Source organism: Streptomyces sp. NPDC050315, assembly GCF_040655775.1.
Taxonomy (GTDB): domain Bacteria; phylum Actinomycetota; class Actinomycetes; order Streptomycetales; family Streptomycetaceae; genus Streptomyces.
The window spans coordinates 1-56,546 of sequence record NZ_JBFAKN010000017.1; the positions used below are offsets into that span (position 1 = coordinate 1).

48 protein-coding genes and 1 pseudogene are annotated in these 56,546 nt (G+C 70.1%); 17 read left to right on the top strand and 32 right to left on the bottom strand.

The genetic code is table 11. The features are described 5' to 3' along the window. A pseudogene (locus AB0I82_RS35750) lies at positions 1–1,097 on the top strand (hypothetical protein); the annotation flags it as partial. Between the two features lie 524 nt (positions 1,098–1,621). On the opposite strand, the gene AB0I82_RS35755 reads toward AB0I82_RS35750, so the two are convergent. The 16 genes from AB0I82_RS35755 to AB0I82_RS35830 all read right to left on the bottom strand — a co-directional run bounded on the left by AB0I82_RS35755 (position 1,622) and on the right by AB0I82_RS35830 (position 19,137). Then, positions 1,622–3,343 (bottom strand): SIR2 family protein, encoded by a 1,722-nt coding sequence (locus AB0I82_RS35755; protein WP_363261669.1) that lies wholly within the window; start codon positions 3,341–3,343, stop codon positions 1,622–1,624. 147 nt (positions 3,344–3,490) lie between these two features. Continuing rightward, on the bottom strand, positions 3,491–6,904 hold the full coding sequence (locus AB0I82_RS35760; RefSeq protein WP_363261670.1) for a LysM peptidoglycan-binding domain-containing protein: 3,414 nt from the start codon (positions 6,902–6,904) through the stop codon (positions 3,491–3,493). Positions 6,905–6,911: 7 nt separating this feature from the next. Further along, positions 6,912–7,376, bottom strand: a complete 465-nt coding sequence (locus AB0I82_RS35765; RefSeq protein WP_363261671.1) for a pilus assembly protein TadG-related protein — start codon at positions 7,374–7,376, stop codon at positions 6,912–6,914. After that, a complete protein-coding gene (locus AB0I82_RS35770) occupies positions 7,373–7,843 on the bottom strand; it encodes a TadE/TadG family type IV pilus assembly protein (protein ID WP_363261672.1) in 471 nt (156 codons plus the stop codon). The genes AB0I82_RS35765 and AB0I82_RS35770 overlap by 4 nt, the downstream gene beginning before the upstream one ends. Continuing rightward, positions 7,840–8,256: a TadE/TadG family type IV pilus assembly protein gene (locus AB0I82_RS35775; protein WP_363261673.1), complete on the bottom strand. Its 417-nt coding sequence runs from the start codon at positions 8,254–8,256 to the stop codon at positions 7,840–7,842. Before AB0I82_RS35775 ends, AB0I82_RS35770 begins: the two co-directional genes overlap by 4 nt. A gap of 41 nt (positions 8,257–8,297) precedes the next feature. Next, positions 8,298–8,486, bottom strand: a complete 189-nt coding sequence (locus AB0I82_RS35780; protein WP_363261674.1) for a hypothetical protein — start codon at positions 8,484–8,486, stop codon at positions 8,298–8,300. Between the two features lie 25 nt (positions 8,487–8,511). Further along, positions 8,512–9,405, bottom strand: coding sequence for a type II secretion system F family protein (locus AB0I82_RS35785; RefSeq protein WP_363261675.1), 894 nt, complete (start codon positions 9,403–9,405; stop codon positions 8,512–8,514). Continuing rightward, positions 9,402–10,307 carry a type II secretion system F family protein gene (locus tag AB0I82_RS35790; RefSeq protein WP_363261676.1) on the bottom strand — a complete coding sequence of 302 codons (906 nt, stop codon included), beginning with the start codon at positions 10,305–10,307 and terminating at the stop codon, positions 9,402–9,404. The genes AB0I82_RS35785 and AB0I82_RS35790 overlap by 4 nt, the downstream gene beginning before the upstream one ends. A 61-nt stretch (positions 10,308–10,368) precedes the next feature. Beyond that, positions 10,369–11,937: a CpaF/VirB11 family protein gene (locus tag AB0I82_RS35795; RefSeq protein WP_363261677.1), complete on the bottom strand. Its 1,569-nt coding sequence runs from the start codon at positions 11,935–11,937 to the stop codon at positions 10,369–10,371. Further along, positions 11,930–12,805: a hypothetical protein gene (locus AB0I82_RS35800; protein WP_363261678.1), complete on the bottom strand. Its 876-nt coding sequence runs from the start codon at positions 12,803–12,805 to the stop codon at positions 11,930–11,932. Before AB0I82_RS35800 ends, AB0I82_RS35795 begins: the two co-directional genes overlap by 8 nt. Further along, complete coding sequence (locus tag AB0I82_RS35805) at positions 12,805–13,485, bottom strand: SAF domain-containing protein (protein WP_363261679.1); 681 nt, start codon at positions 13,483–13,485, stop codon at positions 12,805–12,807. The genes AB0I82_RS35800 and AB0I82_RS35805 overlap by 1 nt, the downstream gene beginning before the upstream one ends. A gap of 51 nt (positions 13,486–13,536) precedes the next feature. Beyond that, a complete protein-coding gene (locus tag AB0I82_RS35810; protein ID WP_363261680.1) occupies positions 13,537–14,499 on the bottom strand; it encodes an ATP/GTP-binding protein in 963 nt (320 codons plus the stop codon). Then, positions 14,493–15,023, bottom strand: coding sequence for a hypothetical protein (locus AB0I82_RS35815; protein WP_363261681.1), 531 nt, complete (start codon positions 15,021–15,023; stop codon positions 14,493–14,495). Before AB0I82_RS35815 ends, AB0I82_RS35810 begins: the two co-directional genes overlap by 7 nt. Before the next feature lie 455 nt (positions 15,024–15,478). Beyond that, a complete protein-coding gene (locus AB0I82_RS35820; protein WP_363261682.1) occupies positions 15,479–16,435 on the bottom strand; it encodes a replication-relaxation family protein in 957 nt (318 codons plus the stop codon). A gap of 27 nt (positions 16,436–16,462) precedes the next feature. Next, complete coding sequence (locus tag AB0I82_RS35825) at positions 16,463–18,664, bottom strand: ATP/GTP-binding protein (protein WP_363261683.1); 2,202 nt, start codon at positions 18,662–18,664, stop codon at positions 16,463–16,465. Further along, entirely contained in the window at positions 18,661–19,137 is a 477-nt protein-coding gene (locus AB0I82_RS35830; protein ID WP_363261684.1) for a hypothetical protein, read from the bottom strand. The genes AB0I82_RS35825 and AB0I82_RS35830 overlap by 4 nt, the downstream gene beginning before the upstream one ends. Before the next feature lie 496 nt (positions 19,138–19,633). On the opposite strand from AB0I82_RS35830, the gene AB0I82_RS35835 reads away from it, so the two are divergent. Next, the gene (locus tag AB0I82_RS35835) at positions 19,634–20,245 is read left to right on the top strand and encodes a hypothetical protein (RefSeq protein WP_363261685.1); all 612 of its coding nucleotides are present in this window, start codon (positions 19,634–19,636) and stop codon (positions 20,243–20,245) included. Between the two features lie 71 nt (positions 20,246–20,316). On the opposite strand, the gene AB0I82_RS35840 is transcribed toward AB0I82_RS35835, so the two are convergent. Further along, entirely contained in the window at positions 20,317–20,517 is a 201-nt protein-coding gene (locus AB0I82_RS35840) for a hypothetical protein (protein WP_363261686.1), read from the bottom strand. A gap of 958 nt (positions 20,518–21,475) precedes the next feature. Between AB0I82_RS35840 and AB0I82_RS35845 the strand changes: the two genes are divergently transcribed. Together AB0I82_RS35845 and AB0I82_RS35850 are read left to right on the top strand one after the other, a co-directional pair. Continuing rightward, positions 21,476–22,195, top strand: coding sequence for a hypothetical protein (locus AB0I82_RS35845; RefSeq protein WP_363261687.1), 720 nt, complete (start codon positions 21,476–21,478; stop codon positions 22,193–22,195). Positions 22,196–22,241: 46 nt separating this feature from the next. Beyond that, positions 22,242–22,655: a hypothetical protein gene (locus AB0I82_RS35850; protein ID WP_363261688.1), complete on the top strand. Its 414-nt coding sequence runs from the start codon at positions 22,242–22,244 to the stop codon at positions 22,653–22,655. Between the two features lie 88 nt (positions 22,656–22,743). Here AB0I82_RS35850 and AB0I82_RS35855 read toward each other — a convergent pair whose 3' ends face one another. Then, a complete protein-coding gene (locus AB0I82_RS35855; protein ID WP_363261689.1) occupies positions 22,744–22,998 on the bottom strand; it encodes a hypothetical protein in 255 nt (84 codons plus the stop codon). Positions 22,999–23,837: 839 nt separating this feature from the next. Between AB0I82_RS35855 and AB0I82_RS35860 the strand changes: the two genes are divergently transcribed. Further along, positions 23,838–24,182, top strand: a complete 345-nt coding sequence (locus AB0I82_RS35860; RefSeq protein ID WP_363261690.1) for a MerR family transcriptional regulator — start codon at positions 23,838–23,840, stop codon at positions 24,180–24,182. 109 nt (positions 24,183–24,291) lie between these two features. Here AB0I82_RS35860 and AB0I82_RS35865 read toward each other — a convergent pair whose 3' ends face one another. Beyond that, positions 24,292–25,413 (bottom strand): methyltransferase domain-containing protein, encoded by a 1,122-nt coding sequence (locus AB0I82_RS35865; RefSeq protein WP_363261714.1) that lies wholly within the window; start codon positions 25,411–25,413, stop codon positions 24,292–24,294. 704 nt (positions 25,414–26,117) lie between these two features. Beyond that, the gene (locus tag AB0I82_RS35870; protein WP_363261691.1) at positions 26,118–27,452 is read right to left on the bottom strand and encodes a hypothetical protein; all 1,335 of its coding nucleotides are present in this window, start codon (positions 27,450–27,452) and stop codon (positions 26,118–26,120) included. Positions 27,453–27,639: 187 nt separating this feature from the next. Between AB0I82_RS35870 and AB0I82_RS35875 the strand changes: the two genes are divergently transcribed. Both AB0I82_RS35875 and AB0I82_RS35880 read left to right on the top strand, forming a co-directional pair. Further along, positions 27,640–28,089 carry an ATP-binding protein gene (locus AB0I82_RS35875; protein WP_363261692.1) on the top strand — a complete coding sequence of 150 codons (450 nt, stop codon included), beginning with the start codon at positions 27,640–27,642 and terminating at the stop codon, positions 28,087–28,089. A 528-nt stretch (positions 28,090–28,617) separates the two neighbouring features. Then, positions 28,618–28,800, top strand: coding sequence for a hypothetical protein (locus AB0I82_RS35880; RefSeq protein WP_363261693.1), 183 nt, complete (start codon positions 28,618–28,620; stop codon positions 28,798–28,800). A 197-nt stretch (positions 28,801–28,997) separates the two neighbouring features. Here AB0I82_RS35880 and AB0I82_RS35885 read toward each other — a convergent pair whose 3' ends face one another. The 8 genes from AB0I82_RS35885 to AB0I82_RS35920 form a co-directional block, all read right to left on the bottom strand. Beyond that, positions 28,998–29,948, bottom strand: coding sequence for a bifunctional lytic transglycosylase/C40 family peptidase (locus AB0I82_RS35885; RefSeq protein ID WP_363261694.1), 951 nt, complete (start codon positions 29,946–29,948; stop codon positions 28,998–29,000). Next, the gene (locus AB0I82_RS35890; protein WP_363261695.1) at positions 29,945–32,383 is read right to left on the bottom strand and encodes a hypothetical protein; all 2,439 of its coding nucleotides are present in this window, start codon (positions 32,381–32,383) and stop codon (positions 29,945–29,947) included. Before AB0I82_RS35890 ends, AB0I82_RS35885 begins: the two co-directional genes overlap by 4 nt. Further along, positions 32,380–34,923, bottom strand: coding sequence for an ATP-binding protein (locus tag AB0I82_RS35895; RefSeq protein ID WP_363261696.1), 2,544 nt, complete (start codon positions 34,921–34,923; stop codon positions 32,380–32,382). The genes AB0I82_RS35890 and AB0I82_RS35895 overlap by 4 nt, the downstream gene beginning before the upstream one ends. Positions 34,924–34,927: 4 nt before the next feature. Beyond that, the gene (locus tag AB0I82_RS35900; RefSeq protein ID WP_363261697.1) at positions 34,928–35,548 is read right to left on the bottom strand and encodes a hypothetical protein; all 621 of its coding nucleotides are present in this window, start codon (positions 35,546–35,548) and stop codon (positions 34,928–34,930) included. Next, positions 35,545–35,856 (bottom strand): hypothetical protein, encoded by a 312-nt coding sequence (locus tag AB0I82_RS35905; RefSeq protein ID WP_363261698.1) that lies wholly within the window; start codon positions 35,854–35,856, stop codon positions 35,545–35,547. The genes AB0I82_RS35900 and AB0I82_RS35905 overlap by 4 nt, the downstream gene beginning before the upstream one ends. After that, the gene (locus AB0I82_RS35910) at positions 35,853–36,860 is read right to left on the bottom strand and encodes a conjugal transfer protein (RefSeq protein WP_363261699.1); all 1,008 of its coding nucleotides are present in this window, start codon (positions 36,858–36,860) and stop codon (positions 35,853–35,855) included. The genes AB0I82_RS35905 and AB0I82_RS35910 overlap by 4 nt, the downstream gene beginning before the upstream one ends. Continuing rightward, complete coding sequence (locus AB0I82_RS35915; RefSeq protein WP_363261700.1) at positions 36,857–37,120, bottom strand: hypothetical protein; 264 nt, start codon at positions 37,118–37,120, stop codon at positions 36,857–36,859. Before AB0I82_RS35915 ends, AB0I82_RS35910 begins: the two co-directional genes overlap by 4 nt. Positions 37,121–38,641: 1,521 nt before the next feature. Further along, on the bottom strand, positions 38,642–39,508 hold the full coding sequence (locus AB0I82_RS35920; protein WP_363261701.1) for a hypothetical protein: 867 nt from the start codon (positions 39,506–39,508) through the stop codon (positions 38,642–38,644). Positions 39,509–40,209: 701 nt separating this feature from the next. Between AB0I82_RS35920 and AB0I82_RS35925 the strand changes: the two genes are divergently transcribed. Beyond that, the gene (locus AB0I82_RS35925) at positions 40,210–40,884 is read left to right on the top strand and encodes a DUF4352 domain-containing protein (protein ID WP_363261715.1); all 675 of its coding nucleotides are present in this window, start codon (positions 40,210–40,212) and stop codon (positions 40,882–40,884) included. Between the two features lie 160 nt (positions 40,885–41,044). Here AB0I82_RS35925 and AB0I82_RS35930 read toward each other — a convergent pair whose 3' ends face one another. Next, positions 41,045–41,413: a hypothetical protein gene (locus AB0I82_RS35930; RefSeq protein ID WP_363261702.1), complete on the bottom strand. Its 369-nt coding sequence runs from the start codon at positions 41,411–41,413 to the stop codon at positions 41,045–41,047. A gap of 393 nt (positions 41,414–41,806) precedes the next feature. On the opposite strand from AB0I82_RS35930, the gene AB0I82_RS35935 reads away from it, so the two are divergent. The 6 genes from AB0I82_RS35935 to AB0I82_RS35960 all read left to right on the top strand — a co-directional run bounded on the left by AB0I82_RS35935 (position 41,807) and on the right by AB0I82_RS35960 (position 47,612). After that, positions 41,807–42,076 carry a hypothetical protein gene (locus AB0I82_RS35935; protein ID WP_363261703.1) on the top strand — a complete coding sequence of 90 codons (270 nt, stop codon included), beginning with the start codon at positions 41,807–41,809 and terminating at the stop codon, positions 42,074–42,076. 3 nt (positions 42,077–42,079) lie between these two features. Further along, positions 42,080–42,658: a DUF6233 domain-containing protein gene (locus tag AB0I82_RS35940; RefSeq protein ID WP_363261704.1), complete on the top strand. Its 579-nt coding sequence runs from the start codon at positions 42,080–42,082 to the stop codon at positions 42,656–42,658. Between the two features lie 252 nt (positions 42,659–42,910). After that, positions 42,911–43,582 (top strand): HNH endonuclease family protein, encoded by a 672-nt coding sequence (locus AB0I82_RS35945; RefSeq protein ID WP_363261705.1) that lies wholly within the window; start codon positions 42,911–42,913, stop codon positions 43,580–43,582. Positions 43,583–43,801: 219 nt separating this feature from the next. Then, on the top strand, positions 43,802–45,178 hold the full coding sequence (locus AB0I82_RS35950; RefSeq protein WP_363261706.1) for a hypothetical protein: 1,377 nt from the start codon (positions 43,802–43,804) through the stop codon (positions 45,176–45,178). A 750-nt stretch (positions 45,179–45,928) separates the two neighbouring features. Continuing rightward, on the top strand, positions 45,929–46,597 hold the full coding sequence (locus AB0I82_RS35955; protein ID WP_363261707.1) for an HNH endonuclease family protein: 669 nt from the start codon (positions 45,929–45,931) through the stop codon (positions 46,595–46,597). 322 nt (positions 46,598–46,919) lie between these two features. Continuing rightward, positions 46,920–47,612, top strand: a complete 693-nt coding sequence (locus AB0I82_RS35960) for a DUF4232 domain-containing protein (protein WP_363261708.1) — start codon at positions 46,920–46,922, stop codon at positions 47,610–47,612. A 107-nt stretch (positions 47,613–47,719) separates the two neighbouring features. Here AB0I82_RS35960 and AB0I82_RS35965 read toward each other — a convergent pair whose 3' ends face one another. Beyond that, on the bottom strand, positions 47,720–48,946 hold the full coding sequence (locus tag AB0I82_RS35965) for a helix-turn-helix transcriptional regulator (RefSeq protein WP_363261709.1): 1,227 nt from the start codon (positions 48,944–48,946) through the stop codon (positions 47,720–47,722). Between the two features lie 151 nt (positions 48,947–49,097). Then, complete coding sequence (locus tag AB0I82_RS35970) at positions 49,098–49,286, bottom strand: hypothetical protein (RefSeq protein ID WP_363261710.1); 189 nt, start codon at positions 49,284–49,286, stop codon at positions 49,098–49,100. A 630-nt stretch (positions 49,287–49,916) separates the two neighbouring features. Between AB0I82_RS35970 and AB0I82_RS35975 the strand changes: the two genes are divergently transcribed. The 3 genes from AB0I82_RS35975 (at position 49,917) to AB0I82_RS35985 (ending at position 53,522) form a co-directional block, all read left to right on the top strand. Next, entirely contained in the window at positions 49,917–50,903 is a 987-nt protein-coding gene (locus AB0I82_RS35975) for an ATP-dependent DNA ligase (protein ID WP_363261711.1), read from the top strand. A 12-nt stretch (positions 50,904–50,915) separates the two neighbouring features. Then, positions 50,916–51,485 carry a DUF6192 family protein gene (locus AB0I82_RS35980; RefSeq protein ID WP_363261716.1) on the top strand — a complete coding sequence of 190 codons (570 nt, stop codon included), beginning with the start codon at positions 50,916–50,918 and terminating at the stop codon, positions 51,483–51,485. A 129-nt stretch (positions 51,486–51,614) separates the two neighbouring features. Beyond that, on the top strand, positions 51,615–53,522 hold the full coding sequence (locus tag AB0I82_RS35985; protein WP_363261712.1) for an AAA family ATPase: 1,908 nt from the start codon (positions 51,615–51,617) through the stop codon (positions 53,520–53,522). 56 nt (positions 53,523–53,578) lie between these two features. Here the strand turns inward: AB0I82_RS35985 and AB0I82_RS35990 are convergent, their stop codons facing one another. Continuing rightward, the gene (locus tag AB0I82_RS35990; protein ID WP_363261713.1) at positions 53,579–55,996 is read right to left on the bottom strand and encodes a Helicase associated domain protein; all 2,418 of its coding nucleotides are present in this window, start codon (positions 55,994–55,996) and stop codon (positions 53,579–53,581) included. Positions 55,997–56,546 lie beyond the last annotated feature (550 nt).

Sequence of the window (56,546 nt, forward strand, 5' to 3'; positions counted from 1 at the left end):
AGGACCGGCTGGTGTACCAGGCGCGGCTGCGGTCCCGGTACGGGCGCGGGTGGCGCCGTAAGGCGCCGGTGGAGGCGATGATGCCGCTGCGGCTGTCCCGGTATGGCGTCGCACTGTCGGACACCGCGCCGGCCGGCCTCGCGGCCGCGGGCATCAAGGAGCCCTTCGCCCTGGCCGCCGTCCGCGACGGAAACGGCGGTCAGCCGGCCTCGCTGCCGCAGACCATGAACGGGCCTTCCGCCGGCCGAGACGAGACCGAGCCGCACTCCCTGGCTGACGACGGGGCGAGGGACGCTGCGGTGCAGCAACGCCTGGCTGTCCAGGAGTCGCCGGCGGGGCAGGAGCCCGCGCCCGTACACAGGAACCTGAGCGACTTCTCCGAGGCGTTCGCGGCCTACATCGCCCAATACTTCGACTACCCGTCGGCCAGGCAGTTCGGCCTGTACCTGATGGACAGCCGGGGCATGACCGATCCGCAGACCGGTGGCCCGATCACCGAGCCGGAGCTGCGGCCGATACTGAAGGAACTGCGCCGCCGTCATGAGCAGGCCATGACCGATCCGGTGACCGATTCCGTGACCGATCCGAAGATGACCGGTCCTGCTGTGACCGATGCCGGGCTGACCGACGCAGTGGTCACCGCCACCATGACCGATGCCACCACTGCCCGGGAACCGGTCACCGCCTCCGACGGGCTCCTCACCCCCACGGCGTCCGCAACCGCGGACAGCGCCGCGCGCGGGGAGATTCCCGAGCAGCTGTCGCTTGGCGCATCGACCGGTGCGACGCGCGGCACCGCGGATGCCATGACGGGGGAGGAGCCATGGGAGGCGGTCGTGACCGATACCGGCGAGGCGACCGCGCGGATGCCGCAGCACGATGCGGCCGAGGAGGATGCGGAGCAGCAGCGCATCAAGCTGGCCATCAAGTGGCTGGAGGAAGCGGAGCGGCCCGGGGCCAAGAAGCTGTCGGGTGCGGAGGTCGCCCGCCGTTTGCAGGTGTCGCCCAGCACGGGGCAGCGCCTGCTGAGGAAGGCGAAAGACATGCGGGAGGAGCAGCGGCCCCGCCTCTGGTCGGTCAGCCGTCATCCATCCTGAGTCGCCCGGCGAATGCCATTGACGTCGCACGCGCCGAGCATCCGGACGCGATGCATGACCGATGACCACATCGTCGGCGTGACCGATCTGCAGTCCGGTCACGACCCACGATCGGTCACGGCGATGGCGTGACCGATGCTGTGACCGATGACCGATTGCGCGGCATCGGTCACCGGTCACGACCGGTGGCGCTGATCGGTCATGACCGATCAGCGCCACCGGCAGCGGCTGCCCGCAATGACCGGTCACTATCCGCCGCTGGAAGTGACCGATTGCAGCAGGCGGTGATCTGTGGGAACTCAGGGTGGTCAAGCATCTGGTCATCCGGTCCGCAGCTGGGCATCCACACGTGCCGGCATCGGAATGGCGCCGAACGGCCTGCGCCCCACTGAATGACCGATGGGCGCGGATCTCGGTGAGTGGGGGACCCGCCCGGCAGTTCGTCCTCGACCGAGCCACTGACACCGAGTTTCATGGTCTAGAGGATCGCTGGTTTCGCTGTGTCGTTGGCCCGTGTTCACCGGCTATAGAGGGTCAGCTCTGCTCCATGTCGCGGTTGCGGCCAGTTCGGCATCGAGGACCTGCTTGGTTGCCGTCAGCTTGTCATGGGCGCCATCCAGGAACCCCGCGCGGAGCAGCGGATGGTCTTTGCCGTGACGGTCGAGTTCACGCTGGAGCCAGTCAGCAGGCATGCGCTGGTACGAGTCTTGGCCTTCTCGGCGACGGAGATACAGATTGTCCACTTTGGGGCCGATACTGCGCTGGGAGATGAGGCGCAGGTATTCGAAGCGCTCCCAGGCTTCGATATATGCGGACTCGCTGAGGGTGAGGTGCTCGGTCAGGATCGGGCAGAGTTGTTGGTGGAGTCGTTCACCGCCGTTGCCGAGTCTGAGAGTGACGGATGGGCCGAGCATGGCCGCCACGGGCTTGACCTCGGCGTTGGAGGGGTTGACGGCTTGTGGTTCGGTGAGGATATGGACCAGGGTCTGCCAGCGTTCAGCGGCGAGAGCGGCGATGCCTGCCGCGTAAATCACCATTGTGGCGGGGGCACGCTTTAGGTTCAGAAGTGAGACGGTCCCGCCGCTGGACGCGGGGGTGGCGAGCTGCTCGATGTCGCGGATCCACCATCGGTCGGTCTCGTCGCGGCCCCAATAGGCGGCTGTGGCGACCAGCGCCAGGAGCAGCTCCGCCTCGGCTTCCAGAGTCCGCAGCCGCCTCTCGTACTCGTCGTCCTCGGTTTCGTGCTCATCCGGTTCCCAGAGGCCGGAGCGCAGCGGTAGGGAGGCGATGCGGGCGAACTCCCTCCTGAGGGTGTCGTGGAGAGAGATGGCTTGGCGGTGGCCAGCCAGGGCGCGCTTGGCTGAGGCCACGGCGACCGCGATGCTGGCCGGGTGCTGGCGTGAGGTCTCTGCGAGTGCGTCGGTGGCGTCGGCGACCTGGCCGAAGTAGGTGTCGGCGTCGGCCTGCACATAGATGGCCGATCGGCGGGTCAGGAGGGCGCGGGCCTCGTCGGACAGGGGCGCGGGATCGGCCCAGTAAGTGGCGAACCGTCGGGTGGCGCATCGGGAGAGGGCGTTGCACAGGGCCGGGTCGTATTTGGCGGACCAGCCGGCGATGACGAGTCCGTACTCGTCGAATACCCGGTCTAGGAACTCGTCGACTTGCTGAGGGTAGGCCTGGAGCTCGGCGGGGGTGTTGCGCATGCTGGTGGGATTCAGGTAGTCACCGTGCAAGTGCACCACTAGGCCGGTGAGGGTGTGGGGCGGGGCCAGGCCGACGATGTCGTCGGTATGGGCCGCCACAGTAGGCTCGATCCCCGCGTCGCGCAGCGCGGTCTCCATCAGCCGATCGAAGTTCGTGGTCAACACGATCCGCACCAGCCCGGCTGCTACCAGCCGGGCGACAGCATGGTGTGCGGCTGCGGGTACCTTCCGGCCCTCTTCCCGCTCCTGTTCGTCGGGCTCGAAGTAGGAACGCAGCAGCGCCTGCCGCTCGAACTGGGTGTTGGTCAAGGCTTCCAAGAGACTGTCGTAAGTCGCCTCCTGGTTGAAGCGGTCTCGATACCAGGCGTGGGGATCGCCGATTCCCTCAACCTGTTCTGCGGCCGCTACGCGCTCGATCAGATCCCGCTGCACGTCCCAGGCATGCGGAATACCCGAAGCCGCCGAGACGCCAGCGCCCAGAAGCACCGCGTACGCGCCAGGAGTCGCACGCAGGGCGATTGCCAACGTCACATACGGTTCCACGATGGACCTCCAGGTGTGACAACACGCGGAGCAACCGGGCGGCAGCCTGTATTCAACGTTATGTCGCTTTCAGGAAAAGTTCGCTGCCGCAGTGCCTCAGTGAGGGTCCTGCTGGGGTCCGGGGACGCCCCGGACCCCAGCCACGCGTTACGCAGCGGTGAGGAGCCGGCGGAGGAGTTCGGCGGTGGCTTCCTCCAGCTCCACGCCCAGCTCCTCGTTGAGGTGGTCCAGCTGCTGCGCGGCGCGCTCCAGGGAGTCCAGGTCCCCGACGGCGGCGTACGCCTGGAACAGCAGCCGGTACAGGTGCTCCATCTCCGGCGCTGCCTCCAGACCCTTGGAGGCGGCCCACAGCGCGCCGCGCGGGTCCCGGCCGGCCAGGTAACGCTCGGCGAGCTCGGCCGCGACGTCCACGATGGCCGCAATCATGTCCTGCGCCAGGTGCTCGGCCCACACGTAGCGACGGGGGTTGACCGAGGCGAAGGGCCGCCCGCGCACCAACTCCAGGGCCTGCCGCAGCAGCGCCGTGCCCGAAGAGCCCGGCTGTGCGGTGCCGTCGGCGGCGAGCTGCTGGAAACGGTGCCAGTCGCAGGTGACGGTGTCGGCCAGGGCGTAGCGGGCGCCTGCGGTGGAGGCGATGGCCGGCAGGTACGGCGTGCCGTCCTCGTCCGTGCCGAGCCAGGCCCGCAGACGGCTCACCGTGCTGTTGCGGACCTTGCGGCTGACTTCCCGGCCGGGCCACAGCGCTTCATCCAGCGCGTGGTGGTCCCGGCCCGGGTGCAGGATGAGCCAGGCGGCCAGTTCGGTGCTGGTGCGCTCGCGGCGGGATTCGGTACGACCTCGGGCCCCGGTCACCTCCACCGGCCCCAGCACCCGAACCACCGGCCCCTGCTCCTCGGACGCAGGAACCGGGGTGTCGCCCGTCATCGGCGTCGTGGCCGTCTGCGCGTCGGCGGCGGGTGTCGCGTCGGGGCTCGGCGGCGGCGCTGCCGAGGCGGGCTCGTCCTCGGTGGGGGAGGGGGCCACTGCCAGGGCCGGTGCCTCCGGCTCGGTGTGCTGCTGCGCGGGGAGAGCTACGTCGCTGTCGTCAGCCGCACCGGCGTCCTCGGCGGCCGCGGCGACGGGCTCGCCCTCCTCGAGGTCAGCGAACTCGGCCAGGAGGCTGAGGCTGGGAATCGACCCGGCCGAAGCCTCCACCGCCGGCGTCGACTTCACCACGGACAGTGCGACCGGTACCGACGGCACGGAGGTCTCGCTCTCTGCGGGCGCCGTGGCCACCTCGTCATTGCTCGCGCCGGGACCCGGGACATCGTTGTGCTCGGTGGTGTTCAGCACTGCCAGGCAGTCCGCGTACTCCGCATCGCCCAGCACCTGCGGGGTGCACCGCAGCTCGACGCCGGGGACCGGCAGCAGCACCGGGGCACCGTGCGGGTCGGCGCGCAGCGTCCAGCCGTCGGCGTCGACGTCGGTGTCGGCCGCGGTGATGACCGCGGTGGCAGTCCGCGGCTGGGACGCGATCAGCTCGCCCAGCTCGTCCAGGAGGCCGTCCTCATCCTCGCGCAGGTCGCCGGCGAGGATGATGTGCGGCTCCCACGCGGCCGCGGCATCCGTACCGATCCGGGCCGCCCGCAAGCTCTGCGCTCCCACCGCCTGCAGCGCACGCTGCTGGTCGGCGTGGTGCGAGCGCGCCGATGCCACCGCGTCGGCGAGGCCCTCGTGCTCGACCAGACGCTCGGGCACCACGCCCGCGAGGCCCGGCCCGGCGTCGTGCACGGCGGCCAGGTGCAGATGATCGGCAAGGGTGCTGGTGGCCAGCTCCAGGGCCAGGGTGCGCAGCACCCGGTGCCGGTCCTCCCCGGTGATGCGCAGGATGCCGATGTGTTCGAGGTCGGCCAGCACCAGTTGGCCGACCTCGTCCCAGCCGAGGGTGACCAGCGCCGGATACGGGGCATCTACGTCATCGGTCTGCTCCGCAGGCAGGATCCGTGTGCTGGACAGTGAGCACGACCAGGCCGTGGGCTGCTCGCGTACGGCCGTGAACGGCTCTACCGGCTCGGCGGGTTCGGTCAGGTACAGGGTGAGGGCGTGGGGCCCGATGACGGCGGCGGCGAGGTCGGGCAGCTCCCGTCCGGCGGCGGTGAGGTGGATCGCGGCGGTACGCAGCGCGGCGTCCAGCACCTCCACCTCGGTCAGGGCCTGGGTGGCGCGCATCGCCTGCTCGGTGGCGGCCGGCCCGGCCTCGGGCAGCGCGATGCGGCGGCCGCGCCGGCGGCGGCGCTGCTGCAGGATGCGGCGCGTGGCCAGTGCGGTGAGCACGCCGGCGGCCAGCACACCACCCCCGATCGCCCACGCCACCTCCGTACGGTCGCTCACTGAAGAGGCCGCCGGGCCGGAAGCATCGGTTGCAGGGGAGCGGTCGGGGGCCGCGGCCGAGGGGGCCGGCGGCTCCTGCTGCCGGGCATCGTGCTCGGGTGCTTGCTCGCCGACGGAGGGCTGCGGGGCGGGCTTCGCCGTATCCGGCTGCTCCTCCTGCCCCGGGGCGGGAGCAGGGTCGGCCGGGGGTGTCTGCGCGCTGTGCTCGGGGGTGTCGTGGTCTGGCTCGGCGGGCTGCTCGCGCTGGTCGTCGTCGCTGGGGGAGGGCTGTGCCGTGGCGGTGGGCAGGTCCAGGCGCTGGCCGGGCAGGATCAGGTCGGGGTCGGTGAAAGTCCCGCCGCCGGGCAGCGCCTCGCCGCGGTTCGCCTCGAAGATCTGGCCGTACTTGCCGCCGTCGCCCAGCTGGTCCTCGGCGATGCCGTACAAGGTGTCGCCCGACTCCACCGTGTACGTCTTCTCCGCCACCTGCTCCCCGTGCCCGCCCGTGGCCGAGGCTCCGGTCGGCGAAGCCCCGTCGGTCGAGGTGGTGGTGGCCGGGGCCGGGCGGGCGTCGGCCGGGAGGGTCAGCACCGTGCCCGGCTGCAGGGCGGTGTCGCCGCTGATCCCTTCGTTGAGGGCGGCGATGTCCTTCCAGCGCTGCCCGCTGCCGAGGTAGGTCTCCGCCAGGTCCCACAGCGTCTCCCGGGGGGAGGTCACCGTGTGCGTCGGATTGCTCGCCTTCTCGCCGCCCTTCACGCTCGTCGCCGACGACGAAGAGGAGGCGGAGGCGGCGTCGCCGACGGAGTGCGTGGCGGTGGCGGCGACCGCGGTGGGGGTGGCGGCTGAGGCGGCGCTGGGGGCGAGCAGCACGATGGCGCCGATCAGGAAGGAGGCCAGGGACTGCAGGCCGCCCAGCCCGCGGACGCGCGGGGCGGAGCGGCGCCGCAGCACCGCCACCACCTCGACCAGCACCGAGACGGTGAACAGCGCCCAGGCGGCCCAGCCCAGGCAGGTGAGGACCACCAGGAACAGCCGCCCGTCATCGGGGCGCAGCAGCATCTCCAAGCCGCCGGACAGCTCGGTGGGCTGGTGCCCGACCGTGAGCAGCGCGTACGGCACGCCGAGGACCAGGGCGGCGAGCACGGTGAGGCCGAGCAGGGCGCGCAGCAGGAGCCCTGCGGCGCGCAGCGGGCCGGGGGTGTGGTGGGCCATGCGCGGCTCAACCTCCCTGAGTTTGCAGATGAGCGGTGGCGGTGCCGGTCACGGAGATCGTGGGCTGGCCGACCAGCGAGGCGAACAGCGTGTCGTAGGTGTCATGCACGGTGACGGTCAGGGTGCGGCCGCCGTCGGTGATCTGAGCGCTGCCCTGGACGTGCGAGGCGGCGAGGTAGTCCTGGGCGGCGGCCTGAGCAGCGGTGGGGTCGATGGTGATGGCGGTGCCCTCGATTGCCTGGGCCGGGTCGAGTTGCTGGCCGGCGGTGCGGGCGGCTTCCTGCGCGAGGGACGTCGCACGGTTGCCGGCGTTCAGCGCGCCGCCGCCGTCCACGAGCAGTCCCATGACGATGAGGATCCCCACGGTGGTCAGCGCGAAGTACACCGACATCGACCCCCGTTCGCCACGGCGGCGGCGGGCCAGGGAAGCCGCGGCGCGGCGGAGCAGGAAGGTGCGCACAGGCAAGGTCATGGGCGGGCCCGGTAGGTGTCGATCGGACTGGTCCAGGTGGAGGTGAGGGTCTTGGCGCCGGGCAGGCCCGGCAGCCCGATGTCGGAGAGGTTGGCGACGCAGTTGACCGTGGCGGTCACGGTGGCGTCGGTGCCGACCTCGGTGGTGAATCCGGCGGTGTCCACCGTGACGCCCGAGGTCTGGCAGGTGACTCCCTCGCCCTGCAGGCTGCCCGTGGCTGCACTTTGCGCCTGCTCCTGCGCGGTGCCGGCGTCCCGCTCCAGGGAGGCGGCGCGGGCGGCCGCGCGGGCGGCGATGTCCACCGCGCCCTCGGCGTCGACCACCCGCCCGAAGGCCACCATCAGCAGCAGCACGGCGATCAGGGCGGGAGCGAGGACCGCGGTCTCCACAGCGAAGCTGCCCCGCTCCCGGTGCGAGGCGAGAAGGGGGTGCAGGCGGCGCAGGAGGCGGGGGAGGAGGCGGGTCATGGTGTGGTCCAGCGTTCGACGGGGCCGTCGGCGTGCTGGACGACGTCCAGATCCAGCCCGGGGACGAGGGTGGCGACGCGGCCGGAGACGGTGATGCGCAGCTGCTGGGCGGTACTGCCGCCGGCTGAGACGCTCGCGCCGCGTACGGAGCCGCCGAAGCGGGCGAGGAAGCGCTCGGCCTGGGCGACGCCGTCGCTGGGGCCGGCGCCGAAGGCCCGGCCGGCTTCCACGCCTTGTCGCGCGGCGGACTGCGCGACCTTGCGGGCGTGGTAGTACAGCCCGACCTGGATAGCGGTGAACGTCAGCGCCAGGACGACCAGCGCCAGCACGGCCAGCTCCACGCTGGCCTGGCCGCGGTCCTTGTCCCGCGCGGTCGGCCGGCGCAGCCAGCGTGGACGGGTACGTGCGCGCACCGCTGTCCCCCCTTTCGGTAATGGTCGGTGATCAGGCGACTTCAGGAGCCGTCGATGATGCCGATCTTCTCGGCGAGCTTGCTCTTGATGGCGACCACCAGGAGTGCGGCGCCCAGGATGAGTGCCCCGGCGATCACGGCGACCTCGGTGCTGGACTGGCCGGCATCGCGGGCGGTGCGCAGCTGGTGGTAGCGGGTGCGGATCCAGGTGGTGAGGGTGGTGAGGTCCATGTGTGGTTTTCTCCTTCGGGCTCGCTCAGCTGGCGAGGATGGTGTTGGCGACCGGGATCATGACGAAGGCCAGCATCAAGATCACGCCGAAGGTGATCGGCAGGATCATCGCGGCGGAGGCTTCGTTGGCCTGGGACTTGGCGTCGGCCAGCAGCGCGATGCGCAGTTGTCGGGCCTGGGCCTGGAGGGTGGTGTAGACGGCGGCGCCGTCGCCGGCCAGGGCCAGGGTGTCGGCGGGCCGGGTCAGTTCGGGGATGTCCAGCTCTTCGCCCAGGGACTTCAGCGCGGCCCAGGGCGTGGTGCCGGAGAGCTCGGCCTGGTCGAATGCCTGCCGCATGCGGGCGTAGATCCAGCCGTCGCCGACCTCGGCGGTACGGGTCAGGGCTTGGGCGGCGCCGGAGTTGGCGATGCGGGCCAGGGCGACGCGTTCGAGGTAGGAGGCGGCGGAGTGCCGCACCACCAGGCGGGCGGCGGCCGCGGCGCGCTTCACATCCCGGCCGGCGGCCAGCCACAGCAGCGCGGCCAGCGCCAGGGAGACCAGCGTCGGCACGGCGAAGGGGAGGGAGGCGCCGGCCAGGGTGAGCAGCGCCTGCATCAGCTGCGGGGCGAGCAGCCCGTATGCGGCGAGCAGGACGCGTTTGCCCAGGTGTTCGGCCGGTGGGATCCGCAGTAGGTTGAGGTCTTTCAGCGGCAGCGTGATGCGGCCGCCGAACTCTTCCAGCAGCCGGGTGCCGACGCGTTCCTGCAGCGACCCGGTCCGCGTGGGCGCGGCAGTGGGCAGGGCGGCGGGGGCGCGGGTGGCGTCCAGCCGGTCCAGGGCGCTGGCCAGGTCCGGTCGGGCGGGCCAGGCGGCGCGCACGGCCAGGCCGATCAGGATGCCGCAGGCGGCGGACGGCAGCAGGACGGCCATGGGGATCATCGCGGGCTCCCGGTGTCGGTGAGCGGGTTGAGCAGCCTGGGGTCGGGCTTGGTGCGGGCGATCCGCCGCAGCCAGGTCAGCGTCCAGGCGAAGGCACCGCCGAGGGCGGCGAGCACGATCTGGCCGAGCGGGGTGTGATACCAGGCGGACCAGGCGCCGTTGAGCATGCAGCCGATGACGACGACGCAGATGATGACCGACACCTGGCGGCTGCTCTTGCGGACCTTGGCGCGGTCGGCCTCCACATCGCGGGCGTCGGCGGCCTGCTGATGGATGGTGGTGGCCATGGCCTCCAGGGCGTCGGCCAGGCCGGGGCCCTTGTAGACGGCGTGGGACTGGAAGAGCAGCACCACATGGTCCACGACGCCGTCGGCCAGCTCGTCGGCGAACAGCGCGAAAGCGTGCTCGGCGTCCATGCCGCCGCTCTTGAGCCGGCCCGCGAGCGCCCGTACGTTCTCCGCGATCGGGGTGGGGGCGGCCTTGGCCGACGCGCCGATCGTCTGCACCAGCGAGATGCCGGCAACGTGCACGCCCGCGAGGTGGTTGAGCCACTGGGCGAGCGCCTCCAGGCGCTCGATGCGGGCCTGGGCGGCGCTGCCGGGGTTCAGGATGAAGGGGACGCCCATCACGGCGGCGCCGGCGAGCAGGCCATGCACTGGCCAGCCGGTCCACGCCCACACCGCCAGCGTCACGACGACAGCGACGGTGACCAGGTGGCGCCAGCGCTGCTGCCAGCGCTCGGGCAGTTCACTCTTGGCGCGCTGTACCCGTAGCAGCAGACGGGAGGGCGGCCGGGTGGCATCCACGGTGCGGCCGCGCACCTCGCGTACAGCGGCGGCACCGGCGAGGACGGCCAGGATCGGGCAGCAGGCGGCGACCAGGGCGAGCTGAGAGGAGGTCACGGGCTCACCACGCTTCCGGAGTCGAAGGTCGTGCCGTACGGCACGACGGCAGGGGGAGAGGTCATCGGGGCGTCACCGTCTCCAGTGGCGCGGGCCAGGCGCCTCGTGGATCGGTGGTCAGCCACCGGCGGTCGAACTTCCCCGTACGCTCCAGGTCCTCGATGAAGGACGGCATGTTCTGGAAGACCGCGCGGCGCTCGTCCCCGGCCGGAGCGAAAAGTTCGGTGGTCGTGGGGCGTCCGCCTTCGCCGACGACGTCGTGGACCTCGTAGATGTGGGAGACGAAGCGGTGCTTGCGGCCGCCCAGGCCGGTCTCGTCCAGGTAGGAGAGGTTGACCACGAGGTCGATGGAGGAGGCGATGAGGTGGTGGGCGGCCTCGGTGGCCATCCCCGCTTCCGCACACAGCTGCACCAGGCGGCTGACGATCGCGTGCGGGCGACGGACGTGCAGCGTGCACATCGAGCCGGAGCCGCCGGCGGACATCGCCTGCAGCATCGGCACGATCTCGGTGGAGCGCACCTCGCCGACGATGACGCGGGTGGCGTTGTAGCGCAGCGCGGTGGCGAACATGTCGGCGATGGTGATCTCACCGGCCAGCCGGTTGTCACCGCTGCGTTCGCCGTTGGACTGCCGCGCTTCGAACGCGAAGGTCACCGGACCCGGCCGCGGGCCGGGCTCGTCCAGGTACAGCTCACGGTCGGACTCCAGAGTGACCAGCCGCTCGGCCTCGGGGATCTCCCGGCCCAGCGCGCGCAGCAGGCTGGTCTTGCCCGCGCCCATGTCGCCGACGACGAGGATGTTCATCCGGGCGTGCACGCAGGCGATCAGGAAGTGGGCCAGCACGCTGTTGAGCGATCCCCACTGGACCAGGTCGCCCAGGCCGTGCCTCACGATGCGGTGCTTACGGATGGTGACCGAGGGCCGGGTGGTCAGCAGGGAGGCGGTGACGCGGGAGCCGTCCTGCATGCGGAAGCCGACCATGGGGGTGGACTGGGACAGGGAGCGCTCGCCGTGGCCGGACATCTGCGCGGTGCGATTCACCCAGGAGATCAGCTCCTCGGGAGTGTCGGCGACCCGCTCGACCGTGCGGCGCGGCCGGTCGTAGTACTCCACGTACGCGCGCAGCCCGTCGACCATCACGTCTTCGACGCCGTCCTCATCCAGCAGCGTCTGCAGCCGGCCGCCGCGGAACATCGCATCGAACACCGCGGTGCTGATCGCCTTTTCCTGCACGGCGGTCAGCGGGGGGTTGCCCTGGGCGTACTGCGTGGCCCAGTCGGCCACGGCCTTGATGGTCAGGGAGTGGGCCAGGGCGCGCCGGTCCTCGGCAGGCAGCAGCTTGTCGGGGTCCTCCTTGCTCAGCGCGGTGGAGACCTGGGCCTGCAGCGCTTCGATGACATCCCAGCTCACCGGGAGTTCGCCGGGCAGTCCGGCCAGCCGCGGCACCGCGCCCGGGTCCGCCGCCGCAGCGGGTGCTGCCGGCGCGGCCGTCGGTGTGGAGGGCGGCGGGGGACTGGCCGGAGCCGGCGGGCGACGCTGGCCAATATGACCGGTCAGCAGACTGGCGAGTTCCTCCCGCCCGAGCGCGGCCGAGTGGCCACCCGCGGGTCGGGGGTGGGTGTCAGCCACGGCCACCTCCTCGCGGTCCGTCGGTCAGCCGCTCCAGCACACCGGCCACCCGCGGGTCGGCCGGACGGGCCGGCCACTGCTGCTGGATGCGGCGGCGCTGAGCGACCGCTTCGAGCTGCTCGGTCGCGGTACGGGCATGCCGCAGCAGCGCGCTGCGAGCGTAACCACGTGGCGGATGCCCGCCGTTGGTGAGGTAGTCGGCGGTGTCCCGGTCATGCGGCAAAGCGGCCAGCACTGGGGTCTTCAGCGCGTCGGCGACCTGATGGGCACGGTAGGGGCCGCCCTCGATGAGCAGCAGACCCAGCGCATCCGGACCGGAGCCGTGCTCCGTCAGCTCATTGCGCAGCGGCTCGATCAGATGACGGGCCAGGGCCAGGTTCTGCTCGGTGCCGCGCACGGTGAGCAGGACCAGATCGGCCTCGTACAGCAGCGGCGCGGGGGAGAGGGTGGGGTGCAGGCGGCCGGCGTCCAGCGCCAGCCGGCCCGCGTCGATGAACACATCGTGGCCGGCCTGATCGCTCATCACGTGCAGCACGTCGGCCAGCGCGGCCCAGGTCCGGGTGAGGGAGGAGGCCTGGGCCGGGTCGGTCAGGCCGGCCAGCACCTTGCGGTGCCCGTCCGGGTCAATCGCCCACAGATGGGAGGCGAAGGCATGCGCGAACGCCTCCGGACCGGTACGTTCCGCCGCGGCCAGGTGATACAGGCCGAAGCCGGCCGCGACCTGACCTCCGAGGAAACCGGCGCGGATAGTGCCGCCCTTGACGTCGCACTCGGCCAGCACCGTGGGTCGCTTGGAGGCCAGGGTCAGGGACAGGGAAGAGACGGTCACGCCACAGGAGGCGGCGCTGACCAGCGCGGTAACCGACATCAGCTGCTCCGCGGGGAGCGGACGAGCGCGATCTGGCCGGCCGCGGCCCGGGCGGCCAGTACCGCGCCGTCGGTCGGGGAGACGGCCACGTTGACCACGACCGTGCCGGAGGCATCCGGGCGGGAGACGGACACGACCTGCGCCTTGATGGTCGGAGGGGGCGTCTCGCTCTTGGTGACCGTCTCGCCCTGCGCGGGGATGGTGACCGCTTCGACCTTGTCACCGGGGATCAGCGTGCCTGCGGGCGCCTGCCCGCGCTTGACCTGCACGCCGACCTGCTGCCGGTCATCGCCCAGGCTGCTGCCGGCGCGGAGCTGCGAGGCGGTCAGCAGACCGCCCTTGCGCAGGTCGACCGCGGTGCGCTTGCCCACCATCTGGCTCTTCTCCCGGGCCGGCACCGGCGTCAGCCCCGTGGCGGCCGAGACCTCGGTGACCGTCAGGTCCGCCTCGCTCAGGGCCTGCCCGGCCGGTACATCGCGGGCGATGGCCAGCACCGGGGAGCGGTCGCTGGCGGAGGTGACCGCCGCGGCCGCGCCCAGCGCACACAGCACGGCCAGCACGATGCACAGCGCTACCACCGACCAGCGCCGCTCCCGCTTCACCGGCGGGGTGGTGGTGATGGGGACCTCGGGGCGGGCCGGGGCACGCTGGGCCGGCGGCGCGGGGGTGGGGGTGTCCATGGAGCGGTGCCTCTCGCGTTCAGTGCTGTTCCGTGCGGCGGGGCCGGAGGGTCAGTTGAGGACCTGGACCTCGCCGACCGCGATGTCCACAGAAGCGTTGCGGATCTCGGTGAGCTGGCCGTTCTGCCCGGCACCGGCCCAGTCGATGGACCAGGTGGAGGTGGCGGTCACGTGGTACTTCCCGCCCGGCTGGGAGCTGGAGGGCTGGGTGTAGCGGTAACCGCAGTCAGGCGACGGCTCTTTGCCGTAGGAGGACTTGTACGGAGTGCCGGCGGTGGTGCAGGTGACGCTCTTGCCGTCGCCCATCTTCCACACGATCTTCTTGACCTTCGCGGTCGCGGTGACGGTGACCGCGCCCGCCGAGGCGCTGGCGGTGTTCGGGCCCCAGTGTTCGGCGTCCTTGGCAGTCCACATGTACACCGGCATGCCGACCACGCCCTTGCCGCCGGGCTTCGGCGTGATCCCGATCTTCGCGCCGCGCAGCGTCATCTTGGATACGGCTTCCCGCGCGAGCACGGCCGGGTCGACTGCTGCCCCGGTGGGATCGGTGGCCGCGAAGCGTACGCCGCTTTCCAGCTGGCCGAAGCAGGCGCGCTCGTACAACTTCCCTCCGTCGCCGGGCTTCCAGCCTGCGGGGGCGCCGGCCTCCTGCCACAGCGGGTCATTGGCCGGGGGCTGGGGATCCATGGGAGCCCAGTAGCACATGTCGGCCTGATTGAAGTGGCCGTAGTCCGGACGGTCGCAGGGCACTTCCTGCTCGCCGATCATGCACTTCTGCTTGCTGGCCTTCTTCCCCGACTTGCCGACGGGCTTGGGCTGCGTCGACTTGGCCGGCGCCTCTCCGCCTGAACTGCCGAACTGCTTGGCATGTGCTTCGCAGTCCTGAGCCATCGGGGCGCAGCCGACGCCGACGCTGCCGTCCCCGCTGCCGTCACCGTCGGCGAGCGCGACCGGCGCAGCGCCGAGCAGCAGGGCGAGCGCGGCCGGTGCGGCGACCAAACGTCGGGTCAGCATGACCGTTCCCGGTCGATGCTGGTCTCCCAGACGAACCACTTGTCGCCGATCATCCGGAGAGTGGTGCTGTTCGGGTGCCGACGAGGGCCATCGCCGAAGTCGACCTTCTTGCCCGTCTTCTTGTCGACCTCGTCGTAGTGACTGGAGTCGACGCAGTCCTCGACGGTGGCCTTCGCCGGCTTGGACTTGGTGTCGATGGCCGTCACCTCGGGGTGGAGGATCGGCTCACCCTTCATTACGTGTCCGCGGCCCTCGTAGTACAGGGTCGTCACCTTGATGTCGCCGAGCGCTTTTCCGCTAGCGTACTTCTTCACATCAGGGTCGAGCTCCGCCTTCGCGAAGCTGCGGTTCTTGGTCTCCCACATGCTGCGGTAGACCTTCAGCACCTGCTTCTTCTCCGCGGCCTGCGGGTCGACCGACACAGTCGGCGACGGCTTGCTCTTCGGCTTGTTTTCGGGTGTGCCCTCGCTATCAGTACCGCACGCGGATACAGCGAAGAGCGTGCACGCAGCGAGAAACAGCACGATTGGTCGGTTCTGATTTCGATTGCTAACGCTAACTCGCGCCGATCGTGCCGCCTGCTTCACTGCGCCTCCCCGTACCTCTTCACGAATACGCCTTGACCTGCGCCAAGGCGTGACAGCGGTCTTGCGGCGGCGCTGCTCGGCCGCCCGCATGGTCGTACCGGATCCATACGCTACGCAAATCTATTGCACATGCCCAGAGAGTGACCTCGCTGATCGCCACCCGGCTTTGCATATGCCGCCCGCCAGAGCCCGCACACGGCAGGAGGTCGAAGCGAACGGTCGGACATCGCGGATACCAGCCTCTTTCGCGTCGTTCCGTTGCTCTTCCCAACCGGACGCCTGATTCTGCCAGTTGCTGCAGGTCGGCCCCATCCCGCTCGTCGCACGCCTCCTGTGCGGGTCCCCGGCTTTCGAAGAAGCCGCGGCGGCCCCGAAAACGACGTGCAGCGCCTTCATGCTGCGGCAGCGCTGGGCTGGCGCATCAGGACGTCGGTGGGCACCGGATCGCCGAGGACCGGTGTGACGATGGGGGCGAAGGGACCGTGCTGCTGGAGCTGGGTCAGGGTGGTGATGCCGGCCTGCAGTTGACCGGCCGCGTGGTGGAGGCGGCCGTCGGCGGCGGCTAGGGCGCGTAGGTCCGCGGTGCGGCGGGCGAGCGCGGCCGGCGGTGCGCCGGTCAGTACGAGCAGGATGCGCGGGAAGGCGGGGTAGCGGTCCCGCCACGCCTCGCGGGTGGTGGTCCGCACCGTACGACGGCGGCCGCCGACCAGGACTTGGGGGACGTAGGAGGAGTAGCGGGCGTAGCGGGTGAGCTTGCCGGCGAGGTCCGCCACGCTCATTGTGGCCCGGTCGATCTCGGCGAAGAACGTCAGCAGCATCCGCTGCTCCCGGTCGCTGCGTACGTAGCGGATGACGGCGTCGGGCACCAGGAATGCCTCATCGCCGAGCCGGTCCTCGCCGTCCCGGATGCGGTGGGCGAGTTCGGGGTCCCAGTCCAGCGGGCCGCAGTCATCGCCCAGCCGCCGCGCGTGGGTGACGAAGGCGAGGCCGGTGGCGTTGACGGCCAGGGTGTGCTCCTGCAGCTGACCGGCCGCGGCCTGCTCGGTCATCCGGTAGGCGCGCGGGGCCAGCTCGCGCCCGGCCTCGACGATCTCGCAGCCCAGGGGAGTGGCGTACCACAGCAGCTCGCTGCGGCCCACGGTGCGCCGCTCGGTGGCCGCCACCAGCCGCTCGGCGCGCAGCCGCCCGAGCAGCCGGCGCAGATAGCGGGAGGAAGTAGCCGTCGGGGTCAGCAGCTGATGCAGCTGGCTGGTCGACAGCAGCCGGTGCCGGTAGAGCACGGGCAGCAGTTCCTGGGCCAGTGGCGACAACCCGCCCACTGGCCGCGAGAGAGACGGCGAATCGGGCACGACAACTCCTTCTCGGGTCCGTGTGGTTCAGGGGGTGCGGGCGAAGTGGTGGACGATGTCGCCGGCCGCCGAGGGATCGGGGCGTGCGGTCTGGCCGGTGGCGAGGTGGTCGGCGATGTTCTGCGCCAGGTCCCGCTGGGTGGCGAGGATGTCGGCGACGGTGCGCCGGCCGAGGTTGGTGTCGATCGCGGCGTCCAGCGCCGGGAGGCCGTCGGGGTTGTAGTAGTCGGCCAGGACCTGGTCGATGGGCACGCCGCGGACCTGGAAGGGCGGGGTGCGCTTGCCGCGGTGCATGCACGTCATCACGTACGCGTACCGGTCGATGTCCTGCAGCGTCGCCGGCGCGATCCCATCCAGGCGTTTGGCGACGTAGGCGGCCTCATCGAAGTCGGCGCCGGTGGCGGAGAGCAGGGACTGGTTCTGCATCAATGCTGCCCGGGTGGTGTCGCTGAGCCGCATGGCCATCTGCGTCATCCCCATGAAGCGGAGCTCGTACTTGCGGAGCTGTTCGAGGATCTTGGCGACCGAGCCGTGCGAGGCGCCGTCGACCGCGGTGAGCTCATCCACCCACGCCCACAGGGTCCGCCGGTCGGCGACGGGGGTGTCCTGGCGACTCAGGCCCGCGCGGAAAAGGTCGAACAGCAGCAGCGAGGTGATCAGTTCATCGCCGTCGCCGGTACCGGACGGGGCGACGAAGACGACCTGCTGCTCGTCCATGGCGCGCCGCACGTCGTACGCCGAGATCGGATTGCCCAGGAACGCCTTGAGGCTCAGGGAGTTCTCGAGCCTCTCCAGCGCGTAGGTGACCGTAGGCACCGCGCTGGCATCCATGTTCGGGAACGTGGTGCGCCAGAAGGCGCCGAGCGCGGGGTCGAGGTGCGCGAGGATCTCCTGCCGCCAGAGCTCGTCGGTGAGCAGCTGCGGGATCTGGAACAGCGTGGGCTGCAGGTCCGGCCGGCCGTCCTGACACATCCGATACGACAGCTCGGCCAGCAGGCGCACCGCCTTGGACAAAATCGTGCGGGCCCGCGGATGGTCGCCCCAGCCCTGCGCCGTGGAGATCGCGCCGACCACCGCGCCGACGACGTCCTGGACGTCCTCGGCGCGCCGCCCGGCCATCGACAGCGGATTCCAGGACGTCACCCGGTCGTCCAACCTCGGCTTGGCCAGGTTGATCTCCCACATCCGCGCCGCGATGGCGGGATGGGCAAGGTACGGCCGGGCCCGGGCCAGCGCCTCGCCGTGCGGGTCCAGGAACCACACCCCATCGCCCGCGTACGCACGAGCGATGGCCTGCAGCAGCCCGAGCTCGGTCTTCCCGAACCCGGACCGGCCGAAGAATGCACCGAAAAGCACGTCGCCCACCCGCGCACCGGCCAGGCGCTGCCGACCGTCGGCGGTGGTCACCCGGCCCAGCGGCAGCACGTCCGGCTGCCCACTCCAGGTCGGCAGCTCGCTCGGCGCCGGCGGCACCACCCCGCCGCACCGCTTCACATTCACTGCCTCGCACGCGGCCGTGGGCGGCTTGAGCAGCCCGGCCAGCTCCGCGGCCGTCGCCCACTGACGCCCGGCCGGCGCGAACTCTCCGCGCGCCAGGCGCCGGTCGAACGAGCGGCGCCGCCACCACACATTGCTGTACGGCCGCCACCCCAGGCGCCGCGGCCCGACCGGCCGCCACCAGTTCTCACCCGACCAGGCATCCAGCGCGGCCAGCACCTGGTGCAGCCGCGCTCGGGCCCGCGCGGGGTGCGTCGCGGTCGTGCGCACCAGCAGCTGCACCGCGAACACCGTCTGGCCGGGCACGAACTTGCCCACGCCGTCGGCCAGGTCCACCTGCCGCACCGCCTTCGCCGTGCCACCAGCGCCGCTCGGCCGCCCGCCGTTCAACCCCTCCATCAGCACCGCCCCCCAACCGCCAGCGCCGCGGCCACCGGTGCCCAGGCGCTCGCCGTACGCGGAATGCCCCCGCCGCTGCGCCCGGCCGATCAGCCTCCGCCGTCGACGGGCTACCTCTTCGCCGGCGACCGGCACCAGGTCCAGGACCAGCTCGGCTTCCTCGCCCACCTCGGTACGCACCCCGGCGAAGGCCGCGGCGATCCGCTGCAGCGGATCCGGCGCCAGCCCTACCTCACGCAGCGCCCGGTGATCAGGCCGGGCCAGCACCAGCTCCGCCCGCGCCGCATACAGCGCCCTCGCGTCGGTGTTCTTCTCCAGCTGCACAGCGTTCACCAGGCACCGCCCTTGCGCAGCGGCTGAGCCGCGGCGAACCGCACCCGCTGTGCGGCGCCGGGTTCGTCGGTCACCACTTCCACCTGCTGCGGGAAGGCCGGGAGGCGCAGCACCCCGGACGCCCGCTCCGGGCCCTCCCACCAGTAGTGCAGCAGCCCGCCCTCCCCGCAGACCAGGCGCACCCGCACCGCCGACGCCCGCCGCGGCAGCGCCCCGGCCGCGGCCGGCACCCGCGCCAGCTGCGCTGCGGCCTGCCGGACATCGGCTGCCGATGGATCGAAGTCGACCGACGGCACCAGCTCCACCGCGATCCGACGCTCCAGCTCGCGCGCCGCCCGGCGCCGCCACCACACCCACCCGGCCAGCCAGACCAGCGCGACCACCCCGACGGCGGGCAGCAGCCAGCCCATCTGTTCGACGGCGAAGTCCACGACGAGCAGCAGCCCCTCGCCTGCCTGCGGCATCTCCATCATCGGAGCCTCCCTGTTCCGGACGGCGTGCGCCGTCTCACCCAGAACAAGGACTCGCAGAACCTCGGATGTGACAGGAGCGTCGAAGAAAAATGGGAGCCGGCGCGCTTCGATCCGGCGCGGCCAGCGGCATCGTCTCGTCCATCGTCGGCGTGTTCGCGTCACTGCCGGGCCGGATCATGGACGCTTGCCTCGTACAACCATCCTGCGCACTTGACCGTCCTACCTCCCGCACGCCATGCGCACAGAAGGAACCCCAAGCCGGACCACATGCAGCGCCCGACCGTCTCGGCGTCGGCTTACCCGCTGCAAGACTCGCGGCGAGCACCTCCGCGTTCCCATGTGAGGTCACCGGTACGGGCTCGACTCGGGGTGCCGTATCAGGCTCTCTTGTTGGGTATGCGCCTGACGGCGAAGACCGGAAGGCGACGGCCCGGAGACGCAGCGGGGGACCGGTAATGGATCGTGAGCAGGTGTCGTCCATAGAGGTGTCCGCGCCGTGAGCGGCGGCGGTGAAGAGGAAGAGGGGGAGCTGTCGCCGCAGGAACGGGCCGCGCTGCACCGCGGGGTGCGGTGGCCCATGGTTGTGACCGGGCTGCTGATGATTGGCCTCGGGCTGCTGCTCATTCAAGATCCCTACAGTGAGATCAAGGCATTCCAGCGGGCCGAGAACTGCCGCCCCGGGCAGCCGCACAACAGCTGCCTGGTCGCCGCCCGCGGCACCGTGACAGAGCGGGGAACCATCCGCTATCCGGAGCTGCAGTACGCGCTGATGGTGCGCCGTGACGGCGAGCGCGCCGGCCAGACCTACACGATCGGCAAGGGTACCTACGACGTGGTGCGCCCGGGTGATCGTGCGGCGTTGCGGTTTTGGCGCGGCGAGCTGGTACAGATCCGGGTTCGGGGGCAGATCGAAAAGTTGTCGCTGAGCTTCCAGGAAAAGTACCTGACCGGCTGCATCCTCGCGATCTTTACGGGAGTGGGACTTCTCCTCAGCGCCCTGTCCAGCATCCTGTGGGTCACGCTGTTCGACGACGAGGAAGCACCCATGTGGATGGAGATCGCCCTGCCCGTGGTCGCGGTGATCGCGGGGCTCGTCATCGCCAGCTGAGCGTCTGACGCTGTCGGGGGTCGACGGATCCGGCAGCGTCGCCACGGGCGCCGGCGCCCGTCAGGAACGTGTCACTGGCCGAAGCCCTCGGCGAGGTAATCGTCAACGTGCGTCGCCAGGTCCTCCGGCGCTTCGCTCAGCATGCCCATCGAGCGCGGGAAGGGCGGCTCGCCGATTACCGCAAAGCATTGACGCAACGCGGTCGCCGCATTGTCCAGCGTTTCCAGCGGCAGCCCATCCACCAAGCGGTGCAGCTCCTCGCGCGTCGTCATACCCCCAGCGTATGTGCCCACACCTGCCCATACCGCCTGCACCGACTGTCGCGGGGCAAAGCTCTGACAGGGCATCGGAACCCGTGATCGGCGGGTGCTGATGCGGGGGCGGCACCGGAAACGGGTCCTGAAATCAGCACGTCTCTTAGAGGGCCACTGCGGGCCGTAGATCCCAGGGGCTACGCGCCCCTGGACCCGCGCCAGCGCCCAGGCGGCGCTGGACCCGCCATCCCTGGGGGGCGCCTCCCCCCAGACCCCCCACCAGCGCCTTTCGGCTGCGCTGGACCAGCCACTGCCGCCTGCCCTCAAGTGCGCAGACCGCTTCGCGGCCCGCACACTTGACCGCTCGGGCCCTGGCGGCCCTCCCTGGGCAGTTGCCATGAATGAACGGGGCTACGGCCGGTAGGGGCTGATGTGAGCCGCACCTGCCGTCGCGTGAGTACCGGTTGTTCGTGGTGACGCCTGTTGGCTGAGGTGTTGATGTGGGGGAGAAGTGGTACGTGACTCCTCGGCTGGTGAGAGCGGTGGTACGGCGCGCGGCGGCGGGGATCGGCGCGGCTCTCATAAGAGGAAGACCGCGCGACACCCCTCCTGACCTGCGGAAATGCGACGGCCGGGGTGTCGGCGCGAACACCTTTTGCTGCAACTTTGGTAAGCACTCCGACACCTTTATTGCAAAAGTCTCCCTGGAGGGGACTTCCGCCCCCGCTTCCAGAGGCTTCGGCCCTGCAGCCTGCCCTCCGCGCAAAAGGCGTCGAGACGAACACCTTAAGTCCCTGCCAGCCGTACTTTGATTGGGAAGTCCTGCACAGAGGTACATTTTGCGGTCGATCGGGAAGGCCCCCCATCACCGTCGCGAGTCAAGAGCCTGGGGAAACCCGCTTGATCGGGTGTCAAATGTCCAGCACAGCGGGACTCTCCGATAGGGTCGCAGGCGCCTGAGTAACAAGGAGGTCCCGTGACATCACCCCCACCACGACGTCGGGGGGACTCGCAACGGTGGCTCAAGCCCGCCGACGACTCCGCCTTCGACGAGATCCTCGAAGTCTTCGGCAGCCAGCTGCAGGAGAGAGCGACCCAAACCGCTCAGCACGCCGTCCCGGAACAAAGCGAACCTGCCCCGCCCAAGCGGAGCCGGGGCAAGAAGCTCAAGGGCGTCACGTTCGAGTACGAGAAGAACACCGTCCACGACATGGCCGGCGACGAGGGCTACAGCCTCAGCTCGAACTGGTTCATCAAGCGGGTCGCCCAGCTCGGCGTCGCCCGCCGCCTGTCCGCTTCACAAATCTGGGTCTTCCTCTACGTCGTCGGCTGCCAGGAGAAGAACACCGGCATCACCTACCTGACCCAGCAGCAGATCACCGACGGCCTGAACGAGGAAGCCGCCCGCATCGGGGCCCGCTGCATCACCCGCAACACCGTCGGAAAGTGCCTCAAATCGCTCTGCGACATCGGCTGGCTGGAGCAGATCACCTCAGGCGGGCGCCGCGTCAACGGACAGATCCGCGTCAACCCGCGCCTGTGGTTCCGCGGCGACAGCACCGCCCAACAAGAGGTCCTCTTCTACCTGTCGCCCACCGCACCCGAGCCACCTGACCTGACGAAGTTCCCCTACGCCATCGGCCCGGACGACAGGCACCAGGAGCACGGCGCGATCGGCGAGGCGAACGCCGGATGATATCCCCCACCCCTACACAGGCGACCATACCGAGGAGGACCCCCTGATGGAGAGCATGCACCCTGCGGTCATCTCGCAACTCTGTCTCCTGGTACCTCCGCCCACCATCCAGGTCATGTCCTACCTGTACAAGATCATGGAGCCCGGAGGGCGGCTGCCCAAGAGCCAGGCCGCCATGGCACAGGACCTGGGCATCGCCAAGCAGACGATGAGCAACCGCCTGGCCCCGCTCCGGGAACTCAACGTCGTGCTGCGCACCGACTCCGAAAAGCGCGGCGGCAACAGCTACTACGTGCACCCGCTCGCCGCCAAGTACGAAAGCTTCGAGGCCATGGAAGCGGCCATCGCCAAGGCCCTGCACGAGATGAAGGCCGGCCGTCTCGCCCGGCTACGCGTCCCCATGTACGACGCCGCGCCCCCGCGGCCCGAAGGCGGACCCGTCCTGCGCGTAGCGAGCTGACCGTCAGCAAACAGATGAGGCCCGCAGCAACGCTGCGGGCCTCATGCCTGAGTAACTGAGATCCTCTGCAGCATACCCCGCAAGCCCGTCAACGGCCCGGCCCTGCAAACACCCCCGACACGGTCGCCGGGTGCAGCTCGTCAACGATGTCGGCGACCTTCTCCGTCATCCGCCGTACGGTCTCCACGTCCCCGTGCCCGATCCGTACCGTGCGGCCGGCCGCGGTGTGCTGTATCCGCCCGGCGACGTCCTCAAACGACGGCACAGCCAGCGTCACCGCGTACAGTCCCGCGCCCAGAACGCTTCGCCGGGACGGGTCCATGTCCGCTCGTGTCAGCGCCATCACTCCCGCAACTACATCGCGCTCCTCGGCCGGATCGGTGCTCCAGCCGATTCCCGCGGACGTTAGGTGAGCTCGGAGACCACCAGGGCGAGGGTTTCCGCCGTCTCGGGGACCGGGCCCCGGCCCGTTGACAAAGGCGCTGGCCACGCCGCGGGCACGCGCGATATCGGCGGGGCTGTCGCCCTCAAGGGCCACCTGGGATGCAGGGGACACGGTGCGGATCATCTCGGCCTGGTTCATGTGCTCACACCCCGCCTGGTCGGTTGGCTCGCTGGTCCGGCCTTGTGCCCGGCTGGACCGGGCTTCCATCAGGAACAACACTCTTCCGGCTGCTCAGGTAGCAGAACTCCCGACTCCAGCCATGGAGAAAAACTGTCATGGTGAGTGTAGACATTGCCGTATGTCAGGGTTAGAGTTCCCTTGTACTCAGGAAGTCGAAGAGGGCGTGGCAGAGACGAACTGCCGCGCACCGGAACGGCAGCGGAGTGGCGGGGCCGGAAGTGGTGGGTCCCGTCACTGGCTGCCGGGCCGAGCGGCTCAAAGGAGCCGCATGCAGGACCCGCAGGATCCAGCAGTGCAATCGAGTAACCGAATGAGGTAAGGAGCAGACGCCATCAGGATTGCCCGGGCGAGGAAGGATCCGCCCGGGTACCGCAGACCCCAGAACGGAAGGTGGTCCCCGGTCAAGAATCCGCGATCCCCGCAGCTCCGCCCTCCCAGGCGGACAGACGGAAAACGCAGGCCGGCTCAAGCCGGCCGGTAGATGGTGTTGAAAGCTCGGGGCCCGGGTGCCGGCACGGCATCCGGGCCCCTCGGACGTGTCCCGAAAGAAGAGGTCTATGCCCCCTCGCAGTACCCACGTCGCCGACAAGTTCGACGACGACGATTACCCCGCCTACACGATGGGCCGGGCCGCCGAGATGCTCGGCACCACCCCCGCCTTCCTGCGCACCCTCGGCGACCACCGCCTGATCACCCCACTGCGCTCCGAAGGCGGCCACCGCCGCTACTCCCGCTACCAACTGCGCATCGCCGCCCGCGCCCGCGAACTCGTCGACGCCGGCACCCAGGTCGAAGCCGCCTGCCGCATCATCATCCTCGAAGACCAGCTCGAAGAAGCCAAGCGCATCAACGAAGAACTGCGCGCCCACGGCACCGGATCGCAACCGGAGACCCCAGCCTGACCTGAAAGGCGACGCGCGGGGCCCCAGAGGAGGCGCAGCTCAGCATCCCGCGGAACGCCTCACGCCCTCGCCACGCATCTCCTGGCGGAGGGTGACGTCTACGGACGGGTCAGAGGGGCCAGGAGTTCTCTGGATCATCCAGCCACACGGTCTGCCCCTCGCGGGTGACGGCCAGACCGAAACGGGTGTGATCCGGGCTGCCGTGACCAGCCCACCACCGGTAGGCCGTCTCCGCGGCGTTCCACAGTCGGCGGGGCCCGGACTGCCAGACGCGGGCCGTGTCACCGTCCCGGAACATCGCGCACGCCCATGAGCGGTCCGACAGGCTGTAGAACCACACCGGCCGGGCTCCGTTGCTCTTGTCCGCGACGACCATCGTGCAGTCGGGTACGCGGAGGCCGAGTGCGAACCGCTGGGCGGTGAATTGCTCCCCGATGAACTCCGCCTCACTGAGCTCGGTCGAGGTCTCCTCCCCGGCGGCCACGCTGCCCGGTACGTACTCGGCATGCGTGATGAGAGGGAGGCGCTGAGCGCGGAACTTCATGAACTCCACGGGACCGGTGAAGGTCCCGGCCGCGCTCTGCCCATCCTTGGCCACGACCAGGCGGGCCACGGCGTCCCCATGGGAGAAGTGCGTGCCCCACGGCGCAACGATCACGCCGCCGGGCCGGCTCTGCTCCACCCATGCCCATGGGATGCCCTCCCGCAGACCGCACGTAGCAATCACTCGGTCATAGGGGGCCCGAACAGCGTGCCCCTGGGCGCCGTCCCCGGTAATCACTTCGACCGGCAGGCCGAACCGCGCAAGGGCTGCGCGGGCGGCGTCGGCTACCTCCTGGTCCACCTCGATCGAGGTCACGTTGTCGACGCCGAGACGGTGCGCGAGCAGGGCGGCGTTCCAACCGGTACCGGTGCCGATCTCCAGCACCCGAGCGCCGGCCGGTACGTCGAGGTCCCGCAGCATGGAGAACACGACCGAGGGCATCGACGCCGAGCTGGTCGACACCGTGCCGGGCTCCGGGCCCGAGTGCTGCCCGTCATCCCATTGCGTGACGATCGGTACGTCGCTGTCCGCGTACCGGTGCCACTGCTCGGGATCCTCCGTCCGGCGCACGGGCAAGCTCCGGCCGACGGCCATGTCCCAGGGCCACATCAGGTCGGGCAGGAACGCGTCACGGGGAACCGATGCGAACGCCGAGGCCCAGTCAGACGCCAGATACCCGCTGGCCATGAGAGCACGCCCCAGCCCCGTACGGCTGGGGCGCGTCTCGGGTGTGTCCGTGGTCACGCGGTCAATTTGGTGGGTTGGGAACGCCGGGCCCGCCGTCCGGAGTCGGCGCAGGGTGAGGTCCGGGGTACGGCTCGCCGGGGAGCTTGTCTCCGCCGTCGCTTTGGAGAAACACGGTCAGTTCCATCTGTCTACCCTTTCCTGCTCCCAGTGCAGGGAACAGCCCTATGCCGTAGTGCTTCCCGTTCCCGTCACGCGGCCATCGGGGCCGCAGAGCTGGCGTCGCTTCCGCCCCGGCGGGATCCCGATGTGGGTGGGGAGCCTGGTGTTGGTGCCTTCCGACCGGCTTGGGCCCACCCCGGCCGGTCGATCTTGGCAATTCACGACGGGTCGGCCGGGGCGGGAGCTCAGGGGCGCTTCTATGGCGACGCGGCGGCCAGCTGCGCGACGCCGGCCGCATAATCATCCGTCTCGAACACGCACCACGCCGCCTTGCCGCCTTGCCGCCGTGGTGGTGGGTCTCGACGCCCCACGCGTCGGCCAACCTCACGACCGGGACCAGGCCGCGGCCGTGCTCGGCATCGTGCCGCCGCTCTCAGATGAGACATCACGCCTGGGCGCCGGGCGGAGGCCGACTTGCTGCGGGCGCGCTACCTCACGTTTTGAGGGGCCCGCCGACACGGTCCGGCGGGCCCCTCAGCCGTTCTTCATGCTGCCTTGAGGCGCGCGACTTCCCGTGCCCGCTCCGACAATGTGCGGACGGCCGGGAGTGCCTTGTACGGGCGGATGCCCTCACGCAAGTTGTCCAGATGCTCGTCCCCGCGGGCGGAGGAAATCATCTGGTATTCGTCCAGGAACTCGTCCCACGTGGTACAGGCAGCTTCGACGTGCCGCATGGCCATCTGCCGCTGTGCGATCACCCCGAGGCAGTGCACGCGCCCCTGTCGTTCTTGAGGCGACCGGGCCCGGTTGGAGCGACGTAGGGCCTGGATGCTGCCCTCCCCGTCCTTGAGACACCACCGGACGTGTGCCTCGTGGAAGTGGTAGGCCGCTTCGTCGTAGCCGCCGACCGCATCGCGCCGGTTGTCGGCCTGTGCGAGTGCGGTCTCGGTCTCCCGCAGCCGGGCGAAGGACTGGCGCCGGTCGCCGACCATCGCGGCGGCGTGCGCCTGCTGGCCCCGCAGGAACGCGACCAGGCGGGGGCCGGCGGCGGGTGCGGCCTCGGCTGCGGAGTCGGCGAACTCGAGCGCGCGGGGCCCGTACCCCAGATGACTTGCTTGCAGGCTCATGCCGCGCAGGGTCCGGCAGTACGTCACGTGGTCCTCGGCCCGGCCAGCAAGACGCAACGCCTTGAGGTAGTACGTCTGCCCTAGGCCCTGCTCACGCTCGTACATGGCCATCCAGCCCGTGAGGTACGTCAAGTCCGCCGCAGCGGCGAACATGTCCCGCTGCACCTGCGCAGACCCGTCCGCCCGCAGGTAGGGGCCAACCGTGTTGGTGAGGAAAGCCGCGGCCATCGGTCGGGCGTGCGCGCCGCCCAGCTCGTCCAAGATGTCGGCGACTCGCTCCGTCATCCGCTTCACGGTTGCCACATCCCCGGGCCCGATCCGTACCGTGCGGCCTGCCGCGGTGTGCTGTATCCGCCCGGCGACGTCCTCGAAGGACGGGACGGCCAGCGTCGCCGCGTACAGTCCCGCGCCCAGAACGCTTCGCCGGGACGGGTCCATGTCCGCTCGTGTCAGCGCCATCACTCCCGCAACTACATCGCGCTCCTCGGCCGGATCGGTGCTCCAGCCGATTTCCGCGGACGTTACCGGGCGTCCCAGCAGCCGCGAGAGTGCTTCGGTCACCGCGGGCCGTGCCTCGTCTTTGGGGACCGACCCGGCGAGCCAGTGCGACACGCTGGTCTTGTCGTAGCGCAGCGGCACGCCGAGCTCGGCGCCGGCCGCATTGACTCTGCGCGCGAGCTGGGCGTTTGCAATCCCTCCCGCCTGCATCAACTCCGCGAGGGCGGTATTCGGCGTACGTGGTCGTCGAGCCATTCAGCACCCCCGGGTGCGTTCAACCAGTTCAACCCTTGCCTCTACCTTCCTCCTTACCCGCCGCCGCGTAAGCGAGTTGAGTTGGATACCGGCCGATCGCACCTATCGACATCGGCCGTTGACGGCCGCGCTCCGTCCCCTCGCCCCGTGGGGGACGAGCGCGGCCCCGTCCTCAAAGGCGATGGCGATGACGATGACGACACGTCCCCGGTCCACGGGGCACCCCGGATACAGCGAGACGCATCCGTGCAAAAGGCAGACGGCGGAGATCGCGCGGAAACTGGTCACCACGGCGTGCGCGGCATGGGAACTGGAATCCCTCGCCGAGCCGGCCGCGCTGATCGTGACCGAACTGATCGCGAACGCGGCCCGCCACACCCGCAGCCGCCATATCCGCATCGTTGTCGACCGGCCGTCACAGACGTTCATTCGGGTCGCAGTTGTTGACCGGTCCGCCCAGGCGCCGAAGCTACGCGCGGCGACGTCGGACGACGAGACCGGCCGCGGACTGCTTCTGATTGATGCATACGCCGACCGCTGGGGATACGACCTGCTTGGCTGCGCCCCCGCCCGCAGCCCCTGGGGCAAAAGGGTCTGGGCCGAACTTCGAGTGAAGGATTTCCCCCGCGACAACTGAGAGGTGTTCCTCAACCTCATTCGTCACGTTCGGTGAAATTCGCGGGTGTTTGGTGATTTTGCTGACGTCATAGGGGGTGCTCGGGGGACGGTTCCTGGAGCCGGGTGGGCGTCCAGGGCCGAGCCGGGTGAGTTTCGGGGCACGGGCCAGCAGCCGTAGGGCGTCGTGCGAGAGTTCGATGACCGCCTGTACGGCGTGTACCTGTAGGCGCGAGAGGAGAGCAGCGGTGCGATTGGGCATCACGGGACATCGCGGACTGCCCGCCCCCGTTGAACACCAGATCCGTGCTCGGCTCCTCGCGGAGGTGCAGCAAAGCGTACTGCTGACCGGGCTCGGTAGCGCCCTCGACTGATCCGGCCACGGTGCCGCAGTACGGGTACCGCTGACGTGCCTGGGACCTCGGGCCTCCCGCACCCACCCGCACGGCGCCGACCAGCCACCGACCAGCGCTTCCCAGAAGTCGCACAACGTCCTGCCGACGGGGTCCTTTGAACAACGTGGTGTGTCCAGAAATGCCCCAGTTGCCAGGTGAGTTCGCCCTTGATCGGGCGGCTCGCGGTGACGTACCAGTCGTACACGGCGGCGCAGGCACGCCACGCGACGGCCAGCGGCCAGACGGGGAGCACGACGAACCAGGTGACGAGGGCGACCAGGACGTCGACGCCGGTGGCCGTCGTCTCACTGGCGAGCCGGTCGGTGGGGCTGCTGTAGGAGAGCAGGACGAGGGCGCCGAGCAGCAGGTAGAAGTAGAGCATGAGGTCCTCCCGTAAGTGCGGCACGGTGCTGTCGATCACCGGTGACGCCACTCTCCTCAGGAGGGCTTGCCCACATGCTTGCCCACCTCTGACCAGTGCTGATGAGTGGTCGGGCAACCGGATGCCCGGCCAGGCCAGCCCCGGCGTGAGGGGCTACGCCACGCGCCGTACGGACCAGGGGAACTGCCGCCAGTAGCCGAGGTCGGTCTCCTCCACGCTCTTACCGGGCTTGGGCGCGTGCACCATGAGATTGCCTCCCATGTACATGCCGACGTGCCCCCAGTTCCCGTCGTTGTTGATGACGATGAGGTCGCCCGGCCGCATCTGGCCCGGCGGCACGGCACGGCCGGCGGTGTGCTGAACCTGGGAGGTACGCGGGATCGAGATGCCGGCCGCATTCCAGGCGGCTTGAGTCAGGCCCGAACAGTCATAGGAGTCGGGACCGGTGGCACCCCAGACGTAGGGCTTGCCCAGTTGAGCGCCAGCGAAGGCGAGCGCCTTCTCGCCCCTCGTGCCGAGCGCCGCACCGTCCCCCGGGGGCGGCTGCTGCTGTCCGCCGGCGGCGTACGCGGCGGCTTGGGCGAGGACTTTGCGGACGTACCAGTCGGCGTGGTTGTAGGCGAAGATCGCCTTGGAGACATCCGCTCCGTCGCGGGCACCGTTGGCGCACAGCATGCGGGCCGCGGCGTAGACCGCATCGACGGGATCCCACGGGGTGGGCGGGTTCTTACCCCCGGGCGGCACCGGGTGGGCGTAGCTCTTGAACGTGGACGGCAGGAACTGCATGGGGCCGACCGCCCCGGCCGAGCTACGCATGGTGGGGTGCCGGCCGTGGTCGGTTTCCACCTTCCCGATGGCGGCCAGCACCGTCCAGTCCAGCCCGGGGCAGGTGGGCGCGGCCTGCTGATACAGCGCCAGCATCTCCGGAGGGATGTCCTCGACCGCGGCGCGGCTGGCGGGCTGGGCGCCGGTGGCGCCCTGGGCGGCCTGTTGGTGGCCGGCGGCGCCACCGGTCACCGCGCCGATGAAGGAGACCAGCACCACGACCAGGGCCACCACGCCGCCCCCGAAGCAGCCCAGGCCGGCCTTGACGGGACCGCTCATCGCGGCCGCCCCCCGGGCCGGGGCCGCGGTGCGGTGCGAGGCCGCGGTGCGGGTGGCAGCTGCGGCCGCGCGGTGGCGTTCCGCGTGCGGATGCGGTGCAGCCGCTGCTGAAGGTCGGCCTGCCGGGCGGAGGCCGGCGGTACGGCGGGGCGCTGAGGCACCAGCTGCGCGCGGCCGCGCGGCGTCCCGGGCGCCGGGGGAGCGGGCCGCGGGTTCGCCGGCCGGGACGGGCCGGACCGCCGCGGCCGCACCGCGGCCGGGGGCGTGGGGCTGTTGCTGCGTACGCGGCCGGCGATCCAGTTGCCGCCGATGCCGCGCCGGTACTCCTCGGCGAAGCTGCGCACCTGCGGCTCGTAGAGGTCGCGGGCCTCGGTGAGCCGTTCGCGCAGCTGGGTGGCGGCGCTGGTGACCTGACCGGGCACGGCCTGGGCGGCGGCGGTGACCCGGCGGGCGGCGCGCGGCCCGTAGACCGGCAGCCCGATCGTGGACTGCAGACCCACCCGGGTCAGCTGCACGCCGGCGCGGACACCGCCGTCGGCGACCCGGCCCACCGCCCGTCCGGTACGGGCGATGCCGCCGCCGACCACCCGGGCGGTGCGCAGTCCGCGTACGCCGCCGGTGCCCAGACGCATGCCGCTGGAGAGGGTGGTGGAGGTGCCGCCGGTGGCGGCCATCGCTCCCACCATCAGCCCCATGCCGACCATCGAGGTCCACGCACCGCCCCGCTTGGCGGGCGGGCTGCCGAGTCCGGAGGGTGTGGTGCTGCCGCCGAACTTCGAGGCGTTCATCCGGGCCTTGGCCTTGCCTGCCCAGCCGCGGGAGGCGCGGACCAGGCGCCTGCGGAAGATGATCGCGGCGACGCACAGCAGGTCGATGACGAAGAAGCGGATGGTGATGCCGCCGGGGATGTCGGTGGGCTTGGCGCTGACCACGGCGGTGACCGTGACGATGAACGCGGCCAGCGCGACCACCACCAGGACCAGCAGGGCCAGGCTGCGGGCGATGGAGGCGGCCCGCGCCCACAGGAAGGAGCGGCCGGAGCCGGGCAGGATGCCGATCACCAGGGCGCAGCGGGCGAGCATCGCCTCGATCGCGACCCAGACCTGGGCGATGAGGTAGGTGCCGGCCAGCAGCAGGATGAGCAGGAAGACCAGGAAGGCGGCCAGCAGCATGAACAGCGCGCCGCCGATCTTGTCGGTGCTGGCCTTCTTCAGCTCCGCCACGTTGCCCTTGACGCACGCCTTCTCGAACTTCTCCCCCGGGTCATCGTCGACGTAGTGCTCCTTGGCGTAGTCCACCGCCCTATCGCGCAGGAAGTCGCCGAGGTCCTCGCCCATCCCGGGCACGAAGTTGCCCCAGGTGGCGGGCTGGTCCTTGAAGCGCTGCACCTGCTTGTCGATCAGGCTGAGGAAGAGTGCCTGGCCAACGCGGGACTGCGTGTACTGCGTGGCGCACTTGCCGGTAAAGACCTGCCCGTAGCTGAGCATCATCGAGGGCTGGATGACGAAGGCGTCGACCAGCTTGTCGGTGATCGGGCGGCTGAAGGCGCTGGTGCCGTCCGGGCCGCGCCGGGTCAGGCTCCGGCCGTCGGTGTCCATCACGATGGCGGCGACCTCCACGCCCAGGGCGCGGGCCTTGCCCACCGCGCCGTCCTGGTGCCCGAGCAGCAGGGTCGGCGGGGAGGTGAAGGTGGTGATGGCCAGGGCGGAGATGACCAGGGAGGCGGCGACTTCGCCCCAGCCGCGGGAGCGGTCGCCGAACATCCAGTGCCAGGCCGCCACCACCCCGGAGACGGTCAGGAACAGCGTGGGCATGCCCAGTTGCACCAGCACGTTGGTGTACAGCGACTGGGAGACGGTCAGGGCGGGCTTGAGCAGGATGGCGGCGAGCTGGAAGGACAGCGCCCAGGCGATCAGCCAGCAGGAGAAGGCGATCATCCATTTGATGGCGAAGAAGAGGTTGTCCACGAAGAACGCGCCGACCTTCAGGTCCCACTCCGACCAGTCCCCGGTCTCGGCTGTCACCTGGTAGGCGGAGATCGGGATGCCGTGCCGGTCGGTGACCTCGAACGCGCCGAGCACCCCGCCCTTGCTCAAGTTCTTCCGAAACGACTCGGTCCGCTTGCGCCACTCCTGCTGCTGCTCGGCCTTGTCCTTGTGCTCCTCGGTCTTCTCCTTCTCCGGATCGCGCGCAGCCGGGGTGGACGTCGGTGCCGGTGTCGGCTGCGCGCTCGACCGGTCGGCGCCCGCGGACGGGCTCGGTGCTGCGGTGGGATCGGCAGGGGCAGCGCCCGCAGACGGCTGGGGGACCGGGTCGGCCGCCGCCCGGGAGGCCAGCGCCCCGCCGAGGGCGAGCACCAGCAGCACCAGGGCGACGAGCAGCACCCGCCGCCGCGCCCTGGAGATCCCGGATCCTTCCGGGCGGCGCCGGCTCATGCGGCCAGCGCCGGGTCGGAGTGGATGGCCGCCGCGGCCTCGGGATCGGCGGGGATGAGGACCTGCATGCCGCCGATCCGTCCGTACAGGTCCCGGTGCAGGCACTCGCCCGCCCGCTGCGCCTGCACCTCATCGGAGACATCGAGCGGGGAGAGCTCGGTGGTGACCTGCTCCACCAGGCGGGCGTCGTCGGGATCCAGGTCCAGGAAGGCCAGGCCCCGGCGGGCGAGGGCCTTGTCGGTCTGCCGGAACAGCAGCTTGCGGGGGAACAGGCCGCGGATCACCTGGCCGATGTTGCTGTCCGAGGGGCCGATGTCCTCGGCGTCGTGGCTGCCGACCAGCACGCCGGCACCGTGCTTGCGGCCATCGCGCACCAGCTCCAGCAGCAGCGCCATGCCCTCGGGCGAGCTGGTCAGCCACCAGCACTCGTCCCACACCGCGACGGCGAACTCCTCGGGGCGGTCGTAGCAGACCTTCCGGCACAGCGCCGCGATCAGATACAGCGCCGCCCGGCCGAAGACCTTCTCGAACTCCAGCGACTTCAGCCGGTCCGCGCTCAGCTCGTGCTCCTTGGGCAGCACCAGGTGGGCGGTGGCGAAGACGACGGTGTCGGCCGCGGTGGTGTCCACCACCGGCAGCGTCGGGTCGAAGATCATGCGTGCCAGGTCCTTGCGCGCCGTGGCCGACAGCTTCCGGGCCAGCGACCGCGCTGCGGGGTCGGTGCTGCCGCGCTCTTGCAGCTCGGTGATGAGCGCGGCCATCGACGGCGCCGGGGTGTCCAGGACGGTCTCGATCGCCTCCGACAGCGTCACGCCCGTCTCGTCCATGGGGGCGATGCCCAGCAGTAGTGTCAGGAAGGACTCGGTGCGACGCTGGGCTTCGGCGCGCTCGGTTATCGCCCGCAGCGGGTCCAGGGAGACCGCGGCCTGCTCATCGACGGTGATGACCTGTGTGGTGCCCGGGCAGGCGGTGGCGAAGCGCACCCACTCCTGCTGCGGGGTACGGTCCACGATCACCGCCCGCCCGCGGCTGCCGGGCTGGCCCTGCTTCCGGCCGGCGGCGAGGATGGCGTAGACGGCGGCCTTCATCGCCACGCTCTTGCCGCCGCCCAGCTCGCCGACGAACGCCGCCGACGCCGATGCCTTCTTCCGCGGGCCCGACGCCCAGTCGGTCAGTACCGGCCGCGTGCCGCCGCCGGAGAGCTGCAGCCCGTACAGCGGCCCGCGCGCATCGCCCAGTTCCACCGCGGCGAACGGCCCCGCCATCGCGAAGTCCCGCGCCAGCAGTACCTGCGCGAAGGACGCCATGATCCGCGGCGTGCGGGAGCCGGGCAGCATGCCGTAGAACAGCCGCTCCTGCTCACCCAGCGGCCGCACCAGGGCGTAGTCGTTGTCGGAGAAGTACGTGGCCAAGTCCGCAGCCCGGGCTTCGGCCTCGGCCGGGCTGGCGCCCCACACGCACATCGCGCCCATCGCCTGGACCTCGACCTCGCTGCGCGAACTGGTCAGCGCCGTGCGGTAATCCCCCAAGTCCTCCGCGGCCTGCTCCACATGCGCCGGCACCCCCGAGGGCTCGCCGGCGTACTCGCCGGGCTGGTTGGCCAGCTCGGCCGCCTGCCGGCGCGCCTTGTCCTCCGCGACGCTGCCCGGGGTGACCTTCAGCCGCATCACCCAGTCCACGGGGAAGGCGAACTCATCCAGGGAGGCGAGGTAGTCGGAGCCGGGGAAGACGAACCGCTCCGGCATCTGCGCCAGGGTGAGGAACGCCTGGTAGGACTCGCCCCACTCGGTGCTGGCCTGCAGCCACCGCCGCCCGAACCTTCCCTTACCCGCCGTGCCTTCGGCCGCCACAGCCTCCTCGCCGTCGGCCGGGAGACCGCCTTCGGCGAGGACCACCTGGCCCAGCGCCGCAACGCCCCGCCCGCGGCCGCGCACCGCCTCGGCGCCGGGCGCGGGCAGCAGCGGCTCCAGGACACCGCGGCGGGCACTGTGCCCGTAGATCCACAGGATCTCCGCCTCGCTCGCCGGCCGCACCGGGACCGTCGCCGGCCACGGCGCGGCAAGCTCCCGGGCCTGCTCCAGGCGGCGCAGCTCCTCGGACGCGCTGACCGGCGCGGGCAGCAGCCCCAGTTGCAGCGTCACCTCCGCGCACGCCGCATCCAGCGCGGCGCGGGCCGCCTGCCGCGGCCCGCCCGAAGGGAGCGGGACGGCCAGCCAGTCGGTGCGGCCGGTCAGCTCCACTTCCTCCAGCTGGTCCAGCACCCGCATCGCCAGCTGCGCGTACCGCTCGCACGCCTCCAGGTCCACTCCGTCGGTCATGCGTCGTACGACGTCGGCCGGGTCGACCTGCGGGCACAGCGACATCAGCATCGACTCGCCGTGCAACTGCTTGACCAGTGACTCCAGGGCGCGCAGCCGCCGTTCCTTCACCGCGCGGGAGGTCTGCGCCTGGCCGCTGCCCTGCACCCGCCAGATCGCCCAGCACGTACCGTGCCGCGTCCAGATCACATTGCCGGCGACATGCCGGACCGGAATCCGCATCGCGCTACCTCCCCTTGATGCCGCTGTCGTGCGCGGCCGCGGTCCGGGCCAGCAGCGCACCGGCCCCCGAGGCCACGCGCCCCGGCCCCGCCTGCGGGACTGCCTGCTCCGGCGCCGACTCCGGCTCGGCCTCGTACGGGCCGCCCGGCCGGTGCGCCGCGATGATCGCCGCGGCGCCGGCCGCACCGGCCGCGCTGGGCTGCTCCTGTGCCGGAGCAGTCGGCCGACTGGTTACGGTGCACACCCCGATCGCCACTTGCGGCCGCCGCGTACGGACGGGCTTGCCGTCCAGGCGCCCGGCCGGCGCCGCCAGCGCCAGCCCGGAGGCACTGGAGGCCACCGCGAACGGGTTGCGCCCGTCGATGTGCACCCGCCGCATGGCCAGCGCCAGCCCGTACGGCACCCCCAGCAGCGGCAGCACATCGAGCAGCCCCAGGTGCGCCCACAGCGAGCGCGTGAGCAGCAGCAGCGTGAACGTCACCGCCATGACCACGACCTGCGGCACCGTGTACGGGCCGCCCCAGATGCGGCCGCCGCCCGGCCAGTTGCCGATCACCAGCGGATGCCGGCGGGCCCGGGTGTAGCAGCGGCCGATCAGCGGCTCGGCCTCGCCCGCGGCGCTCACCGCTTCTCCCCGGCCTCGGCGTCGAGGTCGACGACGCGGACGACGGCGGTGGGCGCGGCGCCGGGGTTCTTCAGGTCCTCGCCGATCTTGTCGCGCACGGCGGTCATGTTCCACACCAGCGCCAGTACCGCCGCGCCGCCCAGCGCCGCGACCGCCGCCTTCACGATCGACTTGGTCTGGCCCCACACCCAGGCGATCGACATCAGGTACATGCCGCCCAGCACGATCACCTTCAAGAACGTGATGGCCTGCTGGCCGAGCGCCGTGGCGTCATCGAAGATCCCGGCCATCTGCACAAGTCCGGTCATCGGCCTGCTCCTTCCTTCTGTGCTGCACTACTCGTCTTCAGGGCGGGGGCGGCTTCTAAGGCGGCGACCTCCCACCGGCCATCACGTCCGCGCAGCTGGAGCGCGTACGTCATCGGCCGCACAGCTCCCTGCCGGTCGCCGGCTTCGACCTCCACCAGCAGCTGGCGCCGCTCGCCCTCGCCCGGCCGCCGGCTCGACTCGGCCGGGCTGCCGTCGTGCTCGGCGACGGACGTGAGGCCCACCGAGGTGTACGGCGCAGGGGAGATGGGGCGCAGCGCGGTACCGGGGGAGAGGTAGCGGTCCAGCTCGCCACGGCCCGTCAGGTAGGCGTTGAAAAACGCCTGCAGGGTCTGCACCGCCGGGTCGGAGGGCACGGCCGCGCTCTCGGTCCCGTAGCCCAGCTCCGGCGCCCTCCTGCCGGTCGGGGCGGCCACCTCTGCCGGCAGCGTGGCCGCCACCCACCGCTCCCCCGCGGCACGGACCGGCACCTGGAAGAACCGCAGCCCGCCAGAGGGCTTCTTCTTCGCCCGGCCCTCGTCGGTCACGCGGGCGGCGACCGTCACCGACCAGTAGCCGCGCTCGACCTTCCGCACCCGCACCGGCGACGTCGACTCCACCCGCTGCGCCCCGCCCTCCTGGGACCACGTCAGGTCCGCGGCCGGCGGGTAGAACGCGACCAGCTCCTTGCTCGATGCGCCCTGGCCGGCCCGCACGTAGGCGGCGACGACCTGCTCGGCGAAGCCGGCTGGCCCCACCGCGTCCTCACTGACCACCCGCGGCGACTGCACACGCGTAGGCGTCACGGTGGTCGCGCCGGCCGACGCCACCGCCCAACCGCCCAGCAGCGGCCCGCCCAGAAGAAGCGCCCACGCCCCCCACCGGATGAGCGCCGTCCAGTTCGCCATGGCGCCCGTCGAGGTGGTCGCCCAGCCCGTCTCCGCCGGCTCCACGACCTCCACCTCCCGGGCGGCCGGCGCCTTCGCTGCCGTACGGCGCCACTTCACGACCGGCTCCCGGCGGTGCCACCGCTCAGCTCATCGATCCGCTGCAGCAACGCCGCCTCGGGCTGCCGCTGCAGCGCCACGAACGCGGCGTGCGCCCCCTCGGCGTACTGCGACAGGTACGTCCGCAACGCGGCGAGCGTGCCCGCAGTGAACGGCTCCTTCACCAGCGCGACCGCCAACCGCATCGCCCGCCGCCGCGCCTCCACCAGCACCTGCTCATCCCCGCCCAGCTCGCCGAGCCCCGCATCCCGATTACGCACCGCAACCGCCCCTTCTCCAGGCACCACCCGACGCCCACTGCGCCGCGCACCCTGAACAAGGACCCGCCAGGCCGCAGATGTGACAGCACGCCAGAAGAAAATCTGACGGGTCTGCCGACCCCCGAAGCGCTGCGCGGCCGGCGTACGAACGCGCAGCCTCGAGACCGGTCAGCAGGAGCGGTCACGGACTCGATCGGTCACCGTCCCTACGCGACCGATGCCGGACGGGTGACCGATGCAGTGACCGGTGACCGATCGCTCTGCATCGGTCACCGGTCATGACCGGCACGCCGCCGATCGGTCATGACCGCCAGCGCCCGCCGGCCGCCGTGCGCACGCTGAGCGGTCATCGCCGGGCATCCGCAGGTGACCGATCCCATCAGCCTCCTGACCTGCGGGAATCCGGAGTGGTCAAGCATGTGGTCAACCGCGCTGCGCCTGGGCATCCACCGTGCACCAGCCGCTCCCGACGGCCGTGACCGGGCTCTGACGGTCCTCCAGCAGGCTCGGCCGCGCATCGTTCAATCGCGCCAAGCGGCTCTTGATCCGACCGACGGTCGGCTGATGTGCGCGGCGGCCGCGCTCGGCACCGTGGGGACCATGGAGAAACGCCCTCCCGTGATCGTGCACCCTGTCGGCCCGGGCCGGCGGTCGACGCGTATCCACCGACGGCACGATCATCGGCATCGCCTACAGCCGGGCCGATCTCGCGGCATGCCTGCGGCGGACCGGCCTGCATTCGCCGAGCTCGCGGTTGATGATCTCTAACGCATCCAATGGCGTGGCGGCGACATCACACGTGGAGTGACGAGAAACAGTGAAGCGCCCCTCGGCCGCACGGCGGCCGAGGGGCTGTGGAAGCCTCGGAGCTCAAACGTTCGCGGGACAGAGCAGTGCGTGTCGAGAGGTGATGGCCCTCGGTAACGGGTCATGCCTCCGTGCCTCGGAGAGCCCGGCGGTTCACTTACCGACACAGACACGAGTGGCCGCAATGCGCGCCGGTCATGGCGGGAGCACGTCAGATGACTTTGATGCTGATGCCGACGAACGTGTCCGAGTCCCCAGGAGCGATCCCGGTAAGTGCAGGGCCCGCGCAATCCGGCGCGGCGAACAGCAGAGCCGTACCGTCGGTGTTGTTAGTGACGTCAAGGAGAAGCGCGCTTGAGGTAACAGCGATGCAGCCACTGGGGTTTACGTACTCACGGTGGCCAAGGGGGCCATCAACGATCAGTGTCCCCTGTGCCGCGTATGCGGACCCAGGTAAGGCCACGGCGAGCACTCCGGTCATGGCGAGCGTTACGAGTGTGGCGGCAAGGCGTCGTTGCACGGGAAGCCTTTCTGTCGGCGCAGATGAGAATGTGACGCGACGGAGCAATGCGCCATGTGAGTGATCGTCAATCCGAAGCGTGAGGCAATCACTCCTGTGAGTGATTGCCTTCCGGACAACTGGGTCCCGCCCCTTCCGAGAAGGATGAGGCCGCAGCACAAAGGATCAACGCCCAGCTTCTCGGAGACAGGCTCTCAGGCCGCCTGCGCCAGCCACTGCGGCGCGGCGTCGCGCAGCCGCTCCACCGCCCGGCTCCGCCGCCGACGCCACGCAGCCGGCGCAACGCCGGCCGCCTGCGCCGCCTCTCGGTCCGGCAGGGCCCCGGCCCGGTAGTGATCGGTGATGGCCCGGACTCCGTCCTCGGCCAAAACCTTCTCGCTCAGCGCCCACACCAGCAGCTCGATCATCTCGCCGCGCGCCCCAGCCAGCCCCGCGTCGCCGCTGGTCTCCAGCCCGCAGGCGGCGGCCGCTTCGGCCAGGAGCGTCACCTCCGCACAGGCCACCGGATCAGCCGCCGAGCCGGCCTCGGTCTGCTCGGCGACCTCCTCATGCAGCTCCTCGCCGATCGCCTCGCACTCCCGCTGCAGCTCCCGGGAGGCCAGGTGCAGCGTCTCCATCGCCAGATTCGCCGCGATCTTCTGCGGCCGCCGCGCCAGCGGGTAGCTGCGCACCACCTGACACAGGGAGGCGATCACCGCCTGCGCCACCTCGTCGTACCGCCGCCCGTAGGAGCGCAGCAGCCGCGTGGCCGTACGCCGCGCCGACGGCAGCATCGTCTGCACCACCACCCGCGCCGCCAGCTGCGCCGCAGCGCCCTCCGCCATGGCCTGGCGCAGCAGAGCACCCAGCCACAGGTCACTGTGCGCCCGCCCCTGCGCACGGTCCCGCTCCTGCATCAGCGGCAGGAGCTCTTCCAAGCCCGCCAGATCAGCGAGATCCGTCGCGGTGAGGACGCCGGCGTCGGCGAGCCACCCGAAGATCACGTCGGTGTTGTCCTGCTTGGCGCACACCCACGCCCACTCGGTGGTCAGACGCGAAAAGGCGTCCTGGCGGTCGTTCACGGCACTGCTCCTCTCGGATCACGTGCCGTGAAATATCCGCACCACCCCTTGCCCGACTGCTTGCCCAGCTACGCCATTTCTGCAGGTCAACCGCCAATTCCCCGACTGCCTCCGGTGGGCATCCGCCTGGAGCCGCCGCGGGGAGAGCACCAGAGCTCCCTGCGCGGAACTGGCGCTGGGGAGTACCGGGGCTCGGGCCTTTTCCAGTAAGGGGGCGGCCCGGAAGTCCGGACAACTGGATCAGGAGTCCTGGATGGCGCAGCGACCCGGGCCGGCGTCTGCGGTCAGCGGCGGTGGTACCGCGATCGGTACCGCGGCGCGTACCGCGGTAGGCACCACAGTGCGTACCGCCGTCGGTACCGCGGTAGGTACCACCCCCTCTGGGCAACCGTGCCCATCACCGCACGTCAGGCCCCGTGGGCATCCGTACGCAGCGATCGACACCTCTTCCTGTACACAAGGAAGAGGTCTCCTCCTCCTGCCGGGGAGCGCGGTGCGGCGCGCGACTCCGCGCAGCGGGAAGCTCAGTTGCCACGACGACCACGAAGGCGCGCAGTACGTTCTGCCAGCGCCCGATCTTGGGGTCACGCCGGCCGGGGACTGGGCCGCCGCGCGGCCACGGACGGCACGGGCCACGATGGAAGCATCCCCGTCCGAAAGGCATTCCCATGACCAGCCGCGGGAGTCTCCTCTTGACCGCCGTGGCCACCGGCGCACTGGTGGCGCTTTCGGCCTGCTCCAGCGACTCCGGGAGCGCCCCGGCCGATACCGGCAGCGCCCCAGCCGAGAAGAGCAGCGCGCCGCCCTCCACCACCGGCGGCTCCACCGTCGGCGCGCCGCCCGATGCGGAGGTCCTCGGCACGCCGCGCGTGGGCGAGCCGTTCACCCTCACCATTGAGGAGGACCCCGACGACCCGAAGCCGCTCAAGCTCAAGGTCACCGTCGAGCGCGTCACGTGCGGCAAGCCGATCGACCCGGCGGTCCTCGCCGAGGAGGCCGAGTCGATCGGTGAGCCCACCCCGACCCCGACGCCGGAGAGCGGCAAGGAATTCTGCGTGGTCTCCCTGGAGGTGGCCAACGTCGGCAAGAGCGAGGCCGTGTGGGACACCCAGAGCACTGTCCTCCTCAACGTCCGCGACACCGCCTACAACCAGACCCAGGATGACTACGAGTACGTCTCGGCCTACGACTCGTACTGGGAGAGCCGGGGGCGCACCGGACCGGTCTACGGGCTCAATCCGGGCAGCAAGGGCCCGGCGTTCGCCGTCTTCCAGATCCCGGCCAATACCCCGCCGACGACCCTGTGGGTCTATTCCAAGACCCTGGGCCTGGCCGACGAGGAGGGCACCGAGAGCGGCTACCTGGTCCGGCTGTAGCGGCCCGGGAGGGGGTGGGCGTCAGGCCGCGAGGCGTGTCGGCGCCGACGGAGCGCCGGGTCGCGCCAGCTTCTACCCGGTCTTGCGGGGCCGCTTCGCTGGCGCTTTACGGGCGGCGGCCGTGGTGCTGGCCTTGGCGCTGGTCTTCTTCGCGGCCTGCTTACGGGAGCTGGTGGGCTTCTTGCCACCGGTCTCCTTCGGTCGGCGCTTCCTCGAGAGCGATGACGGCGCGAATGAAGTCGCGCATTTCCGGGGGCAAGCCCGGATACTTGTCGGGCGTGTACGCCAGGAAGGCCAGCAGGCGAGCGAAGCGTGCGTCCCCGCCGCGACGCGGGATGCCGAGTGCCTGGAGGGCCCGCCGGTAGGTCTGCTCAACCGGCGCCGCGCTCCAGTAGACGACGACCAATGCAGCCTTGAGTACGGCCGCCGACGGCCCCCAAGTGCCAGCTGCAAGCTCAGCCTGGAGCTTCGCGAGTTCCGCGTGGGCATCCGGGTCGGGCCAGGTGCGTTCGCTCCAGTCGATCGTCATGAACAGCAGGGTAGAGGGAGGTCTCCTGCGGCCCCGCCCGACTGCGACCTTCGGCGTTGTCTGCAGGCGGGCAGCGCCGGCGAAGGCGTGCTCGCCCGCGGCGCGTCCACGGGCAGGTGAGCCCTCTCCGCCTTCTCAGCTCATCGGGGGTCTGTCCGACACGCACGAGGTGCCGGGCAGGCGGGTGAGTCGGCTTGCCGCGGGCCGGCCCCGGCTCGCAGCGACACCTGGGGAGTAGCGGTGGTGGAGCCATGCGGAGCAGGCTGCGCCGTGCCGCTGACCACAGAGAATCGAACGGGCGTATCATTCTGGCGTGGCCAAGTACGACTTCCCCGAGGACCTCACCGCCGCCCAGCTGGAGATGCACCAGACACGCGCCGCCTACCGGGCGCTGTGCGAGACGCTGCCTGGTCGGCGGTGCCGCAGGCCGGATACGAGCGCCCTGAGGGGCACTGGTACCCCTTCCGGCGGGAGGACTCTCCTGGCTACACCGAGGAACAGACCGAGCAGGAGGCCCGGCTGCGCGCCCGCATGCTGGAGCTGTCCATCCAGATCGGCACGCACCCGTTCTGGGACACCCTGTCCGGCCCCGATGTCGTCGCCGCCCGCAGCGCCCTGAAGCACGTCCACGACACCCCCGCCGACGACGCGGACGCGGCGTAGGCCATGGACGACGCGACTGCGCCGCTCGCGGACGGTGAGCTGCCGTCCGAGCCGCCCACGCCGCCGATCCGCATCGTCCTGCACGACGGGCAGGAACTGGTCGGCCGACTGCTGCGCCGCTGGCAAGGCAACACCACCGCCTGGTTCTACGAGGTCTCCGTGACGCTGTGGGCTGACGCGCAGGTCGGCGGCCGGGACCTGGCCGAGCCGGCGGACATCGTCTTCAACGCGCCTGCCTCCCATGTGCGGCCCGTCGACGGCGTCTCCTACCAGGGCGTGCCCATCGAGCGGGACCGCCAGGCGCTGATACGGGCTCGCACCGGCCGCCGGGCAACCGCTCCCGCCCCTGCTCCCGCCTCGACGCCGGACGCGGAGGTAACGGAGTGGTGGGCGCTGGAGCGTTTCCGTATCGCGTACGACTCCACCAAGCCCCGCCCGGTGCGGGTGCACCGTGCCGGCTGCCCGCTGTGCAAGGCCTCCGCCGACCTCACCACCGCCCAGGCTCTGGCCGCACTCGCCGGCCCGGCCGCCGACGCCTGCGAAGTCTGCGGTGCGGCCGCCCGACTCCAAGAACGTCCCTGATCGAAGAATTCAACTGCGGCGACGACCTCGGATCACGCGCAGAACCCGCTTCCAACTGCTGGCATCAGGCGCGGGCCGCGCAGGCGCGAGGCGCGGGGGATGGGGCGGCCGCGCATGATCATTGCCAGCGAACGTGTCACAGGGCCCCCTCAGGCCACGTGTGATTCACCGGTGTGACCTGGCATTCCTTCGCCCGGGTGGTTTCAGTGCAGACGCCTGCCTGGGTCTCTTCCGTGCCGCTATCAACGAATGGTGCTCAATGCGACCCTGCGGGCCCTTGCCGGTGCCGCCCTTGCGACCCTGTCCCTGCTCACAGCCGCCTCTGCTGCCCCCGCCCACTCTCACCTACGCGAGTCGATGACGCTTGCCGCTGGTGTGGAGGCGCTTCCGCTCGCTGCGGAGAGCCGGGACGGCTACCAGCGCACCTCCTTCAAGCACTGGATCGACGAAGACCACGACGGCTGCTCCACCCGCAACGAAGTCCTGATTGCCGAGTCGCGGGTGCCGGCAGAGAGCGGGCCTGGCTGCAAGATCCTCTCGGGTGAGTGGTTCTCGTACTACGACCAGCAGACCCTCACCAATCCCCGCGGCCTGGACATCGACCACATGGTCCCGTTGGCTGAGGCATGGGACTCCGGCGCCTCTCAGTGGACCGCCGCGCGCCGTCAGGCATACGCCAACGACCTGGGCGCCGAACGCTCCCTGGTCGCGGTGACCGCCAGGACCAACCGCTCCAAGGCCGACCAGGACCCGGCCCAGTGGTTGCCGCCGTCGGTTGATGCCCGCTGCACCTACGCCGCCGACTGGGTGGAGACGAAACTGCGGTGGGAGCTGGCCGCGGACCGGGACGAGGCGCGGGTACTGCGGGAGATGGCGGGCGGCTGCGGGCAGCAGCGCATCGAGTACGAGCACGCCCAGGGCTGACACCCGACGGCCCGGCTTCTGTGCAGCCGTGGACCTGATCAACTATTCGGGATGCGCCGGAGGGCCCGCGATGGCACGGGCCCTCCGACCGCTCACGGCAACTGGTGCGCAGGGCCACCGGTACGGGCCCTGCTGACCAAAGGGGATCACGCCGAGTGGGCTGTCTGCAGGCCTGGTGACACGGCAAGATCTACGGGAGGCCGTGGCAGAGGGGGCGGTGTGGCGAAGCCGAAGAAGAAGCAGGGCGTGCGGATCCCGTACGTGAAGGACGCGCGAGGGGACAAGTACGACCGATCTGCGATCGACGTCAAACCGCACCCGCCCTACCTGAAGCCGCTCAAGTGCTGGGAGTGCGGAGTCGACGTCCACGACCGGCACGGCAACGCCGATGACCCGGACTCCACCTCGTCGCACTACGCCAAGAACCCCGGCAAGAACCATGGTCCGCACTGTGCGTACGACCTGGAGCGCCGCGGCAAGGAGCTCGTGGACTCGTCGGGCAGCACGGTGGTCCGCAAGGCCGGGCAGTGGCGGCTGATCTGCCCGCCCCTCAGGCGCCCCGGTACGCGAGGCGCCGGCAAGACGGTTCCTGGCCCGGCCGCCGGCAGCGCGTCCGGGACCGGCAAGACGAAGACCAGTGAGCAGGCAGGAAAGGCGATCGCGTCGGCGCGGCGGATCGTCCGACTCCTGGAGGCCTTCGGCCAGGATCCAGGCGCCGTCGCCGAGTTCGCGGCCACCGTTCCTGGGGGCCCGGACAACATCGCCTGGCCGGAGTTCTGCCGCGGCCGCGCCGATGTCCACCAGCTCGCCCAGGACCTCATCGACGGCACCGCTGACCCGATCCCGCACGCCGTGTGGGGGCCGGTGTCGACCGCGGACGCCGTCGACGGCAAAGCTGGCCGCAGTTACGTGGTCAAGTACGTCGCCCGCCACCCCGTCCTCGTCGGCGGCCGCCGCCTGCCGCTGCAGGTGACCCTGCGCAGCACCACTGCGGACTGGATCGGCGCCGCCACCCGCTCGGGGCAGTTTCTCGGCTACGGCTACTGGACGCTCTTCCCCAAGCCCGAGGACGTCCGAGGGCGCATCGAACTCCAGCTGTGGATCAAGGAACCGTGGCAGGTGGCCCGATGGGACACCGACAGCACCACCCAGACCTTCCCCGCCCCACTGCCGCGCCCCCTCCCGACGCCCTCACCGAGGAACACCCAGCCCGAACCGTCACCTCCAGCAGAAGCAGAAGAGCTGAACAGCGATCCCGGCGATCAGCTGGCCGATCCCGCACCGCCCATGAGTCCGGAACAGCCCGAGTCCACCACGCCTCCAGCACCGCTGCAGCCCGCACCCGAGGCGGTGCCGCCGAGCGCGCCATCAGGCCTGGAGGAAGCGAACCCCTCCCCGCCGGCCGCTGCGGATGCCGCGCAAGATGCGACGGCCGCCGACGTCCGCGACGAACCTGCGGACCCACCCACGCCGACGGTGACCGCCGTGCCGCCGATGCCGTCCCGACCTCCACGGCCCACGTCGCCGCCTCCACCGCCACGCCGCCGATGGCCGCGGCTGACCAGCTGGCTCGGCCGCCGCCGCAAACGTCGTTGATGAGAGCCCTGTCGGGCAGCAATGCGGCCCCTGTGTCATCCGCTGCGCCGCCGACGAGACCAGTGAATGACACATGGCGTGTCAGTCCGTTATGGTTGTGCCACCTCGACTCACGCACATTGTGTGCTAGAGCTTGGGGAGTATGGCCTAGACCATGCAAATCCCGGTTCATGCGAGCTCTCGCGCGAACTAGAACATGACGAAGCCGGAGCCTCGGATCCACGCGAAGTGTGATCTCACCCGAAGCCCCGGCTCGGCGGGAGTCATCCCACGGCACGCGGCTCCTGGTGAGCGACCACCAGGGCCGTTGTGCGTTACATCCCTAGCATCTTCGACGCGACGTAGCCGATGGCTACGCCGAACGTAGTCGCCCAGAACTCACGCCACTTGCCGCGTTCCTCCCGGCCACCATTGGCTCCGGCGCCGGTAGGCGTTCCCATGCGGTTCTCCTCATCTCGGTGTTCGCCCTTCTAGCGGAGCATCCGAGAGGCGAACATTCCCGGATGCCCTGTCAGAAGGGCGCCTTGATGAGCGAATCGCGGAGCTCACAGTACACGAATTAAGGGCACTCTGCTACTCTGGGTGACAATCTGACGCGTGTGGGACAGTTTTTGACACGCGGTCGTGCATTGCCGTCCCCTGCCCCATCCCACCCTGCACTTCACCGCTGTGACCTGACGTTTCCTTCGCTCGGGTGGTTTCAGCGCAGAAGGGTGCCTTATGGCCTCTTCGAGTCGCTATCAACATCTTGTGTTCAATGCGACCTTGCGGGCCTTTGCCGGCGCCGCCCTTGCGACCCTGCCCCTGCTCACCGCCGCACCTGCCCCCGCCCACTCTCACCTGCGCGAGTCGATGACGCTCGCCGCCGGTGTCGAGGCCCTTCCGCTCGCTGCGGAGCGCCGGGACGGCTACCAGCGCACCTCCTTCAAGCACTGGGTCGATGAAGACCACGACGGTTGCTCCACCCGCAGCGAAGTCTTGATCGCCGAGTCGCGAGTGCCGGCAGAGACAGGGTCCAGTTGCAAGATCCTCTCGGGCGAGTGGTTCTCGTACTACGACCAGCAGACCGTCACCAACCCCCGCGGCCTGGACATCGACCACATGGTCCCGCTGGCCGAAGCCTGGGACTCCGGCGCCTCCCAGTGGACCGCCGAGCGCCGCCGGGTCTACGCCAACGACCTGGGTGCCCAGCGCAGTCTGGTCGCGGTCACCGCGAAGACCAACCGCTCTAAGGCTGACCAGGACCCGGCTCAGTGGATGCCGCCCTCGGCCGACGCCCGCTGCACCTATGTTGCGGACTGGGTGTCGACCAAGCTCCGCTGGGAGCTGACCGTAGACCGGGACGAGGTGCGGACTCTGCGCGAGCTGGCGGCCGGCTGCGGGCAGCAGCGTGTCGAGTACGAGCAAGCCCAGGGCTGAGAACCCGTCCGAGGACCTTGGTGCCCGGCCTGTTGGGGGGGCGGCGGACGCGTAGCCGCAGTCTTCATCGTCACCCTATGGCGGGGCTGTCGCCGAGAGCCCCGGCGGTCTGTGCCGACCGGCTGACCGCCCGCCCGGGGACGCCTCGGGCGGGCGGTGCTGTTCGAGGCCAGTAGCTAGAGCCCTCGTTACGCGAGGGCCACGGTGCGCCGGGGAGGTGTTAGTCAGGGATTAGTGGATCATCAGCGGCGGCGAACAGGGTGGTGTGCAGGACGCGGAAGGAACCGCGTCCCGGCGCACTCCAACCACCCAGGGGGATTTCATGTCGCGCAAGACCGCTGTTCGCCGCACCCGCACCGTCGCAGCGGCCTCGCTGATTGCCGCTGCGGCGTTCTCGCTCACCGCCTGCGGTGGCGGCGAGACCGCAACCGGCGCCAAGGGGGCCCCGTCCCCGGCTGCCACGCCCATCCATCCGGGCGGTACGCCCACCATCGACCCGGGCGGTTCCTCCGGCGGGTCCACGGGCGGCTCCGGCAAGGCGGTCGAGGCCAAGGCGGGCAGCGACTCCGACAGCTCCTCGTCGGCGCGCCGGTGCACCAGCAATCACCTCAAGGGCGCATGGTCAACCTTCGAGGGCGGCCCGGACATGGACTACGACGGGCAGCAGACTGCCCGGGTGGTGCTGACGAACACCGGCACAATGGGGTGCACCCTGGCCGGCTTCCCCGGCGTCCAGCTCCAGACCGCCCACGGCGACACCTGGGACCTGCAGCGCAGCAACAAGAAGCCGGAGTCCGTCCGGCTCGCCGCCGGCGGGAAGGCCGTCTTCGACATCACCTTCCTGGCGTCAACTCGCGAGGGTGACCGGAAGTTCGCACCGAACCAGGTAGTGATCACGCCGCCGAATGAGCACCGGAACCTCGTGCTGGACTGGCCGTACGGCGGCGCGCTGCTGGATCAGTCGGGCGCCACCCGCCCGGGAACCTTCGTCGGCCCGGTCACCACGACGGAGTGAGGCGGAGGCATGCCTCGGCCGGGTGGGCGGTACGACGACAAGGTCGTACCGCCCACCCGCCGTGCCCGCCTGCGGACGGCCGGCTTCTCCCCGAGGCGGTGCCGCGCCTACAGACTCGGGTGGGCGAGGGCGGGGATCGGTGCGGGCAGGATGCGCCGGGTGTGGAAGAGGCGGGTGGTGGTGGTTTTGAAGGTGGAGTTGTAGGCGGCGCACAGCTCGGAGACCCGGCCGTGAGTGGGGGTGGTGGAGGGGATGGTGGGTGGTGCGCTGCGGGCGGGCTGGGCGGTGACCGGCTGGCAGGCGCTGGCGGCCTGCCACAGCGGTTCGAAGAAGGCGGGTTCGCCGTCCAGGACGTGGATCAGGCGCTGGGTGTCGTCCCAGGGAAGCAGCAGGCTGCCTTCCAGGGCGGCGGTGATGGCCTCCTGGTTGAGAGTGTGGCTGCTGGAGACGGCGATCGCCCAGGGCGAGGGGTTGCCGGCACGCTGGTGGAGATAGCGCAGCGCGGAGAGCAAGGCGTGGGGGTCGTCCTTGCGGTCGCGGCGGGCTCCGGCGTCCTCCCAGACCCGGCGCAGCACCTGGGGGTCGGCGCCGCAGGCCCGGGCGATGAGCGCGGTGGTCCGCCAGGTGGGGAAGCGTTCGCCGTTCATGATGCGGGAGAGGAACGAGGCGGAGAGACCGGTTTCCTCTCCCAGAGTGCGCAGGGTGTGGTCGGAGGCGCGTTGGAGGCTGCTGAGCACGCTGGCCAGGTCACCGGCCCCGGTCGGATGGTCAGCGGCCGCGGCGTCGTGGACGTCGTCAGCTTCCGGGGCCGTACCGGGCTGGATCTGCTGAGGCAGAGGTGTGCTCGGGCGACGGCCCGGTGGCCCGGCATCAGATCCGGGCGCCGGCGCGGCGGGAGGCCGCAGGGGACGGCGGCTGAGGGCTCGGCCCACCACCTCGGGCCCGTACTTCTTGCGCGCGTGGTCCTTGTTCATGGCCAGCAGCTCGGCGACGGCCTGCCAGGAGGCGCCGCGGTGCCGGGTGCGGCCGACCGCGACGGCGCACATCTGGTCCACGTGCCGCCGCAGGGCGACTAGGCGCCGCAGCGGCTCCTCGCACTGGGCCGATTCGGCCAGGCACTCCCGAAGGCGGCGGATGTCGTCTTCGGCCGCGTCCAGATTCTCGCGCAGCCACTGGTCATACGGCTCGGTGTCGCAGCTGTTCTTCTTCCGCGCGCGGTAGGCGGCTTGCCGGCACTTGGTGTCGCAGTATTCGCCGGGACGTCCGGTGTCCGGCTGTTCCCGCGGCTCGCCGCACCACTTACACTGCTGCGTCGAAAAGGCGTTCCACCTCATTGTGGTCCCCCTCCGTGTCTAAAACCGGGCGGCCGACAGTACGACCACCCGGGAAACGTGACGAATAACGGCGTGGGTGTCTCCGTTTCGTAGGGAACGAAAGAACGGAGACAGGCATCGGGGACCGGCTCCCGGCCGGCCCCCGAGGCGGTCACTGGCTGGCGCAGCGGCGGGTTGACAGCCAGTAGGCGGCTGCCCACAGCAGGCCCGTGACGAGCAGGACCGTCAGGCTCTGCGGCCCGGGCGCGTCCGGAAAGAGCACCACCGCAGGCATCGGGACGGCACCGCCCGGCAGCGCCGAGAGGCCGTTGCCCGTCTGGGGGGCGCTGTTGCCAGGCATATCCAGGACCGGGGCCCCTTTGTTACTGTCACGACGCGTGGATCGGCACCGGAGGTGTTTGATCCGGAAACGAGCTGGGGAGTAAGGCATCGAGCCTCCTGGCTTGTTGACTCAATTACAGGAGCGCGAACCCGATTCCCGCCAAGGTCCAGGGTTCGCGCTCTGTGAGCGTAGTGACACAGTCTGGCCCGAAGCTACTCGGTCAAATGCGGCCGCTTCTAGGGCATTTGCTGTCTGAACGGACAGTTTCGTAGAGGGTTCGCGGGTAAGACGGGGCACCTTCCGGAAAATCACCCGGCAATGTCGTGATCTTGGTATTACGAGCCAAACCCGACACCGCTCCACCGCCCCCCAAACCCACCAGCGCCGCCCGGCCGCACAGCCACCGCCCCAGCGCCGCGAAACCAACAGACCAGCTCACTCCACTGATCCACTCACCGAGCCGGCGCCATCCGCCCCGCAGAGCCGATCATTCCGTTTATGCACCGATGGCGCGTCCCCATACGTTCGGCATCCACTGCCTGGCATGGACCGGCCAAGGGCTAGCCAACACGGGCAGCACCTGCTGCGCCTTGACGCGCCGCACGGCCTCTGAAGCAGCCCACATGCTAAGTGTCGATCATGCCGCCAATGCCGCGGGAACCGATACTCGCCCAGCCCGTCGACACCTTCACTCTGCCGGCGGGTTGGGCGGCGGAGCCGAAGTGGGACGGCTTCCGCACCCTGCTCGCCCACGACCAGGAGCAGACGCTGCTGCGCTCCCGCCACGGCACCGACCTCACGCCCGGCTTCCCTGAGCTGGTGGCCGCGGCGGCCGCGCTGCCGTACGACATCGTCCTGGACGGCGAGGTGGTCATTTGGGCTGAGGGCCGCCTGGCCTTTGAGTACCTCAACCGCCGCCTGAATCGCTGCCCGGCGACTGCCGCGCGCCTGGCTGAGCAGCACCCGGCGCACTTCGTCGCCTTCGACCTCCTCCACCAGGCCAGCGCCGACCTCACCGTCCGCCCGTACGCCGAGCGCCGCGCCGCGCTGGAAGCCCTGTTCGCCGACCACCACCTCGGCCCGCCGTGGACGCTGTGCCCGATGACCACCGACGTCGACATCGCGCGGGAGTGGCTGTCGTGGTCGGCCGTCGGCATCGAGGGCGCGGTGTTCAAGCGGCTGCAGCAGCCGTACCTGCCAGGCAAGCGTGCGGGCGGGTGGCGGAAGTACCGGGTACGGGAGTCCACCGAGGCCATCGCCGGCGCCATCACCGGCTCCCTGCACCGCCCCAGCACACTGTTGCTCGGTCGATTCGATGCGGCCGGCCGGCTGCGGTACGCGGGCCGCACCACCCAGCTCGCCGCCGCCCTCGCACGCGACGTTGCCGTGCAGCTGACGCCGGCCGGGCCCGGACATCCTTGGACCGGCCGTACGTTCAGTGCGGGCTGGGGTACGGACGACACTCTCGACGTCACCCTCGTGGTACCCGAGCTGGTCGCCGAGATCAGCGCCGACGTCGCGCTGGACGGGGTCGGCAGGTGGCGCCACCCGCTCCGGCTGCTCCGCCCTCGCAGCGATCTCGACCCGGCCGACGTTCCGCCGTTCGGCCAGGGCAACGAACCAGCAGCCGGCTGACGCAGAGGGCAGATCAGTACCCCGCAGACCGCGCAGGAGAAGATCGAGGCGATCCACGACCTGGCGGCGGATGACCAGGTCGCTGCACGGGTGGCGACCGACCTCCTGCGCCGCCCCGAGGTAGCCTTCCACGCCGCCCACGACGACCAGGCCCGCGAGTTGTTCTACCGGGCCCGGATCGAAGCTGATCAGTGGACGGACGATGAGAGCGCCGACGTGCCCGGCAGCCCCTTGGAGGACTCCCCCATCGCGCCGGCGCTGCGGGCGATGGACAAGACGCTGTTGTTCCTGGACTGGAAGAAGGCATGTCACCAGCTGCTGGTCGCCACGCACGACCTGGTGCCGGCCCTGCAGGATGAGGACTTGGGCGAAGACGTGGCCGCAGTGATCGAGCAGGGCCTGGCCCGGCTCCGTGCCGCCTGCGACTGGGTCGCGCACGCCCTGGCCACCGGCGAGATCGACATGGACGAAGAACTCGCCCGCCTGCTACACGACAACGACGGGAGCGGAGCGGGCGAGGGTGACGGCGAAGAAGGGGACGACGGCGAGGATGACGACGGCGGCGCAGGTGTACCTGCGTGAGTCTCACCCGCTCGTCGAGCGGAGTTCTCAACGCAAGGCCGGCACCGAAACCAGGATGTGCCGCCATCTGGTGATCACGGATACGGCAAATGGCTCGAAGTGGGCAGACAGTAGCGGCAGACTGATCGAATGCAGCTCACTCAGGTACGTAGTCGCCTCTTTCGCAACATTGTCGACAGTGGTGACGTCGAAATCTCGTCGGACGTCACGGCGCTGGTAGGGAAGAACGAGAGTGGGAAGACAGCGCTGTTGTCGGCGATCTACCGCTTCAACCCTGTGTACACGGAGCACTCTTTTGCTCTGGGGCAGGACTATCCACGGTGGCGGAAAGTCAAAGACACCCGCTCTGGGGAGATCGAGGACGCACATCCGATCACCTGCACGTTCACGCTGGACGATGAGGACCTGGAATCTGTCGCCGACGTGCTCGGGCCTGACGTGGTCAAAGGGCGCTCGTACTCACGGGCCATTCCCTACAAAGGGCAAGACACGGTCACGCTGGAGGTCGACGAAGGCGCCGCTCTGGAAAACCTCTACGCCGATGAAGAAGTCCCCGATGCACTCCGTAGCGCCCTAGGGACACGCAGCATCGCTGCTGCCCTGGAGCGGGCCGAGGGCCTGGAACCCGCGGAAGACTCCGGCTTCACAGCTTCAGATGTCGATGTCTTCATTCGGGCGGGACGCCAGCGGCTGGCCGGCCATCAGAGTGCTTGGGGACGCGTGACAGCCTTCTTGCGCGATCGTGAACCGAGGTTCTTCTACTTCAGCGACTACCAGAATCTTCCCGGCCGGATTGCTCTAGAGGACCTTAACGGTCAGGAGGAGCCCGGGGCCTCTTCCACGCAAACCGCCCGATCCCTGCTCGAACTCGCCAGCACGACATCCGGAGCGCTGTCGGCGGAGGACTTCGAAGAGCGCAAAGCCGAGCTCGAAGCAGTGAGCAACGACATCACCCAGCAGGTCTTTGAGTACTGGAAGCAGAATCCCGATCTATCGGTAGAGATCGACCTGGACAAGACCACGGTCCAGCAAAGCAACGGCCAGCACGCCGTCGCCAGCTACCTCGACATCCGTGTCAGAGACAGCCGCCACGGGTTCACCAACAACTTCTCCGCCCGCTCCACCGGATTCCAGTGGTTCTTCAGCTTCCTTGCCGCGTTCTCCCAGTTCGAGAGCTACCCGCACGGTGTCGTCGTCCTGCTGGACGAACCCGGCCTGAGCCTGCACGGCCGTGCTCAGGCCGACTTCCTGCGCTTCATCAACGAGCGCCTCGCCCCCGTGGCCCAGGTCATCTACACGACCCACTCACCGTTCATGGTCGAAACGGCCCACCTCAACCGAGTCCGCATCGTCGAAGACCGCGGACCTGATACCGGCGCCATCGTGACCGACGAAACCCTCGCCGTCACCGACGACTCGCTCTTCCCGCTCCAGGCCGCACTCGGCTACGACATCGCCCAGAACCTCTTCGTGGGCCCCGACAACCTCTTGGTTGAAGGAACCAGCGACTACACCTACCTCACCCTGATCAGCGACTACCTCAAAGAGGCGGGCCGCACGCACCTGGACGAGCGCTGGCGCATCCTGCCCGCCGGCGGCGCCACGAACATCCCAACCTTCGTCGCCCTCATCGGCACCAACCTCCAGGCGACAGTCCTCATCGACAGCACCCCGGCCGGAGTCACCAAGCTCAAGACCCTGACCAACAAGGGCGTCCTCTCTCCCAAACGTCTCCTGCTCACAGACACCTTCACCGAAGGGGTCAGGGACAGCGACATCGAGGACCTGTTCTCTCCAGACGACTACCTCAAGTTGTACAACGCTGCCTTCAACACCGAACTCACGGTCAGTGAGCTAAACGGCACCGATCGCATCATCTCTCGTATCGCCCGGGCAACTGGCACTTCCTTCAACGAGCACGGCCGGCCCGCCGAGGCCCTGCTGCGCAAGCGGGACACCCTCCTGCCACAGCTCTCGGAGACGTCACTCAGCCGCTTCGAGAGGCTCTTCACCGCCATCAACCAGACCCTTACGTGAACAACGACGAAGGGCGGTCCGTCGGTACTACACGGGCCGCCCCTTGCCGCTGACGACTACGCCCAGTCCAGTCCGAGCTCGGCGAGCTGGGCGAGCTGGTGGTCGGTGAGCTTGGCGCGCCTCGACTTCGTGTTCGAGAGAAATACCCCCAGCCGAACATCTGTAGCCGCTCCGCCGGCACCGTCCCAGCCCTCCTCCAGAACCTCAACGTGAGAGCGGCTGACGGGCCCCACAGAGCCTGTGCGGGCCTTGTACTGCTGCAGGGCCGCTACCCCCCGCTCGAAGGCCCCAGAGCCGCTCCTGCGGCCCTTGGGGGCCGTCTTCTTCGGGGCGGGCAGCGGCTCGATGCCGAGCTGCTCCATGCGTTCGCGCTGACCGGTCGACAGCTTGGTCCAGGTGGTGTGTTCGCGCTGCCGGGCCAGCCACCGGCCAATGTCGTTGCCGTTGACGGTGACGCCGGGCAGCAGGTCGGCGACCGCGGCCCCGCCGCTCAGGCACTCCCGTACGGCGGCGTAGTGCCGCTGCCAGTCGATCGGCCACTCCGGGTTCCAGTCCGGATCAATCGCCTCCAGCGCCTCGGCTCGCTCGGGATGCCCGTCCAGCGCGCCGGGGCGCCGGAGGTTGGACAGCCACTGCCCGACCGGCCGGTCCAGCGCGGTGGCCGGCCGCGGCGCGGCCAGCGTCCGGTGCTGCTCGAAGTACACCCGTGCCGCGGCGAGGTTTTCCTCGAACGCCGCGTCCGCGGCGTCCCAGACCATGCCCAGGCCCTCCAGCCGCTCGGCACGCTTGCCCGGCATCTGCCCGGCCCCGTACGCGCGGCGCTGCTCCGCGATCCACTGCCCCAGCGGATACGGGCCTTCCTTGTGGTCGTACGGCACCCGCAGGTGCCCCTCCCGTTCGCGATACCGGCGCGCGGCCGCGTACCCGCGCCCCCAGTCCTGCCGCTCGGTGTCGATGACATTGAAGCTGACCCATTCTGCGACCATCACCGGATCCCGCGGGGCCGCAAAACGCAGCAGAAGTCGGGATTCCTCTTCCCCTTCCTCCGGCGCCGGACCGATACTCAAAGACGGATCAACGACCCGTTTCTGATTTTCCTGGGGAATGGCAAGCAGCTCGATGGCCTCTTCATCGTGTGCACGCAGACCTTGCAATACCTTGATCAACGGCCGGTAACTGCCGGAGGTGAACATGTCCTCCGGCTGCTCGCCGGGCGCCAGGAAGACCGGGACGATGAGCGAGGCGAGTTTTCCCTCCCCCGGCTGCTGCCGCAGCGCCCGGCCGATCGCCTGCACGATGTCGTGCGGCGCCCCCTTGGGATCTAGGAGGGCAACCGAATCCACCGCTCGAATGTCGACGCCCTCCCCCAGTACGCGACAATTCGAGAGGATTGCCCGTCCGGCACGGGTGGCGAACTCGCCCAGGACGCGCCGGCGGTGTTCGGCTTCGTGCTCGCCGCACAGCCAGTCCGCCCAGATGCGGCGGGGGTACTTCTGCGGATCGTCTGTGTGCAGCTTCGCTGCCACCGCCGGCAGTCCCTCGGCGTATGCCTGGGCCTCTATCGTCCGGTGATGGAACGTGATCATCGTCTGCAGCCGGTGATCCGCAGCGGTCCGCAGCATGGCGGCCTGCAGCGCACCGAGCCGTTCCCCACGCACCTGCTCCTCGTGCCGTCCTTCACCCCGCAGCCGCTCGGGCGTGACGACCGGGTCCTGCAGCTCGACCACGATGATCTGGTACCGCGCCAGCAAGCCACGAGACACCGCCTGGGCCAGGGTGAGCCGGTACAGCACGGGCCCGAAGATGCTCTCGTCATCCATCGACGCCGCCAGCTCCTCCGGCAACGGATCCCGCCGCAACCCCTCCCGCTCCTCCCAGGACGACGGCCGCTCCTGCCAGATCCTCGGCGTCGCCGTCAGGTACAGCCGACGGACCGCGGGGATGACGTCCTGGTGGTGGATGTCCGCCCACGCCTTCCCCAGAGATCCACTTGTGCGGTGGGCTTCGTCGACACAGGCGAGGTCCATCGGCGCGAGCTGCTGCCCGTAGGCGCCCTCGAAGGCTTCGGCGAGGACGCCGAGGGAGGCGTAGGTGGCGTAGATGGTCACCGGCCCCTGTCCGTGCCACAGGGCAAGCTGCACGGGGCTGGTGGTGACGCGTACGCCCATGCTCCACAGTGCGCCGTCGTCCTGGAGGGAGCACACCGCGACGGCCGGCCCCGTGTGCCCGATCTCGCGCCAGGCCCGCACGGTCTGCGTCAGCAGATCCAGCGTCGGCACCAGCACCAGAATCCGCCCCTTCGGCACCAGACGCCGCGCCGCGGAGGCAGCAATGATGGTCTTGCCTGTCCCGCACGCGGCAATGACCTGCCCACGCAGGCCGTTTGCGGGAACCCTCTTGCCCGGCGGAATGTCGAGACCGCGCACGATGGCATCCACGGCCTCGACCTGATGGTCACGCAGTTTCACGGGCATTTCCCGTACTCCTTTGAGGGAATGAGAGGGAGCATTAAGAGAAGGGATTCCCGGAACGCTGCAGGACCGGGGTGGGGGTGCGGTACAGTCCCAGACCCTACACATTGCATCAGGGATGATGCACCCCCGTAAGCGAGATTGAGTCATTGGGGTGATGGCTCGCCAGATTCGAGAGCAGGGCGCGGCGTTGGGGTGTATGGTTGCGGGTGTCGTAGGGCTTCGGTTGAGGTATGCAGTGTTGGGTGGAGCGCAGCGGAGCCCGTTCTCTTCGGTGGTGCCGGCATCCGTCCGGAGACTCGGTCCACGGCGGGGGTGTGGCCCAGGATTCCAGGGTTTACACGGGTACGGACGTGATGCACCCCCTCCCTCGTAGCCAGCCCTAGATCCCCGCGAAGCGGGGATCTTTGCAATTCGCGCTTGCGCGAATTGATTCGCTTTCAGAATTCCGCTTGCGGAATTCAATTCCCGCGCTTGTGCGGGAATTTGACGGAGCGTTAGCGGAGTCGTTTCTCTGCCCAGCGCGTCAGCGCTGGGGTACCCGCGGAGCGGG

Excerpts from the sequence above, each read along its gene's own strand:
- AB0I82_RS35760 (WP_363261670.1), bottom strand. The coding sequence starts at position 6,904 with ATGGCCCACCACACCCCCGGCCCGCTGCGCGCCGCAGGGCTCCTGCTG.
- AB0I82_RS35765 (WP_363261671.1), bottom strand. The coding sequence starts at position 7,376 with ATGACCTTGCCTGTGCGCACCTTCCTGCTCCGCCGCGCCGCGGCTTCC.
- AB0I82_RS35770 (WP_363261672.1), bottom strand. The coding sequence starts at position 7,843 with ATGACCCGCCTCCTCCCCCGCCTCCTGCGCCGCCTGCACCCCCTTCTC.
- AB0I82_RS35780 (WP_363261674.1), bottom strand. The coding sequence starts at position 8,486 with ATGGACCTCACCACCCTCACCACCTGGATCCGCACCCGCTACCACCAG.
- AB0I82_RS35785 (WP_363261675.1), bottom strand. The coding sequence starts at position 9,405 with ATGATCCCCATGGCCGTCCTGCTGCCGTCCGCCGCCTGCGGCATCCTG.
- AB0I82_RS35800 (WP_363261678.1), bottom strand. The coding sequence starts at position 12,805 with ATGTCGGTTACCGCGCTGGTCAGCGCCGCCTCCTGTGGCGTGACCGTC.
- AB0I82_RS35805 (WP_363261679.1), bottom strand. The coding sequence starts at position 13,485 with ATGGACACCCCCACCCCCGCGCCGCCGGCCCAGCGTGCCCCGGCCCGC.
- AB0I82_RS35810 (WP_363261680.1), bottom strand. The coding sequence starts at position 14,499 with ATGCTGACCCGACGTTTGGTCGCCGCACCGGCCGCGCTCGCCCTGCTG.
- AB0I82_RS35830 (WP_363261684.1), bottom strand. The coding sequence starts at position 19,137 with ATGATGGAGATGCCGCAGGCAGGCGAGGGGCTGCTGCTCGTCGTGGAC.
- AB0I82_RS35840 (WP_363261686.1), bottom strand. The coding sequence starts at position 20,517 with ATGACGACGCGCGAGGAGCTGCACCGCTTGGTGGATGGGCTGCCGCTG.
- AB0I82_RS35850 (WP_363261688.1), top strand. The coding sequence starts at position 22,242 with ATGGAGAGCATGCACCCTGCGGTCATCTCGCAACTCTGTCTCCTGGTA.
- AB0I82_RS35855 (WP_363261689.1), bottom strand. The coding sequence starts at position 22,998 with ATGGCGCTGACACGAGCGGACATGGACCCGTCCCGGCGAAGCGTTCTG.
- AB0I82_RS35860 (WP_363261690.1), top strand. The coding sequence starts at position 23,838 with ATGCCCCCTCGCAGTACCCACGTCGCCGACAAGTTCGACGACGACGAT.
- AB0I82_RS35865 (WP_363261714.1), bottom strand. The coding sequence starts at position 25,413 with ATGGCCAGCGGGTATCTGGCGTCTGACTGGGCCTCGGCGTTCGCATCG.
- AB0I82_RS35870 (WP_363261691.1), bottom strand. The coding sequence starts at position 27,452 with ATGGCTCGACGACCACGTACGCCGAATACCGCCCTCGCGGAGTTGATG.
- AB0I82_RS35875 (WP_363261692.1), top strand. The coding sequence starts at position 27,640 with ATGACGATGACGACACGTCCCCGGTCCACGGGGCACCCCGGATACAGC.
- AB0I82_RS35885 (WP_363261694.1), bottom strand. The coding sequence starts at position 29,948 with ATGAGCGGTCCCGTCAAGGCCGGCCTGGGCTGCTTCGGGGGCGGCGTG.
- AB0I82_RS35890 (WP_363261695.1), bottom strand. The coding sequence starts at position 32,383 with ATGAGCCGGCGCCGCCCGGAAGGATCCGGGATCTCCAGGGCGCGGCGG.
- AB0I82_RS35895 (WP_363261696.1), bottom strand. The coding sequence starts at position 34,923 with ATGCGGATTCCGGTCCGGCATGTCGCCGGCAATGTGATCTGGACGCGG.
- AB0I82_RS35905 (WP_363261698.1), bottom strand. The coding sequence starts at position 35,856 with ATGACCGGACTTGTGCAGATGGCCGGGATCTTCGATGACGCCACGGCG.
- AB0I82_RS35930 (WP_363261702.1), bottom strand. The coding sequence starts at position 41,413 with ATGACGATCGACTGGAGCGAACGCACCTGGCCCGACCCGGATGCCCAC.
- AB0I82_RS35940 (WP_363261704.1), top strand. The coding sequence starts at position 42,080 with ATGGACGACGCGACTGCGCCGCTCGCGGACGGTGAGCTGCCGTCCGAG.
- AB0I82_RS35960 (WP_363261708.1), top strand. The coding sequence starts at position 46,920 with ATGTCGCGCAAGACCGCTGTTCGCCGCACCCGCACCGTCGCAGCGGCC.
- AB0I82_RS35965 (WP_363261709.1), bottom strand. The coding sequence starts at position 48,946 with ATGAGGTGGAACGCCTTTTCGACGCAGCAGTGTAAGTGGTGCGGCGAG.
- AB0I82_RS35970 (WP_363261710.1), bottom strand. The coding sequence starts at position 49,286 with ATGCCTGGCAACAGCGCCCCCCAGACGGGCAACGGCCTCTCGGCGCTG.
- AB0I82_RS35975 (WP_363261711.1), top strand. The coding sequence starts at position 49,917 with ATGCCGCGGGAACCGATACTCGCCCAGCCCGTCGACACCTTCACTCTG.
- AB0I82_RS35985 (WP_363261712.1), top strand. The coding sequence starts at position 51,615 with ATGCAGCTCACTCAGGTACGTAGTCGCCTCTTTCGCAACATTGTCGAC.
- AB0I82_RS35990 (WP_363261713.1), bottom strand. The coding sequence starts at position 55,996 with ATGCCCGTGAAACTGCGTGACCATCAGGTCGAGGCCGTGGATGCCATC.